Origin of the sequence: Blastococcus carthaginiensis, assembly GCF_030731085.1 — a bacterium.
Lineage (GTDB): Bacteria > Actinomycetota > Actinomycetes > Mycobacteriales > Geodermatophilaceae > Blastococcus > Blastococcus carthaginiensis.
This window is the reverse complement of record NZ_JASNFN010000035.1, coordinates 1-53,817: the sequence shown is the minus strand read 5'-3', so window position 1 is coordinate 53,817 and position 53,817 is coordinate 1. Positions and strand designations below refer to the sequence as shown.

Annotated in this window: 54 protein-coding genes, 3 tRNA genes and 1 pseudogene; 38 read left to right on the top strand and 20 right to left on the bottom strand. The window is 75.6% G+C overall.

Annotation, left to right across the window (positions count from 1 at the left end; genetic code table 11):
• The first annotated feature begins 399 nt into the window (after positions 1 to 399).
• The 7 genes from QOZ88_RS20660 to QOZ88_RS20630 all read left to right on the top strand — a co-directional run bounded on the left by QOZ88_RS20660 (position 400) and on the right by QOZ88_RS20630 (position 3,852).
• Positions 400 to 473 (top strand) — tRNA-Ile (locus tag QOZ88_RS20660).
• A gap of 82 nt (positions 474 to 555) precedes the next feature.
• The gene (locus QOZ88_RS20655) at positions 556 to 696 is read left to right on the top strand and encodes a DLW-39 family protein (protein ID WP_170852331.1); all 141 of its coding nucleotides are present in this window, start codon (positions 556 to 558) and stop codon (positions 694 to 696) included.
• 25 nt (positions 697 to 721) lie between these two features.
• A tRNA-Ala gene (locus tag QOZ88_RS20650) sits at positions 722 to 797 on the top strand.
• A 217-nt stretch (positions 798 to 1,014) separates the two neighbouring features.
• On the top strand, positions 1,015 to 1,353 hold the full coding sequence (locus tag QOZ88_RS20645; protein ID WP_306001582.1) for a DUF4287 domain-containing protein: 339 nt from the start codon (positions 1,015 to 1,017) through the stop codon (positions 1,351 to 1,353).
• Positions 1,353 to 2,186: an alpha/beta fold hydrolase gene (locus QOZ88_RS20640; RefSeq protein WP_306001581.1), complete on the top strand. Its 834-nt coding sequence runs from the start codon at positions 1,353 to 1,355 to the stop codon at positions 2,184 to 2,186. The genes QOZ88_RS20645 and QOZ88_RS20640 overlap by 1 nt, the downstream gene beginning before the upstream one ends.
• Positions 2,187 to 2,434: 248 nt before the next feature.
• Positions 2,435 to 2,968 carry a peptidylprolyl isomerase gene (locus QOZ88_RS20635; protein WP_306001580.1) on the top strand — a complete coding sequence of 178 codons (534 nt, stop codon included), beginning with the start codon at positions 2,435 to 2,437 and terminating at the stop codon, positions 2,966 to 2,968.
• Positions 2,969 to 3,096: 128 nt separating this feature from the next.
• A complete protein-coding gene (locus tag QOZ88_RS20630) occupies positions 3,097 to 3,852 on the top strand; it encodes a rhomboid family intramembrane serine protease (protein ID WP_306001579.1) in 756 nt (251 codons plus the stop codon).
• Positions 3,853 to 3,874: 22 nt separating this feature from the next.
• Here QOZ88_RS20630 and QOZ88_RS20625 read toward each other — a convergent pair whose 3' ends face one another.
• Entirely contained in the window at positions 3,875 to 4,297 is a 423-nt protein-coding gene (locus QOZ88_RS20625; RefSeq protein WP_306001578.1) for a PH domain-containing protein, read from the bottom strand.
• Positions 4,298 to 4,389: 92 nt separating this feature from the next.
• Here QOZ88_RS20625 and QOZ88_RS20620 point away from each other — a divergent pair, with 92 nt between their 5' ends.
• Positions 4,390 to 5,550 carry a thiolase family protein gene (locus tag QOZ88_RS20620; protein WP_306001577.1) on the top strand — a complete coding sequence of 387 codons (1,161 nt, stop codon included), beginning with the start codon at positions 4,390 to 4,392 and terminating at the stop codon, positions 5,548 to 5,550.
• 703 nt (positions 5,551 to 6,253) lie between these two features.
• Here the strand turns inward: QOZ88_RS20620 and crgA are convergent.
• Positions 6,254 to 6,526 carry a cell division protein CrgA gene (gene crgA, locus QOZ88_RS20615; protein ID WP_306001576.1) on the bottom strand — a complete coding sequence of 91 codons (273 nt, stop codon included), beginning with the start codon at positions 6,524 to 6,526 and terminating at the stop codon, positions 6,254 to 6,256.
• A gap of 136 nt (positions 6,527 to 6,662) precedes the next feature.
• Here crgA and QOZ88_RS20610 point away from each other — a divergent pair, with 136 nt between their 5' ends.
• Together QOZ88_RS20610 and QOZ88_RS20605 are read left to right on the top strand one after the other, a co-directional pair.
• On the top strand, positions 6,663 to 7,412 hold the full coding sequence (locus tag QOZ88_RS20610) for a DUF881 domain-containing protein (protein WP_306001575.1): 750 nt from the start codon (positions 6,663 to 6,665) through the stop codon (positions 7,410 to 7,412).
• A gap of 62 nt (positions 7,413 to 7,474) precedes the next feature.
• Complete coding sequence (locus QOZ88_RS20605; protein ID WP_306001574.1) at positions 7,475 to 8,134, top strand: aminodeoxychorismate/anthranilate synthase component II; 660 nt, start codon at positions 7,475 to 7,477, stop codon at positions 8,132 to 8,134.
• Between the two features lie 61 nt (positions 8,135 to 8,195).
• Here QOZ88_RS20605 and pknB read toward each other — a convergent pair whose 3' ends face one another.
• From pknB to QOZ88_RS20570, 7 genes are all read right to left on the bottom strand, one after another.
• Positions 8,196 to 9,974, bottom strand: a complete 1,779-nt coding sequence (gene pknB / locus QOZ88_RS20600; protein WP_306001573.1) for a Stk1 family PASTA domain-containing Ser/Thr kinase — start codon at positions 9,972 to 9,974, stop codon at positions 8,196 to 8,198.
• 145 nt (positions 9,975 to 10,119) lie between these two features.
• Positions 10,120 to 11,853 (bottom strand): protein kinase domain-containing protein, encoded by a 1,734-nt coding sequence (locus QOZ88_RS20595; RefSeq protein WP_306001572.1) that lies wholly within the window; start codon positions 11,851 to 11,853, stop codon positions 10,120 to 10,122.
• Positions 11,853 to 13,295 (bottom strand): peptidoglycan D,D-transpeptidase FtsI family protein, encoded by a 1,443-nt coding sequence (locus tag QOZ88_RS20590; protein WP_306001571.1) that lies wholly within the window; start codon positions 13,293 to 13,295, stop codon positions 11,853 to 11,855. The genes QOZ88_RS20595 and QOZ88_RS20590 overlap by 1 nt, the downstream gene beginning before the upstream one ends.
• The gene (locus QOZ88_RS20585) at positions 13,292 to 14,698 is read right to left on the bottom strand and encodes an FtsW/RodA/SpoVE family cell cycle protein (RefSeq protein WP_306001570.1); all 1,407 of its coding nucleotides are present in this window, start codon (positions 14,696 to 14,698) and stop codon (positions 13,292 to 13,294) included. Before QOZ88_RS20585 ends, QOZ88_RS20590 begins: the two co-directional genes overlap by 4 nt.
• Positions 14,698 to 16,200 carry a PP2C family protein-serine/threonine phosphatase gene (locus tag QOZ88_RS20580; RefSeq protein ID WP_306001569.1) on the bottom strand — a complete coding sequence of 501 codons (1,503 nt, stop codon included), beginning with the start codon at positions 16,198 to 16,200 and terminating at the stop codon, positions 14,698 to 14,700. The genes QOZ88_RS20585 and QOZ88_RS20580 overlap by 1 nt, the downstream gene beginning before the upstream one ends.
• Positions 16,197 to 16,655 (bottom strand): FHA domain-containing protein FhaB/FipA, encoded by a 459-nt coding sequence (locus QOZ88_RS20575; RefSeq protein WP_091930897.1) that lies wholly within the window; start codon positions 16,653 to 16,655, stop codon positions 16,197 to 16,199. Before QOZ88_RS20575 ends, QOZ88_RS20580 begins: the two co-directional genes overlap by 4 nt.
• Positions 16,656 to 16,740: 85 nt before the next feature.
• The gene (locus QOZ88_RS20570) at positions 16,741 to 17,559 is read right to left on the bottom strand and encodes a DUF3662 and FHA domain-containing protein (RefSeq protein ID WP_306001568.1); all 819 of its coding nucleotides are present in this window, start codon (positions 17,557 to 17,559) and stop codon (positions 16,741 to 16,743) included.
• A gap of 175 nt (positions 17,560 to 17,734) precedes the next feature.
• On the opposite strand from QOZ88_RS20570, the gene QOZ88_RS20565 reads away from it, so the two are divergent.
• Positions 17,735 to 17,820, top strand: a tRNA-Leu gene (locus QOZ88_RS20565).
• A gap of 56 nt (positions 17,821 to 17,876) precedes the next feature.
• Here QOZ88_RS20565 and QOZ88_RS20560 read toward each other — a convergent pair.
• The 3 genes from QOZ88_RS20560 to QOZ88_RS20550 form a co-directional block, all read right to left on the bottom strand.
• The gene (locus tag QOZ88_RS20560) at positions 17,877 to 18,254 is read right to left on the bottom strand and encodes a nuclear transport factor 2 family protein (protein ID WP_306001567.1); all 378 of its coding nucleotides are present in this window, start codon (positions 18,252 to 18,254) and stop codon (positions 17,877 to 17,879) included.
• Between the two features lie 122 nt (positions 18,255 to 18,376).
• Entirely contained in the window at positions 18,377 to 18,823 is a 447-nt protein-coding gene (locus QOZ88_RS20555; RefSeq protein WP_306001566.1) for a DUF1707 SHOCT-like domain-containing protein, read from the bottom strand.
• An 88-nt stretch (positions 18,824 to 18,911) separates the two neighbouring features.
• A complete protein-coding gene (locus QOZ88_RS20550; RefSeq protein ID WP_306001565.1) occupies positions 18,912 to 20,075 on the bottom strand; it encodes an acyl-CoA dehydrogenase family protein in 1,164 nt (387 codons plus the stop codon).
• Between the two features lie 77 nt (positions 20,076 to 20,152).
• On the opposite strand from QOZ88_RS20550, the gene QOZ88_RS20545 reads away from it, so the two are divergent.
• The 9 genes from QOZ88_RS20545 to QOZ88_RS20505 all read left to right on the top strand — a co-directional run bounded on the left by QOZ88_RS20545 (position 20,153) and on the right by QOZ88_RS20505 (position 26,995).
• Positions 20,153 to 20,635 (top strand): GNAT family N-acetyltransferase, encoded by a 483-nt coding sequence (locus tag QOZ88_RS20545; RefSeq protein WP_306001564.1) that lies wholly within the window; start codon positions 20,153 to 20,155, stop codon positions 20,633 to 20,635.
• Between the two features lie 80 nt (positions 20,636 to 20,715).
• Entirely contained in the window at positions 20,716 to 21,069 is a 354-nt protein-coding gene (locus tag QOZ88_RS20540) for a hypothetical protein (RefSeq protein ID WP_306001563.1), read from the top strand.
• 278 nt (positions 21,070 to 21,347) lie between these two features.
• Positions 21,348 to 21,998, top strand: a complete 651-nt coding sequence (locus QOZ88_RS20535; protein ID WP_306001562.1) for an RNA polymerase sigma factor — start codon at positions 21,348 to 21,350, stop codon at positions 21,996 to 21,998.
• Entirely contained in the window at positions 21,995 to 23,062 is a 1,068-nt protein-coding gene (locus tag QOZ88_RS20530; RefSeq protein WP_306001561.1) for a hypothetical protein, read from the top strand. Before QOZ88_RS20535 ends, QOZ88_RS20530 begins: the two co-directional genes overlap by 4 nt.
• An 89-nt stretch (positions 23,063 to 23,151) precedes the next feature.
• A complete protein-coding gene (locus QOZ88_RS20525) occupies positions 23,152 to 24,069 on the top strand; it encodes an aldose 1-epimerase family protein (protein ID WP_306001560.1) in 918 nt (305 codons plus the stop codon).
• Between the two features lies 1 nt (position 24,070).
• On the top strand, positions 24,071 to 24,796 hold the full coding sequence (locus tag QOZ88_RS20520; RefSeq protein ID WP_306001559.1) for an MOSC domain-containing protein: 726 nt from the start codon (positions 24,071 to 24,073) through the stop codon (positions 24,794 to 24,796).
• Between the two features lie 4 nt (positions 24,797 to 24,800).
• Positions 24,801 to 25,016, top strand: a complete 216-nt coding sequence (locus QOZ88_RS20515; RefSeq protein WP_306001558.1) for an RNA-binding S4 domain-containing protein — start codon at positions 24,801 to 24,803, stop codon at positions 25,014 to 25,016.
• A gap of 36 nt (positions 25,017 to 25,052) precedes the next feature.
• On the top strand, positions 25,053 to 26,237 hold the full coding sequence (locus QOZ88_RS20510) for a pyridoxal phosphate-dependent aminotransferase (RefSeq protein ID WP_306001557.1): 1,185 nt from the start codon (positions 25,053 to 25,055) through the stop codon (positions 26,235 to 26,237).
• Positions 26,234 to 26,995 carry a nitrilase-related carbon-nitrogen hydrolase gene (locus tag QOZ88_RS20505; protein WP_306001556.1) on the top strand — a complete coding sequence of 254 codons (762 nt, stop codon included), beginning with the start codon at positions 26,234 to 26,236 and terminating at the stop codon, positions 26,993 to 26,995. The genes QOZ88_RS20510 and QOZ88_RS20505 overlap by 4 nt, the downstream gene beginning before the upstream one ends.
• Positions 26,996 to 27,008: 13 nt before the next feature.
• Here QOZ88_RS20505 and QOZ88_RS20500 read toward each other — a convergent pair whose 3' ends face one another.
• Both QOZ88_RS20500 and QOZ88_RS20495 read right to left on the bottom strand, forming a co-directional pair.
• The gene (locus tag QOZ88_RS20500) at positions 27,009 to 27,815 is read right to left on the bottom strand and encodes a DUF2382 domain-containing protein (RefSeq protein WP_306001555.1); all 807 of its coding nucleotides are present in this window, start codon (positions 27,813 to 27,815) and stop codon (positions 27,009 to 27,011) included.
• 93 nt (positions 27,816 to 27,908) lie between these two features.
• Positions 27,909 to 28,874, bottom strand: coding sequence for an endonuclease/exonuclease/phosphatase family protein (locus QOZ88_RS20495; RefSeq protein WP_306001554.1), 966 nt, complete (start codon positions 28,872 to 28,874; stop codon positions 27,909 to 27,911).
• A 64-nt stretch (positions 28,875 to 28,938) separates the two neighbouring features.
• Between QOZ88_RS20495 and QOZ88_RS20490 the strand changes: the two genes are divergently transcribed.
• Positions 28,939 to 29,565: a CYTH domain-containing protein gene (locus QOZ88_RS20490; RefSeq protein ID WP_306001553.1), complete on the top strand. Its 627-nt coding sequence runs from the start codon at positions 28,939 to 28,941 to the stop codon at positions 29,563 to 29,565.
• A 148-nt stretch (positions 29,566 to 29,713) separates the two neighbouring features.
• Complete coding sequence (locus tag QOZ88_RS20485; RefSeq protein ID WP_306001552.1) at positions 29,714 to 31,123, top strand: metallophosphoesterase; 1,410 nt, start codon at positions 29,714 to 29,716, stop codon at positions 31,121 to 31,123.
• A gap of 168 nt (positions 31,124 to 31,291) precedes the next feature.
• On the opposite strand, the gene QOZ88_RS20480 is transcribed toward QOZ88_RS20485, so the two are convergent.
• Positions 31,292 to 31,864, bottom strand: a complete 573-nt coding sequence (locus QOZ88_RS20480; RefSeq protein WP_306001551.1) for a TetR/AcrR family transcriptional regulator — start codon at positions 31,862 to 31,864, stop codon at positions 31,292 to 31,294.
• A gap of 150 nt (positions 31,865 to 32,014) precedes the next feature.
• Here QOZ88_RS20480 and QOZ88_RS20475 point away from each other — a divergent pair, with 150 nt between their 5' ends.
• From QOZ88_RS20475 to QOZ88_RS20465, 3 genes are all read left to right on the top strand, one after another.
• On the top strand, positions 32,015 to 32,755 hold the full coding sequence (locus tag QOZ88_RS20475; protein WP_306001550.1) for a GntR family transcriptional regulator: 741 nt from the start codon (positions 32,015 to 32,017) through the stop codon (positions 32,753 to 32,755).
• Complete coding sequence (locus QOZ88_RS20470) at positions 32,745 to 33,227, top strand: SRPBCC family protein (RefSeq protein WP_306001549.1); 483 nt, start codon at positions 32,745 to 32,747, stop codon at positions 33,225 to 33,227. The genes QOZ88_RS20475 and QOZ88_RS20470 overlap by 11 nt, the downstream gene beginning before the upstream one ends.
• A gap of 225 nt (positions 33,228 to 33,452) precedes the next feature.
• Positions 33,453 to 33,731, top strand: a complete 279-nt coding sequence (locus tag QOZ88_RS20465) for a GlsB/YeaQ/YmgE family stress response membrane protein (RefSeq protein ID WP_244523971.1) — start codon at positions 33,453 to 33,455, stop codon at positions 33,729 to 33,731.
• Positions 33,732 to 33,755: 24 nt separating this feature from the next.
• Here QOZ88_RS20465 and QOZ88_RS20460 read toward each other — a convergent pair whose 3' ends face one another.
• Positions 33,756 to 34,394 carry an MBL fold metallo-hydrolase gene (locus QOZ88_RS20460; RefSeq protein WP_306001548.1) on the bottom strand — a complete coding sequence of 213 codons (639 nt, stop codon included), beginning with the start codon at positions 34,392 to 34,394 and terminating at the stop codon, positions 33,756 to 33,758.
• 41 nt (positions 34,395 to 34,435) lie between these two features.
• Between QOZ88_RS20460 and QOZ88_RS20455 the strand changes: the two genes are divergently transcribed.
• Positions 34,436 to 34,711 (top strand): hypothetical protein, encoded by a 276-nt coding sequence (locus QOZ88_RS20455; protein ID WP_306001547.1) that lies wholly within the window; start codon positions 34,436 to 34,438, stop codon positions 34,709 to 34,711.
• A 95-nt stretch (positions 34,712 to 34,806) separates the two neighbouring features.
• On the opposite strand, the gene QOZ88_RS20450 is transcribed toward QOZ88_RS20455, so the two are convergent.
• Positions 34,807 to 35,583, bottom strand: coding sequence for an enoyl-CoA hydratase-related protein (locus QOZ88_RS20450; protein WP_306001546.1), 777 nt, complete (start codon positions 35,581 to 35,583; stop codon positions 34,807 to 34,809).
• Positions 35,584 to 35,993: 410 nt separating this feature from the next.
• On the opposite strand from QOZ88_RS20450, the gene QOZ88_RS20445 reads away from it, so the two are divergent.
• Positions 35,994 to 37,688 (top strand): protein kinase domain-containing protein, encoded by a 1,695-nt coding sequence (locus tag QOZ88_RS20445; protein ID WP_306001545.1) that lies wholly within the window; start codon positions 35,994 to 35,996, stop codon positions 37,686 to 37,688.
• Positions 37,685 to 39,151 carry a serine/threonine-protein kinase gene (locus QOZ88_RS20440; protein ID WP_306001544.1) on the top strand — a complete coding sequence of 489 codons (1,467 nt, stop codon included), beginning with the start codon at positions 37,685 to 37,687 and terminating at the stop codon, positions 39,149 to 39,151. Before QOZ88_RS20445 ends, QOZ88_RS20440 begins: the two co-directional genes overlap by 4 nt.
• Positions 39,152 to 39,159: 8 nt before the next feature.
• Here QOZ88_RS20440 and QOZ88_RS20435 read toward each other — a convergent pair whose 3' ends face one another.
• The gene (locus QOZ88_RS20435) at positions 39,160 to 39,891 is read right to left on the bottom strand and encodes a hypothetical protein (protein ID WP_306001543.1); all 732 of its coding nucleotides are present in this window, start codon (positions 39,889 to 39,891) and stop codon (positions 39,160 to 39,162) included.
• 150 nt (positions 39,892 to 40,041) lie between these two features.
• Here QOZ88_RS20435 and QOZ88_RS20430 point away from each other — a divergent pair, with 150 nt between their 5' ends.
• The 10 genes from QOZ88_RS20430 to QOZ88_RS20385 all read left to right on the top strand — a co-directional run bounded on the left by QOZ88_RS20430 (position 40,042) and on the right by QOZ88_RS20385 (position 51,983).
• Positions 40,042 to 41,325: a competence/damage-inducible protein A gene (locus tag QOZ88_RS20430; RefSeq protein ID WP_306001542.1), complete on the top strand. Its 1,284-nt coding sequence runs from the start codon at positions 40,042 to 40,044 to the stop codon at positions 41,323 to 41,325.
• 43 nt (positions 41,326 to 41,368) lie between these two features.
• Positions 41,369 to 41,758: an SRPBCC family protein gene (locus QOZ88_RS20425; protein WP_306001541.1), complete on the top strand. Its 390-nt coding sequence runs from the start codon at positions 41,369 to 41,371 to the stop codon at positions 41,756 to 41,758.
• Between the two features lie 63 nt (positions 41,759 to 41,821).
• Positions 41,822 to 43,441, top strand: a complete 1,620-nt coding sequence (locus tag QOZ88_RS20420) for an acyl-CoA dehydrogenase family protein (RefSeq protein WP_306001540.1) — start codon at positions 41,822 to 41,824, stop codon at positions 43,439 to 43,441.
• A gap of 170 nt (positions 43,442 to 43,611) precedes the next feature.
• Complete coding sequence (locus tag QOZ88_RS20415) at positions 43,612 to 45,681, top strand: putative bifunctional diguanylate cyclase/phosphodiesterase (RefSeq protein WP_306001539.1); 2,070 nt, start codon at positions 43,612 to 43,614, stop codon at positions 45,679 to 45,681.
• Positions 45,682 to 45,797: 116 nt separating this feature from the next.
• Positions 45,798 to 46,508, top strand: coding sequence for an NYN domain-containing protein (locus tag QOZ88_RS20410; RefSeq protein ID WP_306001538.1), 711 nt, complete (start codon positions 45,798 to 45,800; stop codon positions 46,506 to 46,508).
• Between the two features lie 110 nt (positions 46,509 to 46,618).
• Positions 46,619 to 47,701: a GGDEF domain-containing protein gene (locus QOZ88_RS20405; RefSeq protein ID WP_306001537.1), complete on the top strand. Its 1,083-nt coding sequence runs from the start codon at positions 46,619 to 46,621 to the stop codon at positions 47,699 to 47,701.
• 14 nt (positions 47,702 to 47,715) lie between these two features.
• A complete protein-coding gene (locus tag QOZ88_RS20400) occupies positions 47,716 to 47,862 on the top strand; it encodes a hypothetical protein (RefSeq protein ID WP_306001536.1) in 147 nt (48 codons plus the stop codon).
• Positions 47,863 to 47,986: 124 nt separating this feature from the next.
• Positions 47,987 to 48,625 carry a PilZ domain-containing protein gene (locus QOZ88_RS20395; RefSeq protein ID WP_306001535.1) on the top strand — a complete coding sequence of 213 codons (639 nt, stop codon included), beginning with the start codon at positions 47,987 to 47,989 and terminating at the stop codon, positions 48,623 to 48,625.
• A gap of 53 nt (positions 48,626 to 48,678) precedes the next feature.
• Positions 48,679 to 50,376 (top strand): ABC transporter, encoded by a 1,698-nt coding sequence (locus tag QOZ88_RS20390; protein ID WP_306001534.1) that lies wholly within the window; start codon positions 48,679 to 48,681, stop codon positions 50,374 to 50,376.
• Positions 50,373 to 51,983 (top strand): GTPase, encoded by a 1,611-nt coding sequence (locus tag QOZ88_RS20385; protein ID WP_306001533.1) that lies wholly within the window; start codon positions 50,373 to 50,375, stop codon positions 51,981 to 51,983. Before QOZ88_RS20390 ends, QOZ88_RS20385 begins: the two co-directional genes overlap by 4 nt.
• Positions 51,984 to 52,001: 18 nt before the next feature.
• Here the strand turns inward: QOZ88_RS20385 and QOZ88_RS20380 are convergent, their stop codons facing one another.
• The gene (locus tag QOZ88_RS20380) at positions 52,002 to 53,555 is read right to left on the bottom strand and encodes an HNH endonuclease signature motif containing protein (RefSeq protein ID WP_306001532.1); all 1,554 of its coding nucleotides are present in this window, start codon (positions 53,553 to 53,555) and stop codon (positions 52,002 to 52,004) included.
• 39 nt (positions 53,556 to 53,594) lie between these two features.
• Positions 53,595 to 53,817: pseudogene (locus QOZ88_RS20375) on the bottom strand (hypothetical protein); the annotation flags it as partial.

Here is a 53,817-nt window from a genome sequence, read left to right as displayed (position 1 = left end):
CGTGCCGTCCCCAGGTGGGCGGAGCGTGGCCGTCGTCCTTTCGCGGGACCCTCCGGGCCCCACTCGGGACGACACCGCGGCCACGTGCCGTCCCCAGGTGGGCGGAGCGTGGCCGTCGTCCTTTCGCGGGACCCTCCGGGCCCCACTCGGGACGACACCGCGGCCACGTGCCGTCCCCAGGTGGGCGGAGCGTGGCCGTCGTCCTTTCGCAGGACCCTCCGGGCCGATCACTTCGTCGTCCTCCGGACGACACCGCGGCCAGGTGCCGTACTTCCGTGGCGTCGAGCGCGATCGTCGTCCCTGCGCGGACCCTCCGGGCCCACTCGGGACGACCGGGCGGAGGGTGCCGGGCCCCCTGCGGGCGCGGTCCGGGGGTCACGTATGCTGTTCGAGGTTCACGGGCCTGTAGCTCAGGCGGTTAGAGCGCATCCCTGATAAGGATGAGGCCGGAGGTTCAAGTCCTCCCAGGCCCACCCGTGTACCGGAGCCTCGCGGTTCCGCGTTCCCCCGCACGTCGCCGCCGCGGCGAGCGAAGCGCCCGAGGAGGTTCTCCGCGTGCTGAAGAAGCTGGCGCTCGTCGCCGCTGCGGCCGGTGCACTCGTCGCCGTCCGCAAGCGGTCCACCGACCGAACGGAGGCCGACCTCTGGCGCGAGGCCACCAGCGGTCCGGGCGCCGTCAGCACGCCCACCCGCTGAACCACCGGCCCGCGCAGGGCCACCCGGGGACGTAGCTCAATTGGCAGAGCACCGCCTTTGCAAGGCGGGGGTTAGGGGTTCGATTCCCCTCGTCTCCACCAGTGCGACCCGTTGATCCATCTCCCCCGGGACTCCGGTGAGCCCTCCGAACGGGCCTCGGTCGGCGAGAGGTCCGCAGCTCGTCCGCTGGATGCGGCCCGCAGCGCGTCCGGCCGGTCGGTCACGGCGTCCAGGTCGTCGTCGAGCGGGCCGGCGTAGCTGGGCATCCGACGACCGGCAGCGCGACCGATGAGTCCGGCGGGGCGGCACGGTCCTAACGTGCGCACGGACCCAACGGACCCCTCGCAGCCCCCGGAGGCGCACATGTCGTTCCAGGCCTACCTCGACGCCGCCGAGCAGAGGACGGGCAGGACCCCGCAGGAGCTCGTCGCCCTCGCCACGGCCCGCGGCTTCGGTCCCGGCACCAAGGCCGGCCCGATACTCGACTGGCTGAAGGACGACTTCTCACTCGGGCGGGGTCACGGCATGGCGCTCGTCCACGTCATCACCAAGGGCCCGGTGATCAGCGACGCGCACGTCGGGACGTCGGGTTCGCACCGCGACGAGTCCGCGGTGCTGCGGCTGGACGGCATCGCCGCCCGGGCAGGCGACGCCTGATGGCTCCGGGAGCAGCGGCACCGCTCACGCAGCACGTCACCACGTCGCGCGGCGACACGGTCGGGTACGACCGTCGCGGCGAGGGCCCGGCCGTCGTGTTCGTCGCCGGGGCCGGGCCGTTCCGCGCCATTGACCCGCAGACGACCGAGACCGCGGACCTGCTCGCGGAGCGCGGGTTCACGACCGTCGTCCACGATCGGGTGGGTCGGGGGGACAGCTTCCGCGAGGGGAGGGTGGACCTCGCCGACGAGCTCGCCGCCGTGCGCGCGATGATCGACGTCGCCGGCGGGCGCGCGACGCTCTGCGGCCACTCGTCCGGCTGCGCGATCGCCCTGCGGGCCGCCGTCGAGGGCCTGGCGGTCGACCGCCTCGTCCTGTTCGAGGCGCCGCTCGACCCGGCGGCACGGGGTGTCCCGGAGTGGACCGCGGAGCTGTACCGGTTGCTCGACGCGGGCGACCGGCCCGGCGCCGTCTCGCACTACATGAGGGACATCCCCCTCGAGATGCTCGAGGGCCTGCGGGACTCGCCCCTGTGGGAGCCGTTCGTCGCCCACGCGGAGAGCCTGCGCGCCGACGCGCAGGCGCTGGAATGGGCGATGTCCGCGCCGCACCGCGAACTCCTCGGTGCGCTGGACGTGTCCACCCTCGTCGTCGTCGGGGAGGAGACCTTCGACGAGATGCCGGCCGCTGCCGCGTCCCTCGCGGCCGCGCTCCCGGACGCCACCCGTGCCGAGGTGGCCGGTTCCCAGCACAGCTGGCAGCCCGCCGCCATGACCGGTCTGCTCGCCGGTTTCCTGGGCGGCCGTCCGGTCCGGATCCACGCCGGCGGCTGACCCGGGCAACCCCCACGGCGACCGGCAGCGCCTCCCCACGGTGCGGTCCGCGTGCTGGTCAGGACTGGCTCGCGGTCCCGGCCCGCTGCGCCGAGACGCCCCTCGGTCGGTCCTCCGAGGCGGGGGTGCGGGGCTCGCTCTCCCCTCGTCCCCGCCTCCGGCGCCGCACACGGCGCCCCGTGCCACGTGAAACCTCCGCTCCCCGGCCCAGCGACACGCCGTCGGCGGGACGGTGGGAGAGTGGAGCGGTGACTTCATCGACTCCCGCCCGCCGCGCGGTCCTGCACACCAACCACGGCGACATCACCGTGGACCTGTTCCCCGACCACGCCCCCAAGACGGTCGCGAACTTCGCCGACCTCGCCGAGGGCGCCCGCGAGTGGACGCACCCCGCGACCCGCGAGAAGACGACGGCCAAGCTCTACGACGGCACCGTCTTCCACCGGATCATCTCCGGCTTCATGATCCAGGGCGGCGACCCGCTGGGTCAGGGCATCGGCGGCCCGGGCTACCAGTTCGGCGACGAGTTCCACCCCGAGCTCGCCTTCGACCGGCCCTACCTGCTGGCCATGGCCAACGCCGGCCCGGGCACCAACGGCTCGCAGTTCTTCATCACCGTGGGCCCGACCCCGCACCTGAACCGCAAGCACACCATCTTCGGCGAGGTGGCCGACCAGGCCGGCCGGGACGTCGTCGACCGCATCGCCGCCGTCTCCACCGGCCGCAACGACCGCCCCGTCGAGGACGTGGTGATCGAGTCCGTCGAGGTGCAGCGCAGCTGAGCACGGAACCGCACGGCGGGGGCGCGGCCGACCAGCCGCCGCCCCCGCCCCCGGCCTGCTACCGCCACCCCGAGCGGCCCACGGGGATCTCGTGCGCGCGGTGCGGCCGGCCCGTCTGCCCCGAGTGCATGATCCCCGCGTCGGTCGGCTTCCAGTGCCCGGCGTGCGTCCGCCAGGGCACGGCGTCGGTGCGGGCGCCCAAGCGCACCTCGAGCCTCAAGGCCGCGGCCACGCGCTGGGGCGGGGTCACGGTCACGCTGATCGCGATCAACGTCGTGATGTTCCTGGTGACGGCGGTCTCGGCAGGGCTGGTGGGCAACGCCCCGCTCGACAACTACCGCTCCCCGGTCTTCGTCGACCTGGCCCAGTACCCGCTCCTGGTCGAGCTGGGCGAGCCGTGGCGGCTGCTCACGGCCGCGTTCCTGCACATCGGCCTGGTGCACCTCGTGCTCAACATGCTGGCGCTGCTGGTCTTCGGCTCCGAGCTGGAACGGCAGCTGGGCCGGCTGCGGTATCTGGCCCTCTACGTCGTCTCGGCGCTGGGCGGATCCACGGCGATCCAGCTGTTCGGCGACTTCGCCCGGCCGGTCGCCGGCGCCTCCACGGCCATCTACGGGCTCCTCGGTGCCCTGGGCGTGCTGATGGTGCTCCGCAAGCAGGACGTGCGCGGCATCCTGGTCCTGCTGGGCATCAACATCTTCATCAGCTTCCTGCCCGGCGTCTCGCTGCTGGGCCACCTCGGCGGGCTCGTCACCGGTGCGGCGGTCGCGGCCCTGCTGGTCGGCATGCGCCGCCGGGCGGTGGTGCAGGCGGTCGGCATCGGCGCGCTCGCGGTGCTGCTGCTGGTGCTCGCCCTCGGGGTCTCGCACGTCGGGGCCGTCTGACAGCCCGGCCCCGCCCCCGGCGTCACCGCGCCGGGCCGCCCCGGGGGCGCAGCTCCGCCAGCGCGCCGGCCACGGTCGCGGGGTCGGCACCGAGGTCCCAGCGACCGAGCACCAGGAGCAGCCCGTCGTCCCCGCCGGCGGCGGGGCCCTCCAGCTCCAGCGTGCGCACCGTCGTCCCCCAGCGCCGCGCGCTGCGCACGTGCACCCGCATCAGCCCCCAGGGCAGCACCCGGGTACCGGTGAGCGTCCGCACCGCCACCCCATCGGGGCCGGCGGTCAGCCGGGGCCGGAGCAGCGCCTCCCGGACGGCGAGCACGAGCAGCAGCAGCGCGGCCCCGCCGACCAGGATCCGACCCGCCGGATCGAGCAGCAGGGTCACCGAGCCGAGGGCGACGGCACCGGCGGCGAGACCGGCCGGCAGGGCTACCGGGGGAGACCACTGCACGCCTCCAGCGTGCCAGGTGTGGCACGGAACATACGATCGCGGTCAGGGTGGCCGGCCGGCGCACCCGACCGTCGTCCCCGAGGAGTGGGTCCATGCGTGATGCCGTCATCTGTGCCGCCGTCCGTACGCCGGTGGGCAAGCGAGGGGGTGGGCTCTCCGGGGTGCACGCGGTGGACCTCTCCGCCCACGTGCTGGAGGCCCTCGCCGATCGCTCCGGCATCGACCCCGCCGTCGTCGAGGACGTCTTCTGGGGCTGCGTGAGCCAGGTCGGGGAGCAGACCTTCAACATCGGGCGCAACGCACCGCTGGCCGCGGGCTGGCCGGAGTCGGTCCCGGGCACGACGATCGACCGCCAGTGCGGCTCCTCGCAGCAGGCCGTCGCCTTCGCCGCCGCCACGGTCGTCAGCGGCCAGGCCGACGTGGTCGTCGCCGGCGGCGTGGAGTCCATGAGCCGGGTGCCCATGGGATCGGCCCGCGCCGACGGCATCGCGGGCAAGCCGCTGGGCCCGCGCTTCCTCGAGCGCTACGACGGCGTCTACCCCAACCAGGGCATCGGCGCCGAGATGATCGCGGAGCGCTGGGGCTTCTCCCGCACCCAGCTCGACGAGTTCGCGCTCGCCTCGCACGAGAAGGCGGCCAAGGCCCAGGCCGACGGCGCCTTCGACGAGGAGATCGCGCCGGTCACCCTGCCCGACGGCACGGTGGTCAGCGCCGACGAGGGCATCCGCCCCGGCGGCACCCTGGAGAAGCTCGCCTCCCTGAAGACCCCCTTCAAGGAGGGCGGCGTGATCAGCGCGGGCAACGCCAGCCAGATCTCCGACGGCTCGGCCGCCCTGCTGGTCACCACCAGCGAGAAGGCCAGCGAGCTGGGCCTCCGCCCGATCGTGCGCATCCACACCACGGTCATGGCCGGTGACGACCCGGTCATCATGCTGACGGCGCCCATCCCCGCCACGCAGAAGGTGCTGGCGCGCTCGGGGCTCTCGATCGACGACATCGGCGTCTTCGAGGTCAACGAGGCCTTCGCGCCGGTCCCGATGGCGTGGATGGCCGACACCGGTGGCGACGCCGCCCGGCTCAACCCACTCGGCGGCGCCATCGCACTGGGCCATCCGCTGGGGGGCTCGGGTGCACGGATCATGACCACCCTCGTCCACCACATGCAGGCGACCGGCACCCGGTACGGGCTGCAGACGATGTGCGAGGGCGGCGGCACAGCCAACGCGACGATCCTGGAGCTCCTGGACGCCTGACCGTCCCCCGCGTCGCCCACCAGCCCCCGGCCCTGCGGCCGGGGGCTGGTGCCGTTCCGGGCCGGCGTCGCCCGCCGGCGATGGGCACTGCCTCTCCGTGCACACCTGGGCGCGCTCGGTGACCCGGACGGGTCCGTCCACCGCGCCGCCGCGGCTCGGTGTATGCGCAGGTCAGCACGGGTAAGGGGGTCCACGGCCGTCGTCCCGCCCCAACGGACATGTCGACTCGTCCACAGCTGGGTACACAGCTGGGGACAGACTCACACGGCTGTAGTTACGCCGATGGACACCTCGTCACACCAGCCCCATGGATCGGGAAACCGCAGGTCAGCGCGGTCCGGACCCGATCGGTCCCTCCACACTCGGTGGACAACCCTGGGGGTGGGGCGTCATGTCGACCTGTGGACGGCGGCGACGGGCTGTGCACAGAGGGTGGATCCTGTCCTCCCGACTTCTGGCGGGGCTCCGGGGCGGGGCCCCGGCACGGGCGCGCACGCAGCCTCGGGACGAACGAGGCCCCCGTCCCTGGGCGGGGACGGGGGCCTCGTCGGGTGGCCGGCACGGTGCTCCCGACGGGTGGCCGGGCGACGCTCTGCCTCTGCTCCCCATGCGGACCACAGGCAGAGCGGCCGGGGGACGCCCCCGGTGGGGCCCCGGCTCGGCAGGTGACGGTGGAGCGGGCGGCCGTCGGTGGCTCGGCGGGCTACCGCCAGCGCATCGACATGATCAGCCCGGCGACCATGGCGCCGAACCCGATGGCGAAGTTCCCGGCCCCGATCGAGGCCATGAACGGGATCTGTTCGCCGGCGACGTAGAACACGACGATCCACATCAGGCCGAGCAGCATGAGGGTCACCATGACCGGGGCGTACCAGCGCGGGCTGGGCTGCAGCGCCTTGGCCTGCGCACTCCGCGAGCGGACCGCGTCCTCCGGCGGGGTGTAGACCGACTTCTTGCGCACCTTCGACTTGGGCACGTGCGTACTCCCTCCCGGCGGCCGGATTCGTCCTCCCCGGCCGGAACTGGCATCCAGACTAAACTTCCGGGGGACGTCGGCACCGGTACCTCACCGGTACGCGCCGACCCCCTGTCCGCTCCGAGGGAGGTGCCCGGTGGTCCGCTGGTCCCTGCCCGGGCGCTCCTCGTCCGCCTGGGGGGCGCTCGTCCCCGTCGTCGCCCTGGCCGCCGGCCTGCTGTTCGCCACCTCCGGCCGCACCGCCCAGGGCAGCGACCTGCGTGCCGGTGAGGTCACCCAGCTCTCCCAGCTCGTGGAGGAGCGGGACGCGGCGGTGGCTCGCCAGGAACGCCAGCTCGCCCAGCTCCAGGACCAGGTGCAGCGGCTCACCGACCAGGTCGCGACCCGCGACGACGCCGTGGCAGAGGAGCAGGCCGTCGGCGAGGCCGGTGCCCCGGCTGCCGGGCTGACGCCGGTCATGGGTTCCGGGGTGGTCATCACCCTCGACGACGCGCCCCAGCGGTCCGACGGCAGCCTGCCGAGCGGCGCCCGCCCCGACGACCTCGTCATCCACCAGAGCGACGTCCAGGCGGTCGTCAACGCCGTGTGGGCTGCCGGCGCGGACGGGGTGGCCGTCATGGACCAGCGCCTCATCTCCACGAGCGCCGTCCGGTGCGTGGGCAACACCCTGCTGCTGCAGGGCCGCACCTACTCGCCGCCGTTCGTGATCACCGCCGTCGTGGACGCCCCCCAGGTCGAGGCGGCCCTGGACGCCTCGCCGCAGGTGGCGGTCTTCGAGCAGGCGGTGGAGTCCTGGGGTCTCACCTTCGAGGTACGCGAGCGGCCCCAGGTGACGGTGCCCGCCTACGATGGCGGCCTCACCCTGCAGCACGCGATCGCCGGCTGAGCGTTCCGCGGCACCGCGGCCGCCCGTGCCGCACGACGACCCCAGCGAGGAGCCCGACCGCGATGACCGCCGCCGACCGTCCGGTCCTCGTCGTCGACAACTTCGACAGCTTCGTCTACAACCTCGTGCAGTACCTGGGGCAGCTCGGCGTCCGGTGCGAGGTGCGGCGCAACGACGCCGTCACCGTCGAGGAGCTGGCCGACCTCGACGTCGCCGGCGTGCTCCTCTCGCCCGGCCCGGGGGCCCCGGCGGACGCCGGCGTGACCGTGCCGATGGTCCGCGCCGCCGCGGAGCAGGGCACGCCCGTCCTCGGCGTGTGCCTGGGCCACCAGGCGATCGCCGAGGCGTTCGGCGCGGTGGTCGTGCGCGCCCCCGAACTGCTGCACGGCAAGACCAGCCAGGTGGTGCACGAGGGCCACGGCGTGCTGGCCGGCCTCCCGTCGCCGTTCACCGCCACCCGCTACCACTCGCTGGCGGTCGACGCCGCGACGGTGCCCGACGAGCTGGAGGTCACCGGGCACACCCCGTCGGGCCTCGTGATGGCGCTCCGGCACCGCGAGCTCCCGATCGAGGGCGTCCAGTTCCACCCCGAGTCGGTACTCACCGAGGGCGGCCACCGCATGCTCGCCACCTGGCTGGCCGCCTGCGGGCTGGCGCCCGACGAGGACCTGGTCGCGACCGCCACCGCGAGCGTCCAGCGGCTCTCCTCGGCCATCGCCTGACCCCTGGTACGCAGCAGGGCCCCTCCCGTCCGGGAGGGGCCCTGCTCGCATCCTGGGTGGTTCAGCCCTCGCCGCCCTCGTCCTCCGTGGGCGGCGTCTCCGGCTCCGCGGGCGGGCTGGGTGGGCTCGTGGTGGTCGGCGTCGCCGGCTCCTCCGCCGGGACGGGGATGGCGACGAGGAGCGTGATGGTCTCGCCGGAGCCGACGTCCTGCCCGGCCGAGGGGTCGGTCTCGACGACGGTGCCCGGCGCCACGTCGTCGCGCTCGACGTCCTGGACGGTGATCTGCCCGGCGCCGAAGCCGGCCTCCTGCAGCGCCGCCCGCGCCTGCGCCTCGGTCTGGTTCACCACGTCGGGCATCTCGATGGTGCCGGTGGAGACGCTCAGCGTGATCGCGGTGTCCGGATCCGCCTGGCTGGACTCGGCGGGGCTGACGGCGGCCACCCGGCCCTCGTCATACTCGATGGATTCGACCTGCCGGCTGGAGACGTTCGTGAAGCCGGCCTGCTCCAGGTTGGCGCGCGCCTGGTCCTCGGTGAGGCCGACCACGTTGGGCACCTGCACGGTGTCGGGGCCGGCGCTGATCACCAGGTCGACGTCGGTGCCCTCGTCCACCCGGCTGCCGCTGGGCGGCGTGCTGCCGACGACCTGCCCCTCGGGCACGGTGGTGCTGGCCTCCTGGGTCACCTCGCCGACGGCCAGACCGGCGCCGGTGATCGCCTGCTCCGCGGCGGCCTGGTCGAGGTTCAGCAGCGGCGGCACGCTGACCTGCGCCACGGTCGGCGTGTCCTCGCCCCGGGTGAGCGCCACCGCGGCGGCGATCGCGCCGCCGAGCAGCAGGACGCCGAGGACCGCCACGATCGCGATGATGCGGCGCTTGCGGCGCCGGTCGCCGTCGTCGTCCCAGTCCTCGTCGCCGTAGCCGCTGGCGTAGCCGCCGACCGGGGCGCCGATGATCGCGGTCTTCTCGGCGTCGCCCATGACCGGCGTCGCCTCGACCCGCTGCCCGGCGAGCGCCCGGAGCAGGTCGTTGCGCATGTCCGCTGCCGACTGGTACCGGTTGGCCGGGTTCTTGCTCATCGCCTTGAGCAGGATCGCGTCCAGCTCCGGCGGGACGTCGGGGTTGATCGACGACGGGAGCCGCGGGTCCTCGCGCACGTGCTGGTAGGCCACCGACACCGGGGAGTCACCGGTGAAGGGCGGGGCCCCGGTGACCAGCTCGTAGAGCAGGCAGCCCAGCGAGTAGACGTCGGACCGGGCGTCCACGCCCTCGCCGCGGGCCTGCTCGGGGGAGAGGTACTGGGCGGTCCCTATCACCGCCGCGGTGGAGGTCATCGTCGCCGCGGAGTCCGAGACCGCGCGCGCGATCCCGAAGTCCATGACCTTGACCGTGCCTTGCGGGGTGATCATGACGTTCCCGGGCTTCACGTCCCGGTGCACGATGCCGTTGCGGTGGCTGAAGTCCAGCGCGCCGCAGATGTCGGCGGCCAGGCTCATCGCCCGCTCGATCGGCAGCCGGCCCTCGCGCCGCAGCACGTCGCGCAGCGTCTCGCCCTCGACGTACTCCATGACGATGTACGGGGTGGCACCGCTGGGCGTGCGGTCCTCGCCGGTGTCGTAGACGGCGACGATCGCCGGGTGGTTCAACGACGCCGACGCCTGCGCCTCGCGGCGGAAGCGCACCTGGAAGGAGGGGTCGCGGGCCAGGTCGTGGCGCAGCACCTTGACCGCGACCTCGCGGCCCAGGCGCAGATCGCGTCCGTGGTGCACCTCGGCCATGCCACCGCGGCCCAGGACTCCGCCGATCTCGTAGCGCTCACCGAGCACCTGCGGCGTGGTCATCGACGGTCCTCTCGGCCGGTTCCGTGCAGCCTCCGCGGCCCGGTGGTGCGGAGGCTGCCCGCGACGGTCGGCGCCGCGGACTGCTGGCCGTCGGCGAGCCTAACCGCAGAACGGCCCGCGACCCGGGACGCGAGTGTCGAGCTGCTCACTGTCCGTCATCCAGGGTCGTCGCCGCATTGGCGTCCGGGTCGGTCTCCGGGTCGTCCGGCTCATCCGGCGGTGGCGGCGGTGGCGGCGGTGGTGGCGGCGGCGTAGTCCTGGTGGTCGGTGCGGGGCTGCCCCCCGCGGAGGTGGACGGGCTCGTCGTCGTCGCCGTGGTGGTCGTCGACGTCTCCTCCGACGGCTGCGTCGTCCCGGTCGGGGCGGTGGTCGTCGGCGGCGCGGTCGTGGTGGGGGTCGCCGTCTCCTCCCCGCCGTCGCCCTCCCCCTCGTCGTCCTCCACGGGCGCGGGGTCGTAGTCGTCGGCCGAGTAGAACAGCGTGATCGGGGTGTCCGGCGCCGCCTCGACGCCGGCCGGGTCGATGCCCGCGACGTCGCCCTCGTCCAGGGTCTGGCCCAGGGCGGTCAGCAGCCCTGCGCTGGCCTCCTCCTGCGAGACCGAGGTGAACCCGGCCTCCCGCAGCTCCTCCTCCACCTCGTCGGCGTCCCGGCCGACGTACCGGTCCGGGTCGAGGAGGATGCCGCCGGTCTCGGCGCTGCTCGTCGCCGCCGTGGTGGTGGGAGAGGCGTCCTGCCCGGTGTCGCCGCCGGGGTTGTTCAGCAGCACGTACGTGGTGCCGGCGACCAGGAGCAGGAGCACCAGGGCCGCGGCCGGCCAGAGCCAGCGCAGGGTGCGCCGCGCCGGTGGCTCGTCGCCACGGGCCCAGTCGTCGTCGTCCGGCGGTGCCTGGAGCGGCGGCATCGGGCGGCCACCGGTAGCGGGCGACACCGCGGGCATCCCGGCGGCCGGGGTGGCGAAGACCTGGGTGTGCCCGTCCCCGACCTCCACGACCTGGGTGGGGGCGGTGGCCGGGGCCACCGCGGGGCCGGCCGCGGCCAGGCCGTCGCCGGCGGCGATGCGGCGGACGGCGTCGGCGAAGGCACCGCCGTCGGTGAACCGGTCCGCCGGGTCCTTGGCCAGGGCCCGTTCGACCAGCAGCCGGACGGCCGGGGGGATGTCACCGGGGAGCGGGGGCGGCGGCCGGTTGATGTGGGCCAGCGCGATGGCCACCTGCGAGGCGCCGTCGAAGGGGCGGACGCCGGCCAGGCACTCGAAGCCGACCACGCCGAGGGAGTACACGTCGGAGGCGGCGGTGACCTCCATCCCTTGCGCCTGCTCGGGGGAGAGGTACTGCGCGGTGCCCACCACCATGCCGGTGCGGGTCAGCGGGGCGGCGTCCCGGGCCTGGGCGATGCCGAAGTCGGTCAGCTTCACCACACCGTCGGGGCGGACGATCAGGTTGCCCGGCTTGATGTCGCGGTGCACCACGCCGGCCCGGTGGGCGGCCGACAGCCCGTCGGCGGCCTGGCCGAGCACGTGCAGCGTCCAGTCGACCGGCAGCCGCCCCTCCTCGTGCAGGATCGTCACCAGGGGCTGGCCCTCGACGAACTCCATGACGAGGAACGCCAGGGTCTGCACGCCGCTGTCGTCGGTCGTCTCGCCGTAGTCGTAGACCGAGGCGATGTTGGGGTGGGACAGCGCCGCGGTGTGCCGCGCCTCGTTGCGGAACCGGGCCAGGAAGCTCGGGTCGTTCGTGTACTCGGTCTTGAGCACCTTCGCCGCGACGATCCGGTCCAGCACCCGGTCGCGCGCCTTCCACACCTCGCCCATGCCACCGGTGGCGATGGGGGCGGTGATCTCGTAGCGCCCGGCCAGCATGCTGCCGATCCCCAGTGCCATCAGCCCTGCCCGTCGAAGTAGGCCGCCATGACGTCGCGCGCGATCGGTGCCGAGACGTCGCCGCCGGTACCCCCGCCGTTGGCCACGAACACGGCGAGGGCGATCTGCGGGTCGTCGGCCGGGGCGAAGCCCATGAACCAGTTGTGGTCGGGCACGCCCGGCCGGACCTGCGCGGTACCGGTCTTGCCGGCCACCTCGATGCCGGGCAGCCGGGCGGCGCGGCCCGAGCCGCGGGCGACGACGCTGACCATCATCTCGGTGAGCCCTTCTGCGACCTCCGGGGAGACGGGTTCTGCGAGCACCTCGGGGTCGGCGGATTCGATCACCGTCAGGTCCGGGGCGCGGAGCTCGTCGACGAGGTAGGGCTTCATCCGCACGCCGTCGTTGGCCACGGTGGCGGCGACCGTGGCCGCCTGCAGCACGGTCATCCGGACGTTGCGCTGGCCGATGGACGCCTGGGCGAGGGCGGCGTCGTCGGGGATGTCACCGACGGTGCTCGGCGCGACCTGCAGCGGGATCTCCATCCCGCCGTCGTCGAGCCCGAACGCCTCGGCCATCTCGCGCACCTGCTCCTCGCCGAGGTCGAGGCCGAGCTGGGCGAAGGCGGTGTTGCAGGAGATCGTCAGCGCGTCGATAAGCGACTGCTCGCCGCTGGGGCTGCACGCCGAGCCACCGAAGTTCGGGATCACCCGGCTGCTGTTCGGCAGCGGCAGCTCCTGGGGGGCGGGAACGACCGACTCGGGGGTCAGGCCCTGCTCCAGCGCGGCCGCCGCGACGATGACCTTGAACAGCGACCCGGGTGGGTAGTTGTCCTCGATCGAGCGGTTCACCCGGGGGTCGGGGTCCTGCCCGGTGAGCTGCTCCATGTTCTCGCGGATGGCCGAGGGGTCGTGGCCGGAGACCAGGCCCGGGTCGTAGGTCGGCGTGCTCGCCATGCCCAGGATCGCGCCGGTCTGCGGGTCCAGCGCGACGACGCCGCCGGTCACGCCGTCCAGGCCCACCATGGCGGCGGCCTGGACGTCCGGGTCGAGGGTCAGGACGACGTCGCCGCCGGCGGGGTCGCGCCCGGTGAACAGGTCGGCGATGCGGCGGACGAACAACCGGTCGTCGTCACCGGAGAGCACGTCGTTCATGACGTCCTCGAGGTACCGGTTGCCGTACACCAGCGAGTGGTACCCGGTGACCGGCGCGTACAACGGCCCCTGCGGATAGGTGCGCAGGTACTCGAGGCGGCCGTCGGTGGGGACGGAGAGGGCGACCTCGGTGCCCTCGACGATGATCGAGCCGCGCTCCCGGTCGTAGGAGTCGGCGATCACGCGGGTGTTGCGGGTGTCGGAGCGCAGCGAGTCCGAGCGGACGACCTGGATGACGTTGACGTTGACGATCAGCAGCGTGAACAGCACGAGCACGCTGATCGCCACCCGGCGCAGCGGGGCGTTCACGGCGACACCACCTCGGTCGGGGCGTCACCCAGGCGCACCGGCGCGGCGTGCGGTGCCGCCGGGCGGCGGGCGGCGTCGCTGATCCGCACCAGCAGCGCCACGAGCACGAAGTTGGCCACCAGCGAAGACCCGCCGTAGGCCAGGAACGGCGTGGTGAGGCCGGTCAGCGGGAGCAGCCCGGTCACCCCGCCGAGCACCACGAACACCTGCCACGCGACGGCGAACGCCAGCCCGGTGGCCAGCAGCTTGCCGAAGGCGTCGCGGACGACCAGCGAGGTGCGCAGCCCGCGCTCCACCAGAATCAGGTAGACGACGATCACGGCGACCAGCCCGAACAGGCCGAGCTCCTCGCCGACGGCGGCGGCGATGAAGTCGCTCTTGGCCACCGGCACCTGGTCGGGGCGCCCGCCGCCGAGACCGGCGCCGAACAGCCCGCCGGTCCCGAGGCCGAACAGCGACTGCATCAGCTGGTACCCGGCGCCGTCGTAGTACGCCGAGGGGTCCAGCCAGGTGTTCACGCGGGCCTGCACGTGGCTGAAGATCTGGTAGGCGATGAACGCGCCACCGGCGAACAGGCCCAGGCCGATGAACAGCCAGCCGGCGCGCTCGGTGGCCACGTAGAGCATCACCACGAAGATGCCGAACAGCAGCAGCGAGCTCCCCAGGTCGCGCTCGAACACGAGCACCAGGATCGAGATGATCCAGGCGAGCAGCACCGGCCCCAGGTCACGGCCGCGCGGCAACTCGATGCCGGCCACCTTCTTGCTCGCCAGGGCCAGCACGTCCCGCTTGTCCACCAGGTAGGCGGCGAAGAAGACGACCAGGCAGATCTTGGCGAACTCGCCCGGCTGGATGGAGAAGCCGGCCACCCGGATCCAGATCTTGGCGCCGTTGACCTCCGAGATGGCGTCGGGCAGCACCGCCGGGATCGCCAGCAGCACGAGGCCCAGCAGCGCCAGCGTGTAGGCGAATCGGGAGAGCACGCGGTGGTCGCGGACGACGACGAGCACCGTGACGAAGAGGGCCACGCCCAAGGTGGCCCACACCAGCTGCACGGGGGCGTCCTCGCGCGTCACGGTGCTGCCCACCTGCTCGGCCGCGAGGTCCAGCCGGTGGATCACGGCCAGCCCCAGCCCGACGAGCAGGGCGACCGATGGCAGCAGCAGCGGGTCGGCGTAGGACGCCCACTTGCGGACGACGAGGTGGGCGACGACCCAGAGGGCGGTGATCCACACGCTGAAGCCGGCCATCTCCGGGCTCATCTCACCGGTCACCGTGAGGTCGACGATGATCTGGGCGACGACGGTGATGAGCACGGCGAAGGCCAGCAGCAGCGCCTCGGTGCCCCGCCGGGTGGGCGTCGCGGCGGACGCGACGCGGGGGTCGGTCACGGGCCCGGCCATCAGTCGACCTCCCGGCAGTCCACCCCCGGGGGGGGCGGGGCGGGGGGGGGGGGGCGCGGGGGGGGGGGGGGGGGGGGCGCCCGGGGCCCCGCCCACCCCCCCCCCCCCGGCCCGCCCCCCCCCCCCCCCCCCCCGGCGGCCCCCCCCCCCCACGACGGGACGGTCAGCGTCTCCTCCGGGGCCGGCCCCTCCGGGAGGGCTGCGTCGCCGGGGGCGGGCTCCTGGGCGGTCGTCGGGGTGGCCGCCGGGGGCGTCGGCGTGGGCGTCGCGGCGCTCCCGGTGGCCGGCCGGCAGAGCGGCAGCCGCTGGTCGGCCAGCGCCGAGACGATCCGCTCGGCGTCGGCGGAGTCGTCCGCGGTGATGCTGCCGAGCACGCGGTTGCGCGCGGCCGGGGTCAGGTCGCCGAGCGCGAGGTCGGTGCCCCGGTCCAGGCGGTAGAGGTCCATCCCCAGGAAGGAGACGTCGAGCCCGCGGTAGACGGCCACCTGCTGGTCGTCGCCGGAGCCGTTCACCCCCACGAACCAGTTGTTGAGCGCCCACACGTACATGCCGATCGCCCCCGCCACCAGCACGGTGAGAAGGGCCCCCGCCACCAGGAGGATGCGCATCGGGCGGCGGCGGGCGGAGGGGCCGCCGCCCGTCGGCAGCGTGGGTGTCGGCGGGGGGGCGGAGGCCTGGTCGGCGAGGGCCGCCCGGCCGGCGGCGGAGCGCGGGTCCACCTCGCGCTGCCCGATGTTGTCCCCCGCAGCGCCGTCCACGACCGGGTCGAAGCGGCCGTTGCTGCCGGTGTCCTCCAGGACGTCGGCGACGATCACGGTGATGTTGTCCGGCCCGCCGCTGCGCAGCGCCAGCTCGACCAGCCGGTCGGCGGTGGCCTCCGGGTCGGGGTTCTGCAGGGCCTCGGCGAGGGTCTCCTCGCTGACGACGCCGGAGAGGCCGTCGGAGCAGAGCAGGTAGCGGTCGCCGGCGCGCGCCTCGCGCATGGAGAGGTCGGGCTCCACCTCCTGCCCGTTGAGGGCGCGCAGCAGCAGCGAGCGCTGCGGGTGGTGGTTCGCCTCCTCCGGCGTGATCCGGCCGTCGTCGATCAGCGTCTGCACGAAGGTGTCGTCGTGGGTGATCTGGCTGAACTCGCCATCGCGGAGCAGGTAGGCGCGGGAGTCGCCGACGTGGCACAGCGCCAGCCGGCCGCCGGCGAAGAGGATCGCGGTGAGCGTGGTGCCCATGCCCTCGAGCTGCGGCGACTCGCGGATGACCTCGCGCAGGTGCTCGCTGCCCTCGAAGACGGCGGCGCGCATCGACTGCAGCATGTCGCCGGTGGGGGTGTCGTCGTCGAGGTGCTCGAGGGCGGCGATCACCACCTTGCTCGCGATGTCACCGGCGGCGTGGCCGCCCATGCCGTCGGCCACGGCCAGCAACCGGGGCCCGGCGTAGACCGAGTCCTGATTGTTGCCGCGGATGAGGCCGCGATCGGAGCGCGCGGCGTAGCGGAGGACCAACGTCACGAACGCAGCTCCAGTGCGGTCTGGCCGATGCGGATCGGCTGGCCGGGGGTGACCTGCAGCGGGCCCTGCACGCGCTGCTGGTCCAGGTAGGTGCCGTTGGTGGAGCCGAGGTCCTCGACGTACCACTGGCCGCCCCGGTTGGTCAGGCGGGCGTGCCGGGAGCTGGCGAAGTCGTCGGTGAGCACCAGCGTCGAGTCGTCGGCCCGGCCGATGAGGATCGGCTGGTCACCGAGGGTGATCTTGGTGCCGGTCAGCGGGCCGGCGGTGACCACCAGGGACTTGGGGCCGCGATGCCCGCGCTTCTTCGGCGCGGCGGCGCGGGGCGGCACGGTGGCGACGCGCCCGGGGCGGCCGCCGAACAGGTCGGCCCGCACCACGCGGAACGCGGCGAAGATGAACAGCCACAGCAGCAGGAGGAAGCCGAAGCGGAAGATCTGGACGACGAGTTCGGTCACGGCCGCACCCCGCCCTGCACCTGCCCGGCATCGCGGCGGAGCGCCTGCTCCCGGATCCCGACCGGCTGCGTCCGCACGGACCCGGTCACGCCCCGTCCTGCCGGTAGACGAGCACCGAGTGGCCGATGCGGACGACGTCGCCGTCGCTGAGCGCCTGGCGGGTGATGCGCCGGCCGTTGACGAGCGTGCCGTTGGTGGACCCCAGGTCCTCCACGGTGGCGACGTCCCCGTCGAGGACGACGTCGACGTGCTTGCGGCTGACACCCGTGTCGGGGATGCGGATGTCGGCCTCGGTGCCGCGGCCGATGACGTTGCGCCCGGTGGACAGCTCGTGGCGCGTGCCGGGGCCGTCGACGACGAGCACGTGCGTCATCGTCGTGCGGGAGCCCGCGCGGCCGACGACGGAGGGATCCTGCTTGCCCGTGTCGGTGGCCATCCGGCCGCGCAGCGGCGGGAGCGGGGGCAGTGGCGGGTGACCGGGCACCGGCGCGGAGGCCATCGGGGGCGCCTCGGCCCGCGCGTGGGGACGCGCCGGGTCGGCGACCTGGGAGCTGACCTCGAAGACGCCGGTGGTCAGCTCGTCGTCCCGCTCGAGGGCGACGGTGACCTTGTCGAAGACCTGGTAGCCCTCGTCCTCGATGTGCTCGGTGACCATGTCGGCGAGCTCGCCGGCCAGCTGGTCGGACCACTGGCCCAGGTGCTCGTAGTCGGTCTCGCCGAGGCGGACCACGTAGACGTTGGGTGCCAGGACCCGGCCCTCGCCGAGGATCGAGCGCTGCTCGTCGGCCTCCCGCTGGAGGGCCTTGGCGATCTCGGCGGGGTGCACCTTGCCCTTGAAGAGACGGGCGAAGGCGAGCCCGACCATGCCTTCGAGCCGGCGCTCGAAGCGCTGCAGCACACCCACAGTCGCTCCTCTGCGCTCGCCGGACGTCCCACTCTGCCATCCGTGATCGTAGCCGGGCCGGGCGCGGCTGACCGCCCAGGAAGGCGCGACGCCCCGCACGTCGTCCTCGTCCGTGCCGCGGCCGTACCCCCTCGGCGGCGGAGGCCCTCGCGGCTGCTACTGTCTTCCCTCGCCAGGGCAAGTGGCGGAATGGCAGACGCGCACGGTTCAGGTCCGTGTGTCCGAAAGGACGTGGGGGTTCAACTCCCCCCTTGCCCACCAGGCAGACGACGAGCGCCGGCCCCCTCAGGGGGCCGGCGCTCGTTGCATTGGGTCGGTCAGGCCGATTCGCCTGCCCCCTGCACGAACGCCGCCGAGTCGTAGTAGGTGCGGACGCCGCTCAGCCGGTCCTCGTCGCCCTCGATGACCGTGATGCCCCGGTAGGTGAACGGCTTGCCGCTGCGCAGCGTGCCGGTCGAGGTCCACTCCAGGGCCGCGCTGGTCTCCCCGATGACGGAGTGGGTGAAGGTTGTCTCCAGGTCGCCGAAGACGTCGCGGTAGTCCTCCCAGAACACCTTCGCGCCGTCCTTGCCCGAGGTCTCGTGGCGCTCGTCGAGCTTGACCAGCTGGGCGTCGTCCCCGGTGATCTCGAGCATCGGCCCGACGTCGCGGTCGCTGTCGAGCGTGTGCAGCGCGGCGGTGAATCGCTCGGTCATCGAGTGCACGGTTCCTCCTGGGACGTCGGCGCGGCGGGGGCTGCCGCGGAGCGGGCCTCGCCCCACCCGTCGCGCTCTACCCCGTCGTGCCCGGCCCACCCGTCGGGCGCCGCGCGCCGCGCTCAGCCGGAGATGCGGCGCCGCGCCCGCTCGCCGAGCCGGCCCATCAGCAGGACGGCGCCCCACGGCACGATCACCCAGAACGGCCAGAAGTAGAGGAACTGGCCCGACGCCAGCGACGTGATGCCCCAGATCAGCAGCACGATCACCGCGGTGCTCGACCACGATCCCCAGGCGGCCTGGTGGACGGCCTGGTGGGTCCCCCCGTACCCCCGGCTGCCGCAGGCCGGCACCGGGTGGGCCGACCGCGCCGGCGCCGGGCGTGGGGCCGGCGCGGGCAGGTCGGTGGTGAGCTCGGCGAGCTCGCCGAAGGTGCGGGCGGCGTAGGCCCGGCCCAGCCGCTCGTCGTACTCGGCGACGGTCAGCCGGCCTTCCGACATCGCGCGGCCGAGGGTGGTGGCGACGGCGGCGCGGTCGGAGTCGGCGGCGCGGAGGTGCGGCTCGGCCACGGTGCTCTCCTCGTTCGGGGACACCAGTCTGGTCCGCGGAGCCCGGCCGGGACTACTGACAGCTGTCACCGGTTCCACGTGGAACCCGTCAGCCCGCGGGCGGCACCGCCCCCGCGGTCAGGTGCCGGCCGATGACCATCCGCTGGATCTGGTTGGTGCCCTCGAAGATCTGCATGACCTTCGCCTCGCGCATGTACCGCTCGGCCGGGTGGTCGCGGGTGTAGCCGGCGCCGCCGAGCACCTGGACGGCGTCGGTCGCCACCTTCATCGCGGCGTCGGTGGCCACGAGCTTGGCGATGCTGGCCTGGCGGGAGAACGGCTTGCCGGCGTCCTTGCGGCGGGCGGCCACGAGGTAGGTGGCGCGGGCGGACTCGACGGCGGCGGCCATGTCGGCCAGCAGGAACTGCACGCCCTGGTGCTCGGCGATCGGGCGGCCGAAGGCCTCCCGCTCCACGGCGTAGGCGACGGCGACGTCGAGGGCCGACTGGGCCAGCCCCACGGCGACGGCGCTGATGCCCAGCCGGCCGGAGTCCAGCGCGCCCAGGGCGATGGCCATGCCGCGGCCGGGCTCGCCCACCAGCCGGTCGGCGGGGATCGGGGCGTCGTCGAGCCGGATCGCCGCGGTCGTGGAGCCGGTCAGCCCCATCTTCTCCTCGGGCTTCGCCGCGCTGAAGCCGGGCAGATCGGGGGTCAGGTGGAAGCAGGAGATCGCGCGTTCCCCGTCCGCCGGGGTGCGCAGGAACGTCGAGTAGAAGTCGGCGTGCCCGCCGTGGGTGACCCAGGCCTTCTCGCCGCTGGCCACCCAGCCGTCGTCGGTGGGGGTGGCGGCGGCACGCATCGCGGCGACGTCGGAGCCGGCGTGCGCCTCCGACAGCGAGTAGGCGCCGATCAGGGTGCCGCCCACCATCTCGGGCAGCAGGTCGCGGCGCTGCGCCTCAGAGCCGAAGTTCGCGATGGGGGAGCAGGCGAGCGTGTGCACGCTGATGCCCAGGGCCACGGTGGCCCAGCGCGCGGCGAGCTCCTCGAGCACCTGCAGGTAGACGGCGTAGGGCTGCCCGCCGCCGCCGACCTCCTCGGGGAACGGCAACCCCATGAGCCCGGCCTCCCCGAGGAGGCGGAAGACCTCGCGGGGGAAGCGCTCCTCGCGCTCGTGGGACGCCGCCTGGGGGGCCAGTTCGGCGTCGGCGATCTCCCGGGTGAGGGCCAGCAGGTCCTCGGCCTCGGGCGTGGGCAGTTCGCGGTCGACCGGCACGGTGCTCCTTCTCGAGGGGGCGTCCAGCGGACGGTACCTCCGGGAGCGGTCGCGGGCCGTTGGCAGGATCGGCGTCCGTGATCATCGAGGCGGCTGCCTGGGACGACCCCGGCGTGCGGCGGCTCACCACCGACCAGCAGACCGAGGTGCGCGCCCGCTACGGCGGCAAGGACGAGCCGGGCACCCACCCCTCCGCCTCCGACGTCGCCGTGGTGCTGCTGGCCCGCGACGACGGCGGGACGGCGGTGGGCTGCGGTGCCCTCCGCGAACTCGGGGACGGCGCGGCCGAGGTCAAGCGCATGTACGTGGTGCCGGCCGCGCGCGGCCGCGGGGTCTCCAAGGCGCTGCTCACCGCGCTGGAGGACGCCGCCCGTGCCCGCGGCTGGACGACGCTGCGGCTGGAGACCGGCCCGCTGCAGCCGGAGGCGATCGGCCTCTACTCGGGCGCCGGCTACCGGCCGATCGGGGCCTTCGGGGACTACGTGGGCGACCCCGACGCGGCCGGCTCGCTGTTCTTCGAGCGGGCCGTCGCCGGGCCGGGCGTCCCTGCTCCGCGCTGACCAGGGACCGCGACCGGGTGTGTGAGGGTGTGCCGACGCGGTCGGGCACCGTCGACCGACCGCCCGCCGAAGGGATCCCCATGCGCATCCGCCCGCTCGCCGTGGCCGCCGTCGCGGCCGCCCTGCCGCTCACGCTCTCCGCCTGCGGCGGCGCGAGCGTCGAGGACTTCTGCGCGCAGTACGAGGCGCTCGACCAGATCCAGTCGGACGAGACCGACCAGGCCAAGGCCGAGCTCGAGGAGCTGGCCGACGTCGTCCCGGACGAGGCCGGGGACGAGGTGCAGGAGGCCGCGGACCTCATGGCCGAGATGTTCCCGGCCGACGGCGACCTGGAGGGCGCGGTGACCAGCGGCGAGCTGGGCGAGGACGGCGCCCAGGAGTTCCTCTCCGCCGCCGGGACCGTCACCGGCTACGGCGACGAGAACTGCGCCTGAGCGCAGCGCACAGGGGTCCCGGGAACGGCCGCCGCCCCCGGCGGGGCCAGCACGGCGACACGTGGGCGGTCCTGTGGGACATCACCACGGGAGTCGAGGCCCTGACACGCCGGCCCCGCACGGTGTTCGCTCGTCTGGTCCGACGCCCCGCATCTCTGCCCACCTGTTGTCGCACCGGCGGCGGGGTGCAGCGCGACGGGCGGCGTGAACCGGATCCGCCGCACCGGACATCAAGGGGTGTGACGACTTCACCGATCGCGGCCGGATCATCACCAACCGTGACCCCGACGGCGATGCACCGGTCCGCCGGTCCACCTACCGAGCCCCCGCGGCTGCGGGCGCTCCCCGACGCCCTCCCCGGCGACGCCGAGCTGATGGCCCGGTCGGTCGACGACCCGGCGGAGTTCGCCCCGCTGTTCGACCGGCACGCCGCGACCGTGCACCGCTACCTGGGCCGCCGCGTGGGCGAGCTCGCCGACGACCTGCTCAGCGAGGTCTTCCTCGTCGCGTTCCGGCGCCGCGCGGCCTACCGTCCCGAGCACGTCGAGGTCCGGCCGTGGCTGCTCGGCATCGCGACCAACGTGGTGCACGGCCACCGGCGCACCGAGCAGCGCCGCTACCGCGCGCTGGCCCGGGCCGCCGCCGAACCCGAGCGGCACGGCGAGGACCCGGGTGAGGCCGCGGACCGGCTGGACGCCCAGGCGATGCGCGGTCCGCTCGCCGCCGCGCTGGCCGGGCTGAAGCCCCGCGACCGCGATGCCTTGCTGCTGCTCGCCTGGGGTCAGCTGGGCTACGAGGAGATCGCCGCCGTCCTCGACGTCCCGGTCGGGACCGTCCGCTCCCGGCTGCACCGCGCCCGCCGCCAGACCCGCGCCGCCCTCGGCGACGTCTCCCCCTTCGCGCCGACCTCCGAGGAGGAGGACCGATGAACGACCTCACGCTGCTCCGCGAGGCGGGCCCCGAGGCGCCGCCGCTGTCCCCCGCCGCCCGCTCGGCCGCCCGCGCCGCGCTGCTCGCCGAGATCGAGGGCCCGGCCCCCCGGCGGCGCCCGCGCAGGGGGCTCGTCGTCCGCACCGGGGTGGCGGCGGTGGCGGTGGCCGCCGCCTGGACCGCCGCGGTCGTCATCGCCGCCCCCGACGGTCCCGGGACGCCGGCCACCAGCGTCACCCTCGTCGACTTCGAGATGCCCACCTTTCCTCTGTCGCTCGAACCCGCTCCCCCGGGGTTGCGGCCGGCCTTCGACGGGGACGGGGACGGGGCCACGATCGCGTCCTACGATGACGCGGCCATGGAGAACGGCTTCACCGTCTACGTCGGGGAAGACGCGCCGGAGAGCACCGGTCAGGGGGACGACGGGGCTCCGGGCTACCAGGAGCTGGACGTCGACGCCGCCTCCCTGGGTGACGACGAGGTGGAGGTGGTGACCTACGAGCGGAACTGGTGCGTCGAGGACACCGCCACCGGTTGCGTGACCGAGCGGCGCCGCTTCGCGTGGCTCAGCTGGGAGCGCCGCGACGACCAGTGGGTTTCCCTCCTGGGCCACGGTGACTACGCCGACGCCGAGCAGCTGCAGGAGGTGGCCGGTTCGCTGGTGGACCGCCCGCAGCCGGCCACGCTCGACGTGGGACTCGCACCGGAGGGGTGGTCGATCCGGGCATACAAGATGGGTCGCGTCCTCACCCTGGTGAACGACGCCTACGAGGCGCAGGAGCTGACCGTCCACATCCCGCTGCCCGAGGACGTCATCCCTGCCGACGAGATCCGGGAGTCGGTCAGCGGACCGATGGGCCCGCAGCTCGACGTGACCGTCAACGGTCGTCCCGCGCAGCTGGTCCGCGTCGACATCGGTTACGTGGTCGACGGTCACCGCTACGAGGGGTGGTATCTGCAGTCGCAATTCGAGGACGGCACCACGTTCGTCTTGCAGGCGCCCGAGGCGTTCACCCAGGAGCAGGTTCTCCAGATGGCCGAGCAGGTGACCTACAACCCCTGACGCCGTACGGATCCGCGCATGCACCGCCCGAGACCCCGGGCGGTGCGTGCGCGGATCCTTGTCGTGCGCCGGTGTGGTGAGCTGACCGCATGCCCGACACCTGGCCCGAGACCGCGCCCACCGAGGTGGAGCTCACCGCGGGCGACGCCGCTCTCGTCGTCGACCTCCGCGGCGGGACGCTGCGCCGGCTGACCGTCGGCTCCTGGGAGGTGCTCGACGGCTACCCGGCCGGGCGGGTGCTCCCCGGCTGGCGCGGCGCGACCCTGGTGCCCTGGCCCAACCGGCTCCGGCACGGCCGGTGGAGCTGGCAGGGCACCGGGCTGCAGCTCGACGTCCGCTCGCCCGAGGAGCCGCACGCGATCCACGGGCTGGTCACCTGGCAGCCCTGGACGGTGCTCGCGGAGGCGGACGGGTCCGTCACGGTCGGGACGACGGTGGAGCCGCAGCCCGGTTACCCGTTCCGGCTCGCCGTCGCGGTCGACCACGTCCTTTCCGCCGACCGGCTCACCAGCACGCTCCGGGTGCGCAACACCGGTGACCGCCCGGCGCCGTTCGGAGCCGGCTTCCACCCCTACCTCTCGGTCGGGGAGGTGGACGACGGCGGGATCGGCGAGGCGGAGCTGACACTGCCGGCGCGCACCGAGCTGGTGCTGGACGGCGGCCTGCCGACGGGGGAGCGACGGCCGTACGACGGCGCCGTCGGCCGGATCGGCGAGTGTGCGCTCGACACCCCGCTCACCGATCTGGAGCGCGACGACGACGGCTGGTGGCACGTCCGGCTGCGGGGGAGCGCCGGCGAGCTGACCGTCTCCGCCGACGCCGCCTGGCCCTGGCTGCAGGTCTACACCGGCGACACCCTCCCCGAGGGCCAGCGGCGGCGCAGCCTCGCCGTCGAGCCGATGACCTGCCCGCCGAACGCGCTCGCCGACGACGTCGACCTGCAGGTGCTCGAGCCGGGCGCGGAGTGGGCCGGCACCTGGTCGCTCGCCTGGACCCCGGCGGCCTGAGATGCGCGTGCGCGAGCTCTGGCGCTACCCGGTGAAGTCGCTGCAGGGCGAGCGGCTGACCGAGGGCGAGGTGGGTCCGCTCGGCATCGAGGGCGACCGCCGCTGGGCGCTCTTCGACCGCGACACCGGTTTCGGCCTGACCGCCCGCCGGGTGCCCGAGCTGCTCTTCGGCGCGGCTCGGCTGCGGCCGGACGGCGGGGTCGAGGTCGTGCTCCCCGACGGCACCACCACCGTCGACGAGGCCGTGCTGTCGGGCTGGCTGGGCCGCCGGGTGGAGCTGCGGGCGGCGCCGGACGACGACGTCGACGTCCCCACCTACGAGTCGGCCGTGGACGAGGACGGGCCCGACCCCGCGGAGTGGCTGCAGTGGGAGGGTGCGCCGGGCCCGTTCCACGACAGCCCGCGGATCCGGCTCTCGCTGGTCTCCACCGGCACGCTCGGCACCTGGGACCGCCGCCGCTTCCGGGCCAACGTCGTCCTCGACGGCGCCGGCGAGGACGCGCTCCGGGGCACGGAGGCCGAGCTGGGCGGGGCGCGGCTGCGCTTCGGCACCGGTATCCCGCGCTGCGTCATGACCACCCGCCCCCAGCCGGGCGGGATCGCCCGCGACACCTCGGTGCTCAAGACCGTGCACCGGGAGCGGGACGGGGTGCTCGCCGTGCGCGCCGCGGTGCTCACCGCGGGCCGGGTCCGGGTCGGTGACGAGCTCCGCCGGACGGCAGACTGAGCCCATGCGCATCGTCGACCTGCGTCCCGGCGAGGACAGCATCCGGCTCGGCCAGCTGCTCAAGCTGGTCGACGCCGTCCCCACCGGCGCCCAGGTCAAGGACGTGCTGCTCGCGGGCGCGGTCTCGGTCAACGGGGAGCCCGAGGAGCGCCGCGGCCGGCAGCTGCGCTCGGGCGACGCCGTCACCATCGAGGGGCACGAGGACGTCCGGATCAAGTAACCGGTTCCACGTGGAACCGCCCCCGGAGGGAGCCGTATGACCGCACCGCTGGCGTCCCGGCTGCGCGGGTTCGGGACGACGATCTTCGCCGAGATGAGCGCGCTCGCCGTCGCCACCGGGTCGGTCAACCTGGGCCAGGGCTTCCCCGACTACCCGGGCCCGCCGGAGGTCCTCGACGTCGCCCGGGCCGCCATCGGCACCGGCGCGGACCAGTACCCGCCCGGCCCCGGCATCCCCGAGCTGCGGGCCGCAGTCGCCGACCACCGGCAGCGCTCCTGCGGCTCGCCCGCCTACGACCCCGACACCGAGGTGCTGGTCACCGCCGGCGCCACCGAGGCGCTGGCCGCCGCGATGCTCGCCCTGCTCGAGCCCGGCGACGAAGTGGTGCTCTTCGAGCCGATCTACGACAGCTACAGCGCCTCGGTCGCGATGGCCGGCGGTGTCATCCGCCCGGTGCCGCTGCACCCGCCGGAGGACGGGGCGGGGCCGTGGACCTTCGACGAGGCCGAGCTGCGCGCCGCGATCACCCCGCGCACCCGGCTGCTGCTGGTCAACTCCCCGCACAACCCCACCGGCACGGTGCTCAGCGGCGAGGAGCTCGCCGTGCTGGCCGAGCTGGCCACGACCCACGACCTCGTGGTCCTCACCGACGAGGTCTACGAGCACCTGGTCTTCGACGGCGCCCGGCACGTCTCCCTGGCCACGCTGCCCGGCATGCGGGAGCGGACGCTCGTCGTCTCCTCCGCGGGCAAGACGTTCAACGTCACCGGCTGGAAGGTGGGCTGGGTCTGCGGCCCGGCGGCGCTGGTGGCCGCCGTCCGCACCGCCAAGCAGTTCCTCACCTACGTCAACGCCGGCCCCTTCCAGCCGGCGGTGGCCGCCGGGCTGCGGCTGCCCGGGGCGTACTTCACCGGGATCGCCCGCGACCTGCAGTACCGGCGGGACGTCCTGGTCGCCGGGCTCCGGGATGCCGGACTGCCGGTGATCAGCCCCCGGGCGACCTACTTCGCCACCGTCGACGTGCGCGGGGTGCAGCCGGACGGCGACGGGCTGGCCTTCTGCCGGGCGCTGCCGGAGCGGGCGGGCGTCGTCGCGATCCCGACCGTGGTCTTCTACACCCCGGAGCACGCCGCCCTGGGGCGGCACCTGGTCCGGTTCGCGTTCTGCAAGAACGACGCCGTGCTCGCCGAGGCGGTCGAGCGGCTGAGGAGGCTGGCATGAGGGTGGCTGCGGTGCAGCACGACATCGTCTGGGAGGACCGCGAGGCCAACTTCGCGCGGCTGGCCCGCCAGGTGGCCCGCGCCGCCGCGGCCGGCGCCGAGCTCGTGCTGCTCACCGAGACGTTCTCGACCGGCTTCTCCATGACGCCGGGCATCGGGGAGCCCGAGGACGGGCCCTCGGCGGCCTTCCTCGCCGCGCAGGCGGCGGAGCACGGCGTGTGGCTGGGCGGCAGCTGCCCGGAGATCGCTCCCGGCGAGGAGCTGCCGTACAACTCGTTCGTCCTGGCCGGGCCGGACGGCACGGCGCACCGGTACCGCAAGCTGCACCCGTTCACCCACGGGGGCGAGCGCGAGCGGTTCCGCGCCGGCGACGGGCCGGTCACGGTCACCGTCGGCGGCCTGCGGATCACCCCGTTCATCTGCTACGACCTGCGCTTCGCCGACGTCTTCTGGCACGCCGCCCTGGAGACCGACCTCTACGTCGTGGTGGCCAACTGGCCGGCCGCCCGGCGGCACCACTGGCAGACCCTGCTGCAGGCCCGGGCGATCGAGAACCAGGCCTACGTGGTCGGGGTGAACCGCGTCGGGACCGCCGGGGACGGCACCGAGCACACCGGGGACAGCCGGATCGTCAGCCCGATGGGCGAGCTCCTGGCAACCGCCGCCGGCGCCGAGACGCTCCTGCTCGCCGACGTCGACGCCGCCGAGGTGGCGGCCACCCGCGACCGGCTGCGGTTCCTCGCCGACCGGCGCGGCTGAGCCGCCCGGCCGGTCAGGAGCGGGGCGCGTCGTCCCGGTCGACGGTGATCTGCTCCCGTAGCACCTGCTCGGTCACCGTCTCCCGGCCCTCGACCACCTCGGTCCGCAGCCGCACCCGCTCGACGGGCACCACCTCGACGCCGAACACCGGCCGCTCGGCGTGCAGCACGATCTCGTCCGGCAGCCCGGTGGTGGGCGTGCCCTCGGGCACCAGCGATTCCTCGACGCCGGCCTCCCCCGCCGTCCCGGTACCCGCCGTCCCGGTGCCCTCCAGCGGCACCTCCTCCACCCGGATCTCCTCGCGTCGGACCGGCACCGTCACCTGCACCTCCTCGGTGACGACGTACTTGACCAGGCGGACCCGCCGGGCGGTGACCTGCTCGGTGCCGACCCGCAGCCGCTCCTCGCTCCGGGTCATGGCGCCGGGGGTGTGCTGCGCGGTCCCGGCGTCGCGCGTCCCGGCGTCCTCGCGTTCGCGGTGGCGGCCTGCCGGCGCCGTCGCCGCCTGCTCCCCGCCCAGGCCGTAGTGGCGGCGCAGCTCGGCCTCGTCCCCCGGGTCGAGGTGGGCGCCCTCCACGGCCGGGGCGCTCGTCACCGCGTCCGCCGTGACGGGCAGGCGCAACCGGCCGTCCTCCCAGGACGCCTCCCGGGCCGGGACGATCGAGTGGCGGGTGCCGAACAGCCCGGTGGTCACCGCCACCCAGGTCGGCTCCCCGGTCCGGTCGTCGACGAAGAAGTGCTCGACGGTGCCCAGCTTGTCGCCGCCGTCGCCGTACGCGGTGCTGCCGATCGCGGCGGTGACCTCGTGCTCGCTCAACATGGCCCGGCTCCCTCCGTGGGGCGCGCCTCGTCGCGCGCCACCACGTCGGGGCTGCCCAGCGGGCGGGCTCGGTGAACATCGGCGGCCGGGCGCTCAGCCGCCGGGCAGCACCAGGTCCACCACGACCGACCGGTGGTCGCTGCCCGCCACGGGGACGAACCGGCAGCCGGCGACGGCGAGCCGCGGGTCCACGAGCACGTGGTCCAGACCCAGCCGCGGCACCGGGGAGCGCAGCGGGCTCCAGGTCCGCACGTGCCCGCGGCCGACGGCGCGCGCGGCGTCCAGGTACCCCCGGCGCAGGACCGCGCGCAGCGCCGCGTGGTCCAGCGTGGCGTTGAAGTCACCCGCCAGGATCCGCAGGACCGCCGGGTCGGGGCCGGGGAGCGCGGCCAGGTCCTCGGCCCACCCGCGGACGGCGGCCGGGGAGGTGGCCGGGGGACGGGTGTGCACCGCGGTCACCTCCACCTCCGGCCCGGGCCCACCCGGGAGCCGCACCGCGGGCTGCTCGAACCCGCCCGGCACCGCGCTCCGGGCGTCCAGCGGCAGGTGGCTCCAGACCGCTCCGGAGGCCGCCGGCTCGCTGCCCGGCCGCGCCGGGACGACGTGGGCGTGCGGCAGCAGCTCGGCCAGCCCGGCGGCGAGCAGCCGCTGCTCGGCCTCGGGGGTGAGCTCCTGCACCGACAAGACGTCGACCTCGTGCCGGCGGACCAGCTCGACGACCGCCTCGGCGGGGACCAGCCCCCGCCGCAGGCTCACCGTGGCGATCCGCAGCCGCCGGCCCGCCGGTGGGGGTGCGACCGCGGGCCGGCCCCGGTGCGAGCGCACCGCCGCGGCGAGCACCGCAGCCGATGCGGCGGCGAGCAGGGAGCCGGTGCGCGACCGGGCCCGCACGGCCACCGCCAACGGCAGCACGGCGGTGCCGGCGGCGTACGGGGTGAAGGCGAGCGCGGGCACCAGGGGGAAGCCCCGCTCGGTCCCCGTGCGGCGCAGCACCGCCCAGACCGCCCACGGGACGGCCGCCGCGACGGCCCACCGGCGGTGGTCGCGGGGCGGGGCCATGCCCGCCACGCTAACCAGGGCACCGGGGAGCTGCCGCCCGGCGGGGTGCCCTACGGTCGGGCGCGTGGTCGCCGAGCAGCTCGAGATCGAGCGCAAGTTCGACGTCGACGGGGAGTTCGCCGTGCCCGCCCTCGACGGGGTCCCCGGCGTCGCGGCCGTCGCCGGGCCGGTGACGCACGAGCTGGCGGCGGTCTACCACGACACCGCGGACCTCCGGCTGGTGCGCACCCGGGTCACGCTGCGCCGCCGCACCGGCGGACCGGACGAGGGCTGGCACCTCAAGCTGCCCGCCGGCGCAGCCCGCCGCGAGCTGCACGCGCCGTTGGCCGACGGCACCGACGTCGCCCCGGCCGAGCTCCTCGACGTGATCGGCGGCCTCCTGGCCGGGGAGGTGCCTGCGCCGGTCGTGACGATGCGCACCCGGCGGGTGGTGACGGCGCTGCGCGACGCGGCGGGCCGGGTGCTGGCCGAGCTGGCCGACGACACGGTCACGGCGACGGTGGCCGCCGGCACCGCCGGAGGAGCACCCGAGGTGCGCAGCTGGCGGGAGCTGGAGGTCGAGCTCGTCGACGGGCCCGAGGCGGTGCTCGCCGCCGTCGGGGAGGTGCTGGTGGCCGCCGGCGCCCGCCCGTCGCCGCGGGCGTCCAAGCTCGCGTTCGCGCTGTCCTCGCGGCTGGGCCGCAGCGGCTGATCCCACCCGGGAACGCCGCACCGCCGTCCGTCGTCCATCCTCTGCACCGGCGCGCACCGTCCGGTCCCGCCGCACCATCCCGTCCGCCGGAGGTCCCCCCCTGTCCCTCATCGGTCTGCTGGGCTTCGGGACCGTCGTCCTGCTGGCCGTGGCGCTGCTGCACGCCTACCTGTGGTTCCGGCTGGTCCGGAGCACCACCGGGCCCGGCCGGCTGCGCCGCCGGCTGACCGCGCTCACCGTGGTCATGGCCGTGCTGCCGGTGGCGGCGCTGCTCTCCCGCGGGCTGCTCCCGATCGAGGCCGCCGCCCCGCTGAGCTGGATCGGCTACAGCTGGCTGGGCATCGCCCTCTACGCCGTGCTAGCGCTGGTCGTCCTGGAACCGGTCCGCCTGCTGGGGAACGCCCTGATCGGGCGCCGGGTGAGTACTCCGGTCCTGCCGAGTGAGGGCCGGAGGCCTTCGCGAGGGCTGGACGCAGCGGCTCCGCACGGGCCGGGAACGGCACCTGGCCGCGGTGCCGTCCGGGAGGACGGCGGTGTGCACCGCGGTGCCGTCCGGGAGGACGGCGGGGTGCACGGCGGTGCGGACGGCGAGGTGCAGACCGAGGTCGTCCCGAGTGGGGGCCGGAGGCCTCCGCGCAGGGACGTCGCAGCGGCTCTGCTCGAGTCGGGGACGGCACCTGGTGGCGGTGCCGTCCGGGAGGACGGCAATGTCATCGACCGGCGGCGCTTCCTGGCCCGGGGTCTGGCGGTGACCGCCGGCGCGGTCGCGCTGGGCACCGCCGGGACGGGCGCGTACTTCGCCAACTCGGCGCCGGTGGTGCGGCGCGTCCCGGTGACCCTGCGCGGGCTGGACCCGGCGCTGGACGGGCTGCGGATCGTCACCTTCTCCGACGGCCACCTGTCGGCGACCTACGGCGGCCGGCGGTTCGAGCGGGTGGTCGAGCTGGTCAACGAGCAGCGCCCCGACGTCGTGGCCATCGTCGGCGACCTGGTCGACGGCGGGGTCGACGAGCTGCGGGAGGACGTCGCCCCGCTGGCGGACCTGGTCAGCGAGCAGGGCGTCTACTTCGTCACCGGCAACCACGAGTACTTCGTCGACACCCAGGCCTGGATGCGGCACCTGCCGACCCTGGGCGTGGACGTGCTCCGCAACGAGCGGGTGGCGATCCGCCGCGGCGGCGCGTCCTTCGACCTCGCCGGGATCGACGACCGGACGGCGGCCGCCTCGGGACTGCCCGGCCACGGCGCGGACCTGGACGCCGCGCTGGACGGCCGGGACGGCAGCACGCCCGTGGTCCTGCTGGCCCACCAGCCGGTGCAGGTGGAGCAGGCCGCGGCCGCCGGGGTGGACCTGCAGCTCTCGGGGCACACCCACGGCGGGCAGCTGTGGCCCTTCGACCACGCCGTGCGGCTGGACCAGCCCGCGGTCGAGGGCTGGTCGCGGCACGGCGACACCCAGCTGTACGTGACCTCGGGGGCCGGGTACTGGGGCCCGCCGATGCGGGTCGGGGCCCGCCCGGAGGTCACGGTCGTGGAGCTCCGGGCCCCCGGGCGCTGACCGGCGTCAGCACGTCCAGCCGCTCCAGCGGACGTCGAGCCGCGTCACGGTGCGGCTGGAGGTCCGGTGACGCGGCTGGACTCCCGTGCGATCGGACCGCGGGCCTCGGCACGGCGATGTCGCACGGCGGGCCGGGAACCGCCCCCCGCGAGTCGCCGTGCTCCGAACCTAGGCCCGGGCGAGTGCGTCGAAGGCGGCCTCGATGCACTCCTCGAGCGTGTGCTCGCCGTCGCCGTCGGCCCAGGTGAGCAGCCCCGTCGTGTAGGCGGCCAGGTAGGCGCTGGCCACCACGAGATCGGCCGGCCGCGGCCGCCCTCCGTCCGCGCATGCCTCGGCGACCATCGTCGCGGTGATCCGGTCGAACTCCCCGGCACGGTGCCGCAGCGAGCTGCTCCCGGCGATGATCTGCCAGCGCGCGTGCAGCTGGTCACGCACCTCGGCCCCGATCCCGGTGAGCGATTCGACCGCCGCCCGGCGGATGCGCACCGCGAGGGGCAGGTGGGCCGGCTGCGCGGCGATGAGCGCGGCCACCTGCGCCGGCGCCATGAGCCGCATCACGACGTGCTCCTTGCTCGGGTAGTGCGCGTAGAAGGTGGGCACCGAGACCCCCGCCGCCGTGGCGAGGCGGCTGACGCTCACCTGGTCGAAGCCCTCGGTCTCGAAGAGCCCCACGGCGGTCTCGAAGATGCGCTGGTGGGTGGCCTCCCACCTGCGCCTCCGCCAGTCCGGTGAGTCGGTCACCCGGTGATCATCGGTCGCCGGTCGGGTCCCTGCCAGCCGCCGCACCGCGGACCGTCACGTTGGTTGCATGATGCACACCGCCGCTCACGGGATGTGACGTCCCATACGACATGACGACCAGACGTCTCCTCGGGCAGTACCTTTGGCCCCGTGGTGAATGCCGGGGCGGGACCGAAGTACCTGTCGGTCCGCGAGCACCTGCGCCGTCGGGTCGCCGCACTGCCCGAGCTCACGCTGCTCCCGCCCGAACCGGTCCTCTGCGCCGAGTACGGGGTCAGCCGCATCACGCTGCGCCGGGCCGTGGACGGGCTGGTCGCCGACGGGCACCTCGTGCGCGAGCAGGGCCGGGGTACCTACGTGACCCGCCCGGCCATCCGGCACGAGTACCGCGAGAGCTTCGTGCACCGCATCGCGGGCTTCAACTCGGTGATGACCGAGCAGGGAGCCCAGGTCGGCACGGCGGTGCTCACCCAGCGGGTCGTGCCGGTGCCGGCGCTCGTGGCCACCGAGCTGAAGCTGGAACCGGCGTCCGACGTCGTGGAGCTGGTGCGGCTGCGCAGCGTCGACGGCACCCCCAACCACGTCGCGCACAGCTTCCTGCCGGCCGACGCCTACCCCGGGGCCGTGGACGCGGACTTCAGCCAGGGCTCGCTCTACGACTACCTGCGCCGGGAGTACTCCGCGGACCTCGCCCACGCCCGCATCGTGGTGGACGTCGGCACCGCCGCCCCCGACGAGGCCGACGCGCTCGGCGTGGTGGCCGGCTCGCCGCTGCTCGTCGTCCGGACGACGGTGCGCGACAGCGGCGGCCGGCCGCAGGTGCACAGCTTCTCCCGGCTGCGGCCGGACGTCAGCCAGGTGGAGTTCGAGGTCTCCGTGGGTGGGCGCTGACGTGCGCACCACCGCGACCGGTGCCCGGGAGGTGCCTCAGCGCCGTGCGGAGGTCTGGCGCGCGCTGGCGGTGCTCGAGCCCTACTGCGCCGTCTGCGACGTCTCCTACGTGCTGGACCGCGCCGGCAGCCCCGGCGTCGGCACCACCTTCGTCTGCGCCCCCGGAGAGCTCGCGGGGGCCGCTCCCCGGGCCGGCGCACCCCGCGGCGAGATCGTGACCTGGGAGCCGCAGTCGCGGGTCGGCACCCGCCTGGAGCTCACGCCCGAGACGTGGACGACGGAGATCGAGCTCACCGACACCGCCGACGGCGGCACGCACGTGTCGATCACCATCGGGCACGAGCCCACCGGTGGGAGCCGGGTGGTCCGCCGGCTGACGCGGAACGCCGTGCGCCGGTTGGTGCAGCGCACCGTCGACGCAGAGCTCGCCAAGGTGCCCGAGCACGTGGCGCAGGCGGCCGGGCGCGGCTGACCGGCGGTGCTGCGCCCGCTCCAGCGGGCCGTGGGCGCGCAGCCGGTGACGGGGCCCGACCACGCTCTCGCGCCACTACCTCCTGCCAGGCCGTGATCGCCACCTCTATCCAGGAAATGACGCATCGCTGCAAAGTGTAGGGGTAGTGGTCACGCCGAGCGCCGGTGTGCGCACCCGGCCCGGACCGGGGTCGCTGCGGCACCGGACGGACGAAGGAGAGCAACTGTGATCTGGGACCTTCTCGGACTGATCGTCATCGGGCTCGTCATCGGTGTGCTGGCTCGGCTGATCACGCCGGGCAAGCAGCACCTCGGCTTCCTGGGCACGATCGCCCTGGGTGTCGTCGGCGCGCTGATCGGCGGGATCATCGCCAGCCTGATCGGCAGCGGGACCATCTTCGAGCTGAACGTGATCGGCTTCGTCGTCGCCGTCGTTGCGGCCGTCCTGCTGGTGGGCGTCGCGGAAGGGATCTCCGGCCGGTCGAAGCGCGGCGCCGTCCGCTGACCGCGCCCCGGGGCGCCGTCGGGCTCAGAGCTCGACGGACTCCCCGGGCGCCAGCCGCGCGTACGGCGTCGGGGTCCCCGGGCCGCGCTCCCCGAGCAACCCGCTCAGCACCCCGAGCCCGGTGTCGTTGAGCAGCCCGTCGTGCACGGCGAACGCCTGGTCGGCGTGCACCTCCCGCACGTAGTCGATGACGTCGGCCGTGCGCGACCACGGCGCGTGCAGCGGCAGCAGCAGCGTCGGGACGGGCGTGCCCGGCACGGTGAAGGCGTCGCCGGGGTGGAACACCTGCTCGTCGACGAGGAAGCCGATGTTGGCCACCCGGGGCAGCTCGGGGTGGATCTCCGCGTGCAGCTCGCCGTGCACCTGCACCTCGAACCCGGCGATCGTCACCGCGTCGCCGGCCCCGACCACGTGCACGCGACTCCCGGCCCCCTCGAGCGCGGCCGCCACGGACCGGTTGGTCCACACCTCCAGCGACGGCGTGGCCTCCAGCGCAGCCCGCAGCCGGTCGGCGACGAAGTGGTCGGCGTGCTCGTGCGTGACCAGCACCGCCGTCGCGCCGTCGAGCGCGACCGGGTCGGTGAACGCGCCGGGGTCGATGACCAGCCGGCGCTCGCCGTCGGAGAGGACCACGCAGGCGTGCCCGTGCTTGGTGAGCTCCATGCCCCGATCCTGCACCCCGCCCCCGGGGCTCACCCCTCGGGGTGAGCAACCCCCCGCAGACCGTCACCTGCGGCCGCCGCGCTGCCGACGTCTTCCGCATGATGCTGCAGACCACCGCGTTCGCCGCCGCCCGCAGCCGCGCCCACGGCCCGACCGCCGCGCTGTGGCACGCCGTGGAGCTGCACCGGCCGCCGGCCGAGGTGGACAGCGCCTGCGAGCTCACCGTCTGCGGCTCGCTGGCCCGGGTCACCCCCGAGCAGCCGTGGCCGCTGCAGGCCCCCGACGTCTGCCCGGCCTGCGCCGCGCTCGCCCGGTGAACCGGTCGCCGACGACGGCGACCCCCTGACGCCCTGCCGCCGGCCCGGACCCGCCCGCCCGGCGGCAGGTGCACGAACCCCGCGGCCCGGCCGCCTCAGCGGCCGGTGAACCGCGGCGCGCGCTTCTCCATGAAGGCCTCGACGGCCTCGCGGTGGTCGGCGGACTGCCCGACCTCCGTCTGCAGCCGCCCCTCCAGCGCCAGCGTCTCCTCCAGGGAGTCGGTGGCCGCGGTGGCCAGCACCGTCTTCACCGCCCGGTACGCGGCGGTCGGCCCCGCGGCCAGCCGGGCCGCCAGCGCCTGCGCCTCCGGCAGCACCTGCTCCGGTGCCACGACGCGGTGCACAAGTCCCCACTCGGCGGCGGTCTCGGCCAGGAAGGGCTCGGGCAGCAGCAGGAGCTCGGCGGCGCGCGAGCCGCCCACGCTGTGCACGAGCCGGGACGCCAGCGCCGAGTCGCTGGAGAGCCCGATGCCGGTGAACGCGGTGGTGAACTTCGCGCCGGCAGCGGCCACCCGCAGGTCACCGGCGAGGGCCAGGCCCAGCCCCGCCCCGGCGCAGGCGCCGTTGATGCCCACGACGACCGGCACCCGCAGGCCGGCCAGCGCCAGCACCAGCGGGTTGTACTCCCGCTCCACCACCGACAGCGGGGCCTCGGCGCCCCCCTGCATCTCCGCCAGGTGCTCGCCCAGGTCCTGCCCGACGCAGAAGGCGCGCCCGGTGCCGGTGAGGAGCACCGCGCGCACCGAGTCGTCCGCCGCGACGTCGCGCACCGCGGCCAGCAGGTCGGCGCGGGAGGCGTGGGTCAGGCCCGGGCGCAGCAGGGTGAGGGTCGCGACGCCGTCGGCGTCCTCCCGGGTCACGGTGTCGGGCATCGGCGCCCCGCCTTCCGGTCGCGGTCGGCCGCACGGCGCGGCCCTGTCGGCGATCACCTTGCCAGGCGGGGGCGCGCCCGCGTGCGGGGCCGGCCTCGCCATGCGGCCGTGGGGGGCGGGGGGGGGGGGGGGGGGGGGGGGCGCCCCCCCGTCCTCGCGGTGTGCGGCGAGGAGGGGCGCACACCGCGAGGACGACGACGGTCGCTCCCCGAGGACGACGGCCGTTCGTGCCCCTGTCCGCGTGCGGCGGCGGGCGTGTAGCCCTCCGTGCGCGAACTGCAACCGGCGCGCCGGTGTGGCGGGTGGGGTAGAAGGGGCGTGAGGGGGCATCCTCGGCGGTGGTGGACGATGACCCAGTTGCGCGGCGCCACGGCCCGTGCGCAGGGCCGGACGGACGAGGAGTGACCCCCGTGGTGGAACCAGGACGCAGGCGCCTGGGGAACCGCTACGAACTGCAGCAGCTCATCGCCGCCGGCGGCATGGGGCAGGTCTGGCGCGGGCACGACGCCGCCCTGCACCGCCCGGTCGCGGTGAAGGTCCTGCGCAGCGAGTACACCGGCGACCCGACCTTCGTCGCCCGCTTCCGGGCCGAGGCCCAGCACGCCGCCGGGCTCAACCACCCCGGCATCGCCGCCGTCTACGACTACGGCGAGGAGACCGCCCGCGACGGCTCGGGGGAGACGCTCGCCTACCTGGTGATGGAGCTCGTGGAGGGCGAGCCGCTGTCGGCACTGCTGCGCCGGGAGGGGCGGCTGGACCCGGAGACGACGCTGTCGCTGCTCGGGCAGACCGCCGCCGCCCTGGCCGAGGCGCACCGCAGCGGGCTGGTGCACCGCGACGTCAAGCCCGGCAACATCCTGGTCCGCCCCGACGGCGCCGTGAAGATCACCGATTTCGGCATCGCCTGGTCGGCGCGCGGCGTCGCCCTCACCCGCACCGGCCAGGTCATCGGCACGCCGCAGTACCTCTCCCCCGAGCAGGCCGAGGGGCGGCACGCCACGCCGGCCAGCGACGTCTACGCCCTCGGGCTGATCGGCTACGAGTGCCTCACCGGGCACCCGGCGTTCGAGGGCGACAACGCCGTCACCATCGCGCTCAAGCAGGTCCAGCAGGACCCCGAACCGCTGCCCGGCGAGCTGCCCCCCGGCGTCCGGACGCTGATCGGCCGCGCGCTGGTCAAGGACCCCGGCGCGCGGTTCCCCGACGGCGCCAGCTTCGCCGCCGCCGTGGCCGAGGTGCGGGCCGGTCGCCGTCCCGACCCGGGCACGGTGGCCGTGGACGCCGTGCCGCGGCGGCGTCGCTCGGCACCCGCCCGTCCCGCGGGCGCGTCCTCCCCGGCGCGGCGCCCCGGTGCCGGAGCGGCCCGCCCGCCGGTCCCGCGGCGGCGCGGCCGGCTGGCGGTCGTGCTGCTGCCCCTCATCGGGTTGCTGGCCGGTGCCGCGATCACCGCCACCCTGCTGCAGGCGCTCACCCAGGGCGGGACGCCGAGCACCGCCGCCGCGGCCGGGGAGCGGATCGACGGCAGCATCGTGCTCGAGGAGGCGGACTTCGTGGGCCGGCCGGTGGGCGAGGTGGCCGAGCGGCTGGCGGACCTCGGGCTGACCGTCACCGTCCGCGCCGAGGTGCGCGACGACGTCGCCCCCGACCGGGTCACCGGGGTCGAGCCGGCCGGTCGCCCGCTGCGCGCCGGGGACCGCGTGGTCGTCCGCTACGCCGCCGCCACCGAGCAGCGGGACCGCCCGCGGGCGCCGGCGGTGACCGGCGCCGCCGTCGACCGCGCGGGGGTCTCCAGCGCCGCGCCGACCACCGAAACCCGCGCGCCCACGACCGGCGCGGACACGGACACCGGCACCGGCACCGGCACCGGCACCGGCACCGGCACCGGCACCGGCACCGGCACCGGCACCGGCCCCGGCACGGCCACGGATGGGAGCACTGACGCCGGCACCTCCACGGCCACCACGACGCCCAGCCTCCCGGCGACCCCCACCCCGACCACCGGGGCGGGCCCGGAGCGGACCACCACGCCCACGACGACGACCGCGCCCAGCACGACCAGCGCCACCCCCACCACGGACTCGTCGAGCCCCGCCACGGAGCAGTGACCTCCGCCCACCGGCCGTCGTCGAGCCTGCTCGGTGGCCGCTACGAGCTGCGGTCGCTGCTCGCGTCCGGGGGCATGGGGCAGGTCTGGCGGGGCCGCGACGTCGTCCTGCAGCGGGCCGTCGCGGTCAAGGTGCTGCGCAGCGAGTACACCGGCAACGCCACCTTCCTCGCGCGGTTCCGGGCGGAGGCGCAGCACACCGCAGCGCTGACGCACCGCAACATCGCCGCGCTCTTCGACTACGGCGAGTCCACCGCCGCCGACGGCGAGGCCCTGGCCTACCTCGTCATGGAGCTGGTCGAGGGGGAGTCGCTGGCCCAGGTGCTGGCCCGGGAGGGGCGGCTCGGGGTCGACCGGACGCTCGACGTGCTCCACCAGACGGCGGCCGCCCTGGCGGCGGCGCACGCCGCCGGGCTGGTGCACCGGGACGTGAAGCCGGGCAACGTGCTGGTCGGCGACGACGGCACGGTGAAGATCACCGACTTCGGCATCGCGTGGTCCGCCGCCAGCGCGCCGCTCACCCAGACCGGCCAGGTCGTCGGCACCGCTCACTACCTCTCCCCGGAGCAGGCCGGGGGCAGCAAGGCGGGGCCGGCCAGCGACGTCTACGCGCTGGGCATGATCGGCTACGAGTGCCTCGCCGGGCACCGCGCCTTCGACGGCGAGAACTCGGTGCAGATCGCGCTGCGCCAGCTCCGGGACGAGCCGCCGCCGCTGCCCGCCGACGTCCCGGATCAGGTGCGCACCCTCGTCGACCGCGCTTTGCTCAAGGACCCGGCCGAGCGCTTCCCCGACGGGGCCGCCTTCCGGGACGCCGTCGACGACGTCCGCGCCGGCCGGCTGCTGCCGCCGGTGGCCCGGCCGGCCGGCACCCGGCTGCTCGACGTCCCGGCGCCCGCGTCGCGCGCGCTACGCCTGCGCCTGCTCGCGCCGCTGGTGGCCCTCGTCGTCGGTGTGGGCCTGGGCATCGCCGCCCTGCAGGTGTGGGGGGACGCCCCGGCCGATCCCGGTGGCGGCACCAGCGAGGCCCCGGAGCCCGTGGTGCTCGCGGCCGGCGACTTCGTCGGCCGCCCGGTGGCCGAGGTGGAGGCCGAACTGGCCGCTGCCGGCCTGGGCGTGGAGCTCGTCGGCCGGGAGAGCGCCGCCGTCCCCCCCGACCACGTGCTGGAGCTCGCGCCGGTGGGCGCCGTCGCCCCCGGCACCGTCGTGACCGTCACCTACGCGATCGCGCCCCCGGACCCGGCGCCGGAGCCCGTCCCCGCCCCGGTCGCGCCCGCGCCGGAACAGCCCGCGGCCCCCGCCCCGGTGCCGGTCGGGGACGACGACGGGGACGAGGGGGAGGACGGCGACGAGGCGGAGGAGGACGACCCGCCCGGGAGCGGCCGCGGGAACGGCAACGGCGGCGGGAGCGGCAACGGAAACGGGAACGGCAACGGGAACGGCAACGGCCGGGGCCGCGGCTGACCGGCGGGTCACCCGCGGGACGGTGCCCCGCCCTCCGTGGACCGGTCCTCGCGGCCGGTGGCCAGCCACAGCGCCCCGCCGAGGGCGCCGAGCGCGGCGGTGAGCAGGAAGCCCCGGTCGGTCCCGGCGCCGGGCAGCACGACCAGCATCCAGAAGACCGCCAGGCCGGTCAGCCCTCCCGCGGCGATCCGCCACCCCGTCCGGGCGCCCAGCCGCCGGCCGGCGCCGAGCGCCCCGGCGAACGCGGCCAGCCCCAGCAGGGTGCAGGCGGTGGCGAAGGCCGACCACAGCGGGATGGCCGACCACGCCGACTCCGTGCCGAAGCGCAGCGACAGGCCGAGCTCCAGGAGCACCAGGGCGAGCGCCACCAGGCCGGCGCCGACCAGCGGGGTGCGGTCCCGCCGGGCACGCGGCTGCTCCGCGGGACCGTCGGCCGCGGCCGGGGGAGCGGCCGGTGCCCCCAGGCCCGGCAGGCCGGGCACGAAGTCGACCGGGCCCGTCGGCTGGGCGGCGCCGGTGGGCGCCGGAACCGGGCCGGGCTGCACCGCGGTCGAGCCGCCCGGAGCCGTGGCCGGGCCGGCCTGCGCCGCGGGCGGGCGGACCGGCGCCGAGGGCGGCGGGAGCTGCTGCACTGTCGTCGGGCCGCCGGAGGCCGGTGCGGGCACCGGGATCTCCTGGGTCGACGACTGCGCGGGGCCCGCGCCGGTCGTGGGGGTCTGCTGCTCGGACGGCGTGCTCACGGGTGCCTCCAGGTCGGGCTCCGGCGGGACCACCGGTCGACGGCGGTGCGCCCAGCACGCTAGCGGCGCCGGGGCCGGCCGTCCGCACGCCACCCGGAGGAGGGTGCACCTGCGTCTGCCGGAGCGGGCCGGCGCCCCTAGGGTCGGTCCGTGGTCACGCGCGCCGGAGTCGTCGTCACCGGGACCGAGGTCCTCACCGGCCGGGTGGCCGACCGGAACGGCCCCTGGCTGGCCGAGCAGTTGCGGCGCCTCGGTGCCGACGTCGGCCACGTCGTCGTCGTGGGCGACCGGCCCGAGGACCTGGTGGCCGCGCTGTCCTTCCTCTCCGGCACCGGCGTCGACCTGCTGATCACCACCGGCGGGCTGGGGCCCACCGCCGACGACCTCACCGCCCAGGTGGTGGGTGGGTTCCAGGGCCGCGACCTGGCGGTGGATCCCGCCCTCGAGCAGCGGATCGGCCGGATCGTGGAGCGGCTGATGGCCCGCCGCGGCTGGCGGGCCGACCCGGCGTCGACCGCGGCGGGGGTGCGCAAGCAGGCCCTGGTGCCCGACGGGGCCACCGTGCTGGAACCGGTCGGCACCGCCCCCGGCCTCGTCGTCCCGCCCGCGGCCGGCCGGACCGGGCCCCCGGTGCTCGTGCTGCCCGGCCCGCCGGGCGAGCTGCGGGGCATGTGGCCGGCGGCCGTCGCGGCGGCGCCGACCCGGGCCGCGCTGGCGGGAGCCGCGGAGCTGCGCCAGGAGACCCTGCGGCTGTGGGGGACGCTCGAGGCCCAGCTGGCGGCCACCCTGCGCGAGCTCGAGCCGGAGCTCGGCGGCCTGGAGATCACCACGTGCCTCCGGGAGGGCGAGCTGGAGATCGTGACCCGGTTCGCGGCAGCGGCCCAGCCGGCGTACGACCGGTTCGCGGCGCTCCTGGCCGAGCGGTACGCGGCCACGCTCTTCTCCACCGGCCCCACCCTCGACGACCTGGTCGCCACCGCGCTCGCCGGGCAGGGGCTGACGATCGCCGCCGGGGAGTCGTGCACCGGCGGGCTGCTGGTCGCCCGGCTCACCGAGCGGCCCGGCTCCTCCGCCGCGGTGCTGGGCGGGGTGACCGCCTACGCCGACGAGGCCAAGGAAGCGCTCGTCGGGGTGCCCGGCGAGCTGCTCGCGGAGCACGGTGCGGTCAGCCCGCAGGTGGCCCGCGCGCTGGCAGACGGCGTCCGCGCCCGCTTCGGCGCCGACATCGGGGTGGGCATCACCGGAATCGCCGGTCCCGGCGGTGGCACGGAGGCCAAGCCCGTGGGCACGGTGCACCTCTGCGTCGTCGGGCCGGACCGAGCCGAGGAGCGCTCGCTCGCCGTCCCGGGCAGCCGGACGGCGGTGCGGGAACGGTCCGTCACGATGGCGATGCACCTGCTCCGCGCGCTGCTGCTGGGCGGCCCCGCGGCCTGAGGGCGCAGGTGTCCGCCCCGTCCGGCGTGGGCACCTCCCGGCGGTGACGACGCTGACCCTGCACGCGACCGGGACCGCAGCGCCGGCGGAGGTCTGGGAGCGCTACGCCGTCCCCGCCCGGTGGCCGGGGTGGTCGCCGCAGATCATCGGTGTGGAGCTGCCGGTCGACCGGCTGGCTCCCGGCGTCACCGGTCGCGTGCGCGGCCCGCTGGGGCTGGCGGTGCCCTTCACCGTCGAGCAGGTCGACGAGGCCGCCCGCCGGTGGTCGTGGCGCGTGGCGGTGGGCCCGCTGGGCGTGCGGCTGCTGCACTGGGTGGCCGAGGGTCCCGACGGCGGGGCGACCACCGGGCTGCGGCTGACCGGGCCGGCGCCGCTCGTCCTGGCCTACGCCCCCGCCGCCCGCCTGGCCCTGGCGCGCCTGGTCCGCGGCTGAGCGCTCGCCTGGTCCGCGGATCGGCGGCCCGGGCCGGGGGTGCGCCTGGATTACCGTGCCGTCATGCCCGCCACCCACGACGTCACCAACCAGGTCCCGCCGCTGGTCGGGCACGACCCGATCGCCGGGGACGCCGCGCTCGCCGACGCGTGCCGCCGGCACGCCGACGAGGCCACCCTGGCGTCGCTCGCCGGGCTCGGCCGGCTCGCCGGCAGCGAGCAGGCGCAGGAGTGGGGCCGGCTGGCGAACGAGAACCCGCCGCGGCTGCGCACCCACGACCGCTACGGCCACCGCGTGGACGAGGTGGAGTTCCACCCCGCCTGGCACGAGCTCGTGCGGACGGCGTTCGAGCACGGCCTGGCGGGCGCGCCGTGGGCGGACCCCGCTCCGCACGCGCACGTCCGCCGCGCCGTCGGGTACCTGGGGTGGACCCAGGTCGAGATGGGCCACGGCTGCCCGACGACGATGACCTACGCGGTGGTGCCCGCCCTGCGCCGGGCGCCCGAGCCGGCCGCGCGGTACGAGCCCGGGCTGACCGCGCGGGCCTACGAGTTCGGCCTCGCCGACCCGGCCGCGAAGCGGGGGCTCGTGGCCGGCATGGGGATGACCGAGAAGCAGGGCGGCTCCGACGTCCGCGCGAACACCACCCGCGCCGTCCCGCAGCCCGACGGCACCTACCGGCTCACCGGGCACAAGTGGTTCACCAGCGCGCCGATGAGCGACCTCTTCCTGGTCCTGGCCCAGCTCGAGGAGGGCGTCTCCTGCTTCCTCGTACCGCGGGTGCTGCCCGACGGCAGCCGCAACGTCTTCCGGCTGCAGCGGCTCAAGGACAAGCTCGGCGACCGCTCCAACGCCTCCAGCGAGGTGGAGTTCGACGGCACGACCGGGTGGCTGGTCGGCGAGCCCGGGCGGGGCGTTCCCGCGATCATCGAGATGGTCAACATGACCCGTGTCGACTGCGTGCTCGGGTCGGCCGCCACGGTGCGGGCGGCGCTCACGCAGGCCGGCCACCACGCCCGGCACCGCCGCGCGTTCGGTGCGCTGCTGGCCGACCAGCCGCTCATGCAGAACGTGCTGGCCGACCTCGCCGTGGAGAGCGAGGCCGCGACGGCGCTGGCGGTCCGGCTGGCCGCGGCGGTGGACGACGGCGAGGCCGCCTTCCTCCGCCTCGCGGGGGCGGCCGCGAAGTACTGGGTGTGCAAGCGCGCTCCCGGGGTGGTCGCGGAGGCGATGGAGGTGCTCGGCGGCAACGGCTACGTCGAGGAGTCCGGCCTGCCGCGGCTGTACCGGCAGGCGCCGCTGAATTCCATCTGGGAGGGCTCGGGCAACGTCATCGCCCTCGACGTGCTCCGGGCGCTGGGCCGCAGCTCCGAGTCGCTGGCCGCCGTCACCGCCGAGCTGGAGCTGGCCCGGGGCGCCGACCGCAGGTTCGACGACGCGGTGAAGCGGCTGCATGCCGAGCTCGGCGACCCGGAGGGGTTGCCGTTCCGCGCCCGCCGCATCGCCGGATCGCTGGCGCTCTGCCTGCAGGGCTCGCTGCTCCTGCGCCACGCGCCGACGGCGGTCGCGGAGGCCTTCTGCGCCTCCCGCCTGGGCGGAGAGGCCGGGACCGTGCTGGGCACGCTGCCCGCCGGCACCGGCGTGGCGGAGATCGTCCGGCGGTCCGAGGTCGCCGCCCCCTGAAGGAACCGTCGCGAACTACTACTCTCGGGGACGGCTCAGGTGCTGCCCGTCGTCTTCGCGAGCGGCCCGTGCCCCCGGCGTCCGCGCGAGCGCGCTGGACGACCAACTGGACGAGAGCGGGCAGCGTGCAACCAGGTGACGACCGGTCCCCGGGGGGCCGGCCCGACCCGTTGAGCGGCGTTCCCGACGCGGTCTACCGCCTGGACGGGCAGGGGCGCTTCAACTACCTCAACCAGGCCGCCGAGCGGCTGCTCGGGCACCGGGCCGACGAGCTGCTCGGCCGGGACGCCCGCGACGCCTTCCCCGCCCTGCGCGGCTCGCTCGCCGAGGAGCGGTACCGCGAGCTGCTCGCCGACGGTCGGCCGCGGGAGTTCCAGTTCTTCTACGAGCCCGGATCGCGCTGGTACGAGGTGCGGATGTTCCCCGACTCCGCCGGGGCGGCGGTGCTCTTCCGCGACATCGACGTGCGCCGGCGCACCGACCAGGAGCGCGACGACCAGATCCGCGGGCTCACCGCGGTGCTGGAGGCGCTGCCCTCGCCCACCGTGCTGGTCGGGCCCGACGGCAGGATTCTCTCCACCAACCGGGCGTGGGTGCGCAGCAGCGAGGAGCTGCTCCCCGAGACCTCCTGGCCGGGCCGCGAGGGCGAGGACTACCTGACGGTCATGACGCGTGGCCTGGCGCCGCAGGAGCACGCCGGGCTCGCCGAGGGGCTGCGGGGGCTGCTGGCCGACACGTCGAGCTCCGACGGCCGCACGTTCGCCTTCGACTACTCGTGCCGGACGCGGCAGGGCACCTGCTGGTTTCACCTCCAGGCGACCCGGGTCGACCGCGAGGGGCGCGTCGTCGTCACGCACAACGACGTCACCGACCAGGTGCGGGCCCGGCAGGACCTGCTGTGGAGGGCGCAGCACGACGACCTGACCGGCCTGCCCAACCGCGCGCGGCTGATCGAACTCACCGGTGAGGCGCTGACCGCCGACCACGGGGGAGGTGTCGCGCTGCTCGTCGTCGACCTCGACGCCTTCAAGACCGTCAACGACTCGCTGGGCCACCAGGTCGGTGACGAGCTGCTGCGCCTGGTCGCCGGCCGGCTCTCCGAGCAGATCCGCCCGGGCGACACCGTGGCCCGCCTCGGGGCCGACCAGTTCGTGGTCCTCGCGCACGGCTGCGACAGCGCCGAGGCCGCGGCCCTGGCGTTCCGGCTGCAGTCCGCGTTCGGCCGCCCCTTCGCCGCCGGCGAGATCACCGTGCCGCTCAGCGCCAGCATCGGCGTGGCGGTGGCGCGACCCGAGGTCCGCGACGCCCACCACCTGCTCAGCGACGCCGACGCGGCCATGTTCGCCGCGAAGAGCTCCGGCCGGGACCGGGTGCACCTGTTCTCCCCGGCGCTGCGCGAGGCGGCCCGGTGGCGGCTCGAGGTGGCCACCCGCCTGCGCGGCGACGCGATCGACCAGCTGGTGGTGCACTACCAGCCGGTCGTGCGCCTGGACACCGGCGAGATCGAGGGCGTGGAGGCGCTGGTGCGCTGGCAGCACCCCGAGCGCGGGCTGCTCTCGCCGGACACCTTCCTCTCCGTGGCGGAGGAGACCGGGCAGATCATCCCGATCACCCGCTGGCTGCTCCGCGAGACCACCCGGAAAGCGGCGGAGTGGGCCGCCGAGGGCCTCGCCCTGCGGATGTCGGTGAACGTCAGCGCCCGGCACTTCTCCACCGAGACCCTGGTGCGCGACGTGCGCCTGGCCCTGCAGGACTCCGGGCTCCCGCCCGACCAGCTGGTGCTCGAGCTGACCGAGACCAGCGTGGCGGAGGACCCGACCCGGGCCGAGGACCAGCTGTCGGTGCTGCGCGGATTCGGCGTCCGCGTCGCGATCGACGACTTCGGCACCGGGTGGTCGTCCCTGGCGCAGCTGTTCGCGCTGCCCATCGGGACGCTGAAGATCGACCGCTCGCTGCTCGCCGCCGCCGAGCGGGTCGCGGCCGGTGACACCGGCGCGGTGCTGGCGGCGATCGTCGGGCTCACCCGGACGCTGGGCATCCGATCGGTGGCCGAGGGGATCGAGACCCCCGACCACCTGCGGATGGTGCGGGAGGCCGGGTGCGACCTGGCGCAGGGCTGGCTGCTGGGGCACCCCATGCCCGCCGAGCGGCTGCCTGCGTGGATGCGTGAGGTGAAGGAGGCCGGCGGGGACCTCTGCGCGCTGGCCATCGCCGGGCGCGCCGTCCCCGTGCGCGGGTGAACCTCCGCCGTCCCGGCCGCCGTGCCACCGCGCCCGCCGGACCGCCCCGGGCCGCGGGACCCGGCGCGCTGCCGCCCGCGGGGACGCGCGCCGTCGCGCCCGGGCAGACTGTGCCCGTGCTGGACACCACCGAGGCCGCGCCCGAGCCCACCGAGCAGCCGGTCGGCCCCGCCGACGACGGCCGGTCGCGTCCTGCTCTGGATCTGCTCATCTGGGACGCCCCGAACATCGACATGACCCTGTCGACGGTGATCGGCGCCCGACCGACTGCGGCCTCCCGGCCGCGCTTCGACGCCATCGCGGCGTGGTTCGTCGAGGGCGCCGGCGGGGTGGGCGGGGACGGCGCCGCCGACGCACCCGACGTCGAGGCCTGCGTCTTCGCGAACATCCCGCCGCAGCCGGGCTCGCTGCAGCGCTGGGTCGAGGCGCTCCGCGGCTTCGGGTACTCGGTGTTCGCCCGGCCGAAGAGCCAGCCGGACGACGACATCGACCAGGACATGCTCGACCACATCGCCGTCCGCGGGCACAGCCACCGGCTGCGGCGGCTCGTGGTCTTCTCCGGTGACGGGCGCAACTTCGCCGAGCCGCTGGAGGACCTGGCCCGGCAGGGCACCGAGGTCGTCGTCGTCGCCTTCAGCGAGGTGGCCGGCTACGCGATCGGCTCGGACCTCCTGGAGTTCATCGACATCGAGGACGTCCCGGGAGCCTTCGTCGAGCCCCTCGACCGGGTCCGCCTGGACGCTCTCCCGCCGGACGGCGCCTGGCTGCGGCCGACCCGCAGCCTGCGCGACTTCGTGGCTGCGTTCACCGCCCGCCGCGGCGGCTGACCCCGCCGCTGAGCTGCGCGGATCGCGCCGGGTCACCCGCACGGGTGGTCCGCGTGCGAACCGTTCAGGAAACCGGGCGGGGTGCCGATCGCAGAACCGTGCCGCTCTCGATGTCCCAGCGCCTGGTGGCCGTGCTGCGCCGGGGCGACGTGCTGCCCTCCCCGGCGCCCGTCGCCGCGGAGGGCCGGCCGTCACGCGGCCGGGCCGCCGCCGAACTGGCCGGCGAGGTCCCGGGGCTCGCCGAGGAGCGGATCGAGCGGGCCCGGACCGCCGGGCTCCTCGTCGGCTGGGTCGCGGTCGTCACCGTGCCCCTGTGGTCGGTGGTCGACCTGGCGACCGAGAGCAGCAACGCCGCCACCTTCCTGGCCGTCCGGCTGCTCTGCGAGATCCCGATGCTGCTCGCCCTCGTCGCGCTGGGCCGGCTGCCGCTGGGTCGCCGCCGGCCCGAGCTGCTCACGTTCCTGGTCCTCGCGGTCGTCCAGGCGGAGGTGGCCTGGATGGTGACGCGCTCGGAGGACCCGCGCTACCACCTGCTCGGGTTCACCCTCGCCATCTACGGCAGCGGCTGCGTCATGGTCGCCCGGCCGCGCTGGACGGTCGCGCTCGTCGCCGTCTCCTGGGCCGCCCTCGGGCTGGCCTCCGTCACCGCGGAGGACGGGCTCCCGCCCGGCGACCTGCTCGCGGTGACCGTCTACCTCGCCACCGCGTCGGTGATCGCGGTCCTCGCCCACCTGCGGCGCTACGCGCTGGACACCCGCGAGCTGCACACCCGGGTCCGGCTGGAGCGCGAGCAGCAGCGGACCGGCGTGCTGCTGGCCCAGCTGGAGCGGCTCAGCCACGAAGACCCGCTCACCGGGCTGGCCAACCGCCGCCGGTGGGACGCCGAGCTGGCCGAGCTGTGCACCCGGGCCCGGCAGCGGGGGAACGTGCTCAGCGTGGTGCTGGTCGACCTCGACCACTTCAAGGACGTCAACGACCGGTACGGGCACGGCGGCGGGGACGACGCCCTGCGTGCGGTCGCCGGGCTGCTGTCGGCCCGCGTGCGCGGCGGGGACCTGGTCGCCCGCCTCGGCGGTGACGAGCTCGCCGTGCTCATGCCGGGCGCCGACGAGGAGCGGGCCACCGCGGTGGCCGAGCACCTCCGGCGCGAGGCGCGGCTGCTCCGGCCCCCGGATTCGGGGCCGCCCAGCTGAGCCTCTCCCTGGGCGTGGCGACGGCGACCGGTGCCGATGCCTACCCCCTCGAGCTGATGTCCCGGGCCGACGAGCAGCTCTACCGTGCCAAGACCACCCGCAACGCCGTCGGCGCCGGCGCCCTGCCGCCCGGGGAGCCGGAGCCCCAGCCGGCCGGATGAGCGGGACCGGTCCACCCCGGCGCGTCGGCTACGCCTGCCGCCGGACGCCCGCCGCCGGCGGATACCGTTCCCGGGGCGGTCGCGCGGTGACGCCGACCGGGCGACGGATGATCGAAAGAGGACCATGAGCAGCGTTCCCGGCGTGGACCACCCGGCGGAGCAGACCGAGGTGGAGGTGCGGCTCTCCGGCACCGACGTCGCGGTCAGCGCCCGGGTGGAGGTCGTCCACGAGGGCGTCGTCTCCGTCCGCCCGTCCGCGAGCGAGTTCGTCGAGGGCTCGGTCGTGAAGCCGGGCGACGCCGTCGAGGTCTACTGGCGCAGCGACGCCGGCCACCGCTTGCTGCCGGCGGAGATCCTCGACGTGCAGGGGGGCGCGGTCGCGCGCTGGCGGCTCACCGCGACGGGGCCGGCCGAGCACAGCCAGCGCCGGGCGGCGGTGCGGGGCCGCGTCGTCGTCCCCGTGGAGGGGGGCCTGGGCGCCGTCGAGCTCAAGGGCGAGACCCTGGACGTCAGCGAGGCCGGTATGCGCGTCCACTTCGAGGGGTTCGGCATGCTGCCCGACGTCGGGACGACGATGGCGCTGACCGTCCGCTTCGAGGACGGCCCCCTGACCTGCCGGGGCGAGATCACCCGCGTCCAGGCGCGCGGCGCCCGCTGGATCATGAGCATCCGCTTCCTCGACGTCCAGGAGCGCGACCAGGACCGGGTGCGGCGCCGGGTGTTCCGGGCGCTGCGCGAGGAGCGCGCGCGGCTGACGGAGTGACCGGGCCGCGAACCGGCGGGTAGCCGGGCGCGTCGCGGGGCAGAGGAGCGGGCGTGATCCCGTCGCCGCCCCGCCTGACCGAGGCCCTCTCGGCGCTCCGCGACCAGGTCGCCGCCGTCCCGCTGGCGCTGACGACGACGGGCCGCGACGACGCCGTCCGCACCGCCCGCGGCGTCACCGACCAGATCGACGACTACCTGCTGCCCCGGCTGCGCGACCTGGACGCCCCCCTGCTCACCGTCGTCGGCGGCTCCACCGGGGCCGGCAAGTCCACGCTGGTCAACAGCCTGGTCGGCGCCCCGGTCACCACGGCCGGCGTGCTGCGTCCCACCACCCGCGCCCCCGTGCTGGTGTGCGCCCGCGCGGACGCCGGCAGCTTCTCCGGCGACCGCGTGCTGCCCGGGCTGGCGCGGGTCACCGGCGGGGACGGCGGACCCGGGACGCTGCAGCTGGTGGTCCGGGACGACGTGCCCGCGGGCCTGGCCGTGCTCGACGCCCCCGACGTCGACTCGGTGGTGACCGCGAACCGCGACCTCGCCGGCCAGCTGCTGGCCGCCGCGGACCTCTGGGTGTTCGTCACGACCGCCGCCCGCTACGCCGATGCGGTGCCGTGGGACCTGCTGCGCACGGCGGAGCAGCGGGGGACGGCGCTGGCGGTCGTGCTGGACCGGGTGCCGCCGGAGGCCACCGCCGAGATCTCCGCCGATCTCGCGGCCATGCTGCGGGCCGCCGGTCTCTCCTCGGCCCGCCTGTTCGTCGTCGAGGAGCGCCCCCTCGAGGGCGGCCGGCTGCCCGAGGACCAGGTGGCGCCGCTGCGGGGCTGGCTGCACGGGCTGGCCGCGGACCAGGAGCAGCGGGCGGCCGTCGTCCGGCAGACCCTCGCCGGGGCGCTGGACAGCCTGCAGGAGCGGACCACCGCGGTCGCCGCGGCGGTGGAGGAGCAGCGGGCCGCGGCCGGCGCGCTGCGGGAGGCGGCCGCGGCGTCGTACGACGCGGCGCGGGACGGGGTCGACCAGGGGGTGCGCAGCGGCAGCCTGCTGCGCGGTGAGGTGCTGGCCCGCTGGCAGGAGTTCGTGGGCACGGGGGAGTGGATGCGCAGCCTGCAGACCCGGGTGGGCCGGGCGCGCGACCGCGTCGCGGCGGCGCTGACCGGGCGCCCGGCGCCGGCCGAGAGCCTGCAGGGCGCGCTGGAGAGCAGCGTCGAGCAGCTGCTGCGCGCCGAGGCCGACCGCGCCGCCGAGCGGACCGTCACCGCCTGGCGTGCGCTGCCGGCCGGGCCGGGGCTGCTCGGCGACCGGGAACGGGAGCTCGCCGCCGCCTCCCCCGACTTCTCCGAGGCCGCCGCGGTGCAGGTGCGCGACTGGCAGGGCACGGTGCTGGACCTGGTGCGCAGCGAGGGCGCCGACAAACGCTCGCGGGCGCGGCTGCTGTCCTGGGGCGTGAGCGGGACGGGCGCGGTGGTCATGGTGGCGGTGTTCGCCCAGACCGGTGGGCTGCTCGGCGGGGAGGTCGCGGTGGCGGGCGGTACCACCGCGGTCGGCCAGCGGGTGCTGGAAGCCGTGTTCGGTGACGCAGCGGTGCGCTCGCTGGCCGAGCGGGCCCGGGCCGACCTGGGCGCGCGGTCGGAGGCGCTGCTGCGGTACGAGCAGGACCGCTTCGACGCGCTCGTGGACGCCGTGGCCCCGCAGCCGCGGGCGGCCGAGGAGCTGCGGGCGGCGGCCGCCGCGCTCGTCGAGGCGCGCGGCGCATGAGGCGTTCGGACGGCGCGCTGGCCGACCGGCTGGCCGCGCTGCGGGGGGCGGTCGAGGTGGCCGACGGGCGGCTGTCGGCCCCGGAGGTGGGCCGCGCCCGGGCGGTGCTGGCCAAGGCCGGTGCGCGTGAGGCGCTGGGCGACGCCACCGTCGTCGCGCTGGCCGGCGCCACGGGGAGCGGCAAGTCCACGCTGTTCAACGCCCTGTCGGGGAGCGAGGTGAGCACCCCGGGCGTGCGCCGCCCCACGACCGGCGTCGCGCACGCCACGGTCTGGGGAGCGGCCGACGACGGCAGCGACCGGCTGCTGGACTGGCTGCAGGTGCCGCGGCGCCACCGCCGGGAGCCCGAGCCGGCGCTCGACGGGCTGGTGCTGCTCGACCTGCCCGACCACGACAGCGTCCGGCTGGAGCACCGGCTGGAGGTCGACCGGCTGGTGGAGCTGGTCGACGTCCTGGTCTGGGTGCTGGACCCGCAGAAGTACGCCGACGCCGCCGTGCACGAGCGGTACCTGGCCCCCCTGGCCGGCCACGCGGGGGTGCTGCTCGTGGTGCTCAACCAGGTCGACCGCCTGGACGAGGCCGCCGCCCGCGCCTGCCTGGCCGACCTGCGGGGCCTGCTCGACCGGGAGGGGCTGGACGCGACGCCGCTGCTGGCGGTGTCCGGACGCACGGGGGACGGGCTGGCCGAGCTGCGCGGTGAGCTGGCCCGGCGGGTGCGCGCCCGCCGGGCGGCGGGCGAGCGCCTGCTCGCCGATGTCCGGGGCAGCGCCGCGGAGCTGGCGGCGCACTGCCCGGAGACCGCGGCCGGGCGCTCGCGGCGCTGGGGGCGGGGGGTCGGCGAGGACCCGGCCCGTGAGCCGGCCGACGACCTCACCGACGCCCTGGCCGCCGCGGCCGGCGTCCCCACCGTGGTCACCGCGGTCGAGCGCTCGACGCGGCGGGAGGGCACCGGGCGCACCGGCTGGCCGCTGGTCCGGTGGACGCGCCGGCTGCGCGCGGACCCGGTCGAGCGGCTGCACCTGGGGGACGAGCGCGCCCGCACGTCCCTCCCGCCCGCGGGCGCGGTGGAGCGGGCCCGCATGGCGACCGCCGTCCGGGAGGCCCGCGACGCCGTCGGGGAGGGGCTGGCGCCGGCGTGGCGGGACGAGCTCCGGCGCACGGCGGAGGTGTCCGAGGAGCGGCTCGCCGACGCGCTGGACCGGGCGGTGGGCGGTGCGGACCTCGGGCCCGACCGGGTGCCGCTCTGGCAGCGGGCGGCCGCCGGACTGCAGTGGCTGCTCCTGGCGACCGCGCTGGTCGGCGCCCTGTGGCTGCTGGCGCTGGTCGCGCTGGGCTTCCTCCAGCTCGACGACGTCGTGCCGCTGCCCCGGGTCGAGGGGATCCCGCTGCCCACGCTGCTGCTGGTCGGCGGGCTGCTCGCCGGTCTGCTGCTCGCGCTGGTGAGCCGCCCGCTCGTGGCGCTGCGCGCGCGTCGGCGGGGACGGGCGGCCGGGCGCCGGCTGCGGGCAGCGGTGCGGGAGGTGGCCGAGGAGGAGCTGCTCGCCCCCATGACCGAGGTACGGGCCGACGCCGACCGCTTCTGCGCGGCGGTGTTCCGGGCCCGGTGATCGGTGGATGGGCATCGTTCAGCGGCGCTGCGGGTCGGGTGGGGCTTCCTCGTCGAGCCAGGGTGGATCGGGTTCGGGGTCGTGGCACCAGCCGGGTGGTCGGGTGGTGCGGGAGACGCCTGAGGGGGTGCGGACGGTCAGGCGTCCGTCGGGGTGCAGGGTGAACGACCAGCCGCGGGCGAAGGTCTTGATGCGGTGGTGCCGGCGGCACAGGCAGCAGAGGTTCCAGCAGTCGGTGGGGCCGCCGTCGGCGTGGGCGATGGCGTGGTCGATGTCGCAGCGGCCGGGGCGTCGTCGGCAGCCGGGCATCCGGCAGTGCCGGTCACGCACGTGCAGGAAGCGGCGTTGGCCCGCGGTGGGTTCGTAGGCGGTCGTGGGTGCCGGTGGTCCCAGGCCCGGTCCGGGCCCGGTGTCGAGCCGGTCGTCGACTGGGGTGCCGCCGCTGGCCGAAGCGGTCGCGGCCTTGGCTGCGCGGCTGCGGCTGCGGGTGCGGGATCGGCGGCGGTGCCCGGCGGCGCGGCGGAGCTGGCTGCGGGTGGCGACGGTGATCAGCCGGCCGTCGATCGGGTTGCCGATGGCCACCTGCACGCATCCGCCGGGCGGTGCGGCGCGGATGCCCAGCAGGTCGAGTTCGGCGAGGATCTCCCGGCACTGGGCGGCGGTGACGATCTCACCGGCGACCTCGGCGGCCGGCTGGGTGCCGCCTTGGCTGTCGGGGTCGTGCAGCGCGGGCAGCGGGGCGTGGATGGTGAGCTGGGCGGTGACCGCCGGCCGGGTCTGGTCCCAGGGGCGCAGGATCAGGTCGGCGGCGACGGCGGCCCGGATGACGCCGATGGGACGGGCGTCGCCGTCGGCGCGCAGCAGCTGGGCGTACTGGTCGATGGCGTCGGCGCACGCCGCAGCGACGTGGAGGGGCAGGTCGGCGACGAGCTGGCTCATGCCCTCGCCGGTGGGGCGGGTGGTGACGTCGGCCCGTTTGGCTGCCTCTTTGCGGCGTTTGTCCAGGGCGTCGGCGTCCAGGCGGGCCAGGGCCCGGCGCACCCGGGCCCGCAGCTGGGGGACGGTGAGCCGCCCGGCGTGGGGCAGGACGCGGCGTTCCACCTCGGCGATGACCTCGGGCTTGGCGGTGGACAGCAGGTCGACCAGGGCGCGCATCTTCCGCACGTCGATGCGGCCGGCGTACAGGGCGTCCCAGGTGCCGGTGAGCAGGGTGGTGAGCAGGATCGATTCGATGGCCAGGGTTTCGGCCTCGACCTCCGAGCAGCCGCGGATCAGCGCGAGTTCGGACACGAACGTTTCGCTGACCTGAGCCAGGACCTCGGATCGGCGGAGCCGGCTGTCCAGCCCGGGGCCACCCAGCGGGCCGAAGTCGCGGTCGCGTTCGATGGAGCGGCGGCGGGCGAGGGCGGCGATGGCCTCGGCGCGCTGGGCGGCGTGCCGGGCTTCGCGGGCGTCGGCGGCCCAGATGTCGGCGACCAGCTCGAGGTCGCTCAGCCCGGGGGCGTCGGTGTCGGGCACCCAGGGGATCGGGACGCCGTCCTCTGGCGCGCGGGGTGGTTCGCCGATGAACACACCTGCACCGTAGAACCGGCCACCGACAGTTTCTGCAGGTCAGTCGTAGGGGTTGGTGAGGACGGTGCGGGCCTGCAGGACTGCGAAGGTGACCGGGGGGCCCTCGGTGGTGGTGGTGCCGGGGACGTCGGCTGCGGCGCCGCCGTCGACGGTGAAGGTGGCGCCCCAGGTGACGGTGAGGGAGGCGGTGTAGGTGCCCGACCGGTAGCTGTGCTCGATGCTGTGGTCGGGATAGGGGGCGCCGGGGTCGGTGGTGGTGATC

What these genes read in the sequence shown, in the direction of transcription:
- QOZ88_RS20385 (WP_306001533.1), top strand. Translation starts at nt 50,373, where the DNA reads ATGAGGCGTTCGGACGGCGCGCTGGCCGACCGGCTGGCCGCGCTGCGG.
- QOZ88_RS20630 (WP_306001579.1), top strand. Translation starts at nt 3,097, where the DNA reads ATGATCCCCGCGTCGGTCGGCTTCCAGTGCCCGGCGTGCGTCCGCCAG.
- QOZ88_RS20405 (WP_306001537.1), top strand. Translation starts at nt 46,619, where the DNA reads ATGTCCCAGCGCCTGGTGGCCGTGCTGCGCCGGGGCGACGTGCTGCCC.
- QOZ88_RS20540 (WP_306001563.1), top strand. Translation starts at nt 20,716, where the DNA reads ATGCGCATCCGCCCGCTCGCCGTGGCCGCCGTCGCGGCCGCCCTGCCG.
- QOZ88_RS20560 (WP_306001567.1), bottom strand. Translation starts at nt 18,254, where the DNA reads ATGACCGAGCGATTCACCGCCGCGCTGCACACGCTCGACAGCGACCGC.
- QOZ88_RS20530 (WP_306001561.1), top strand. Translation starts at nt 21,995, where the DNA reads ATGAACGACCTCACGCTGCTCCGCGAGGCGGGCCCCGAGGCGCCGCCG.
- QOZ88_RS20520 (WP_306001559.1), top strand. Translation starts at nt 24,071, where the DNA reads ATGCGCGTGCGCGAGCTCTGGCGCTACCCGGTGAAGTCGCTGCAGGGC.
- QOZ88_RS20640 (WP_306001581.1), top strand. Translation starts at nt 1,353, where the DNA reads ATGGCTCCGGGAGCAGCGGCACCGCTCACGCAGCACGTCACCACGTCG.
- QOZ88_RS20460 (WP_306001548.1), bottom strand. Translation starts at nt 34,394, where the DNA reads ATGGAGCTCACCAAGCACGGGCACGCCTGCGTGGTCCTCTCCGACGGC.
- pknB (WP_306001573.1), bottom strand. Translation starts at nt 9,974, where the DNA reads ATGACCACGCCGCAGGTGCTCGGTGAGCGCTACGAGATCGGCGGAGTC.
- QOZ88_RS20585 (WP_306001570.1), bottom strand. Translation starts at nt 14,698, where the DNA reads ATGGCCGGGCCCGTGACCGACCCCCGCGTCGCGTCCGCCGCGACGCCC.
- QOZ88_RS20450 (WP_306001546.1), bottom strand. Translation starts at nt 35,583, where the DNA reads ATGCCCGACACCGTGACCCGGGAGGACGCCGACGGCGTCGCGACCCTC.
- QOZ88_RS20515 (WP_306001558.1), top strand. Translation starts at nt 24,801, where the DNA reads ATGCGCATCGTCGACCTGCGTCCCGGCGAGGACAGCATCCGGCTCGGC.
- QOZ88_RS20420 (WP_306001540.1), top strand. Translation starts at nt 41,822, where the DNA reads ATGCCCGCCACCCACGACGTCACCAACCAGGTCCCGCCGCTGGTCGGG.
- QOZ88_RS20495 (WP_306001554.1), bottom strand. Translation starts at nt 28,874, where the DNA reads ATGGCCCCGCCCCGCGACCACCGCCGGTGGGCCGTCGCGGCGGCCGTC.
- QOZ88_RS20510 (WP_306001557.1), top strand. Translation starts at nt 25,053, where the DNA reads ATGACCGCACCGCTGGCGTCCCGGCTGCGCGGGTTCGGGACGACGATC.
- QOZ88_RS20505 (WP_306001556.1), top strand. Translation starts at nt 26,234, where the DNA reads ATGAGGGTGGCTGCGGTGCAGCACGACATCGTCTGGGAGGACCGCGAG.
- QOZ88_RS20500 (WP_306001555.1), bottom strand. Translation starts at nt 27,815, where the DNA reads ATGTTGAGCGAGCACGAGGTCACCGCCGCGATCGGCAGCACCGCGTAC.
- QOZ88_RS20620 (WP_306001577.1), top strand. Translation starts at nt 4,390, where the DNA reads ATGCGTGATGCCGTCATCTGTGCCGCCGTCCGTACGCCGGTGGGCAAG.
- QOZ88_RS20525 (WP_306001560.1), top strand. Translation starts at nt 23,152, where the DNA reads ATGCCCGACACCTGGCCCGAGACCGCGCCCACCGAGGTGGAGCTCACC.
- QOZ88_RS20595 (WP_306001572.1), bottom strand. Translation starts at nt 11,853, where the DNA reads ATGGCACTGGGGATCGGCAGCATGCTGGCCGGGCGCTACGAGATCACC.
- QOZ88_RS20605 (WP_306001574.1), top strand. Translation starts at nt 7,475, where the DNA reads ATGACCGCCGCCGACCGTCCGGTCCTCGTCGTCGACAACTTCGACAGC.
- QOZ88_RS20395 (WP_306001535.1), top strand. Translation starts at nt 47,987, where the DNA reads ATGAGCAGCGTTCCCGGCGTGGACCACCCGGCGGAGCAGACCGAGGTG.